This is a genomic window from Bradyrhizobium sp. BRP23 (genome assembly GCF_020194135.1).
GTDB lineage: Bacteria > Pseudomonadota > Alphaproteobacteria > Rhizobiales > Xanthobacteraceae > Bradyrhizobium > Bradyrhizobium yuanmingense.
The window spans coordinates 1-51,607 of record NZ_JADYVW010000025.1; the positions used below are offsets into that span (position 1 = coordinate 1).

35 protein-coding genes and 11 pseudogenes are annotated in these 51,607 nt (G+C 60.4%); 11 read left to right on the forward strand and 35 right to left on the reverse strand.

Annotated elements, in window-relative coordinates; translation table 11 throughout:
- Positions 1-326: pseudogene (locus tag I6F24_RS35470) on the forward strand (IS5/IS1182 family transposase); the annotation flags it as partial.
- On the opposite strand, the gene I6F24_RS35475 reads toward I6F24_RS35470, so the two are convergent.
- From I6F24_RS35475 to I6F24_RS35540, 15 genes and pseudogenes are all read right to left on the reverse strand, one after another.
- Positions 323-670 (reverse strand): hypothetical protein, encoded by a 348-nt coding sequence (locus tag I6F24_RS35475; RefSeq protein ID WP_306469183.1) that lies wholly within the window; start codon positions 668-670, stop codon positions 323-325. The pseudogene I6F24_RS35470 and the gene I6F24_RS35475 overlap by 4 nt on opposite strands.
- Positions 671-1,496: 826 nt before the next feature.
- A pseudogene (locus I6F24_RS35480) lies at positions 1,497-1,651 on the reverse strand (4-hydroxybenzoyl-CoA thioesterase); the annotation flags it as partial.
- Positions 1,652-2,107: 456 nt separating this feature from the next.
- Positions 2,108-2,995, reverse strand: a complete 888-nt coding sequence (locus I6F24_RS35485; protein ID WP_225131016.1) for a hypothetical protein — start codon at positions 2,993-2,995, stop codon at positions 2,108-2,110.
- Positions 2,992-4,539, reverse strand: a complete 1,548-nt coding sequence (locus tag I6F24_RS35490) for a hypothetical protein (protein WP_225131018.1) — start codon at positions 4,537-4,539, stop codon at positions 2,992-2,994. The genes I6F24_RS35485 and I6F24_RS35490 overlap by 4 nt, the downstream gene beginning before the upstream one ends.
- Before the next feature lie 187 nt (positions 4,540-4,726).
- Positions 4,727-5,725 carry a polyprenyl synthetase family protein gene (locus I6F24_RS35495; protein ID WP_225131119.1) on the reverse strand — a complete coding sequence of 333 codons (999 nt, stop codon included), beginning with the start codon at positions 5,723-5,725 and terminating at the stop codon, positions 4,727-4,729.
- 154 nt (positions 5,726-5,879) lie between these two features.
- A complete protein-coding gene (locus tag I6F24_RS35500; protein WP_225131020.1) occupies positions 5,880-7,223 on the reverse strand; it encodes a cytochrome P450 in 1,344 nt (447 codons plus the stop codon).
- Complete coding sequence (locus I6F24_RS35505) at positions 7,223-8,068, reverse strand: SDR family oxidoreductase (protein WP_225131121.1); 846 nt, start codon at positions 8,066-8,068, stop codon at positions 7,223-7,225. Before I6F24_RS35505 ends, I6F24_RS35500 begins: the two co-directional genes overlap by 1 nt.
- A 6-nt stretch (positions 8,069-8,074) precedes the next feature.
- Positions 8,075-8,362: pseudogene (locus I6F24_RS35510) on the reverse strand (ferredoxin); the annotation flags it as partial.
- A gap of 1 nt (position 8,363) precedes the next feature.
- On the reverse strand, positions 8,364-9,647 hold the full coding sequence (locus I6F24_RS35515; protein WP_225131022.1) for a cytochrome P450: 1,284 nt from the start codon (positions 9,645-9,647) through the stop codon (positions 8,364-8,366).
- 95 nt (positions 9,648-9,742) lie between these two features.
- Positions 9,743-10,945, reverse strand: coding sequence for a cytochrome P450 (locus I6F24_RS35520; RefSeq protein ID WP_225131025.1), 1,203 nt, complete (start codon positions 10,943-10,945; stop codon positions 9,743-9,745).
- A 748-nt stretch (positions 10,946-11,693) separates the two neighbouring features.
- Positions 11,694-11,882 (reverse strand): hypothetical protein, encoded by a 189-nt coding sequence (locus tag I6F24_RS35525; protein WP_225131036.1) that lies wholly within the window; start codon positions 11,880-11,882, stop codon positions 11,694-11,696.
- Positions 11,879-12,352, reverse strand: coding sequence for a tyrosine-type recombinase/integrase (locus I6F24_RS37485; protein ID WP_249782200.1), 474 nt, complete (start codon positions 12,350-12,352; stop codon positions 11,879-11,881). The genes I6F24_RS35525 and I6F24_RS37485 overlap by 4 nt, the downstream gene beginning before the upstream one ends.
- Before the next feature lie 119 nt (positions 12,353-12,471).
- Positions 12,472-12,738: a site-specific integrase gene (locus I6F24_RS37490; protein WP_249782201.1), complete on the reverse strand. Its 267-nt coding sequence runs from the start codon at positions 12,736-12,738 to the stop codon at positions 12,472-12,474.
- Positions 12,739-13,437: 699 nt separating this feature from the next.
- Positions 13,438-13,599 (reverse strand): C48 family peptidase, encoded by a 162-nt coding sequence (locus I6F24_RS35535; protein ID WP_225131038.1) that lies wholly within the window; start codon positions 13,597-13,599, stop codon positions 13,438-13,440.
- Between the two features lie 154 nt (positions 13,600-13,753).
- Entirely contained in the window at positions 13,754-14,497 is a 744-nt protein-coding gene (locus tag I6F24_RS35540) for a hypothetical protein (protein WP_225131048.1), read from the reverse strand.
- A gap of 189 nt (positions 14,498-14,686) precedes the next feature.
- Between I6F24_RS35540 and I6F24_RS35545 the strand changes: the two genes are divergently transcribed.
- Positions 14,687-19,168: a Ulp1 family isopeptidase gene (locus I6F24_RS35545; RefSeq protein ID WP_225143495.1), complete on the forward strand. Its 4,482-nt coding sequence runs from the start codon at positions 14,687-14,689 to the stop codon at positions 19,166-19,168.
- Between the two features lie 2,523 nt (positions 19,169-21,691).
- Here the strand turns inward: I6F24_RS35545 and I6F24_RS35550 are convergent.
- The 5 genes and pseudogenes from I6F24_RS35550 to I6F24_RS35575 all read right to left on the reverse strand — a co-directional run bounded on the left by I6F24_RS35550 (position 21,692) and on the right by I6F24_RS35575 (position 24,123).
- Positions 21,692-22,204: a hypothetical protein gene (locus I6F24_RS35550; RefSeq protein ID WP_225131052.1), complete on the reverse strand. Its 513-nt coding sequence runs from the start codon at positions 22,202-22,204 to the stop codon at positions 21,692-21,694.
- Positions 22,205-22,328: 124 nt separating this feature from the next.
- Positions 22,329-22,629, reverse strand: a pseudogene (locus I6F24_RS35555) (7-cyano-7-deazaguanine synthase); the annotation flags it as partial.
- A gap of 177 nt (positions 22,630-22,806) precedes the next feature.
- Positions 22,807-23,049 carry a hypothetical protein gene (locus I6F24_RS35560; RefSeq protein WP_225131055.1) on the reverse strand — a complete coding sequence of 81 codons (243 nt, stop codon included), beginning with the start codon at positions 23,047-23,049 and terminating at the stop codon, positions 22,807-22,809.
- A 239-nt stretch (positions 23,050-23,288) separates the two neighbouring features.
- A complete protein-coding gene (locus I6F24_RS37845; protein WP_225145649.1) occupies positions 23,289-23,894 on the reverse strand; it encodes a 6-carboxytetrahydropterin synthase in 606 nt (201 codons plus the stop codon).
- Positions 23,895-24,003: 109 nt separating this feature from the next.
- Positions 24,004-24,123, reverse strand: coding sequence for a GTP cyclohydrolase I (locus I6F24_RS35575; protein ID WP_249782202.1), 120 nt, complete (start codon positions 24,121-24,123; stop codon positions 24,004-24,006).
- 1,120 nt (positions 24,124-25,243) lie between these two features.
- Between I6F24_RS35575 and I6F24_RS35580 the strand changes: the two genes are divergently transcribed.
- Together I6F24_RS35580 and I6F24_RS35585 are read left to right on the forward strand one after the other, a co-directional pair.
- Positions 25,244-25,387: a hypothetical protein gene (locus I6F24_RS35580; protein ID WP_225131078.1), complete on the forward strand. Its 144-nt coding sequence runs from the start codon at positions 25,244-25,246 to the stop codon at positions 25,385-25,387.
- Positions 25,388-26,098: 711 nt separating this feature from the next.
- Positions 26,099-26,587: a GNAT family N-acetyltransferase gene (locus I6F24_RS35585; RefSeq protein WP_225131080.1), complete on the forward strand. Its 489-nt coding sequence runs from the start codon at positions 26,099-26,101 to the stop codon at positions 26,585-26,587.
- 386 nt (positions 26,588-26,973) lie between these two features.
- On the opposite strand, the pseudogene I6F24_RS35590 reads toward I6F24_RS35585, so the two are convergent.
- Positions 26,974-27,706 (reverse strand): annotated as a pseudogene (locus I6F24_RS35590) (IS701 family transposase); the annotation flags it as partial.
- A gap of 1,098 nt (positions 27,707-28,804) precedes the next feature.
- Here I6F24_RS35590 and I6F24_RS35595 point away from each other — a divergent pair.
- Positions 28,805-30,129 (forward strand): annotated as a pseudogene (locus I6F24_RS35595) (DUF3422 domain-containing protein).
- Between the two features lie 153 nt (positions 30,130-30,282).
- Here I6F24_RS35595 and I6F24_RS35600 read toward each other — a convergent pair.
- The 3 genes from I6F24_RS35600 to I6F24_RS35610 are packed head-to-tail and all read right to left on the reverse strand — an operon-like array spanning position 30,283 to position 33,646.
- On the reverse strand, positions 30,283-31,539 hold the full coding sequence (locus I6F24_RS35600; RefSeq protein WP_225131093.1) for an endonuclease/exonuclease/phosphatase family protein: 1,257 nt from the start codon (positions 31,537-31,539) through the stop codon (positions 30,283-30,285).
- 32 nt (positions 31,540-31,571) lie between these two features.
- Complete coding sequence (locus I6F24_RS35605; RefSeq protein WP_225143501.1) at positions 31,572-32,333, reverse strand: hypothetical protein; 762 nt, start codon at positions 32,331-32,333, stop codon at positions 31,572-31,574.
- A gap of 41 nt (positions 32,334-32,374) precedes the next feature.
- Positions 32,375-33,646 (reverse strand): phospholipase D-like domain-containing protein, encoded by a 1,272-nt coding sequence (locus I6F24_RS35610; protein WP_306469184.1) that lies wholly within the window; start codon positions 33,644-33,646, stop codon positions 32,375-32,377.
- 603 nt (positions 33,647-34,249) lie between these two features.
- Between I6F24_RS35610 and I6F24_RS35615 the strand changes: the two genes are divergently transcribed.
- The 4 genes from I6F24_RS35615 to I6F24_RS35630 all read left to right on the forward strand — a co-directional run bounded on the left by I6F24_RS35615 (position 34,250) and on the right by I6F24_RS35630 (position 36,823).
- A complete protein-coding gene (locus I6F24_RS35615; protein WP_225131098.1) occupies positions 34,250-34,534 on the forward strand; it encodes a hypothetical protein in 285 nt (94 codons plus the stop codon).
- 70 nt (positions 34,535-34,604) lie between these two features.
- Entirely contained in the window at positions 34,605-35,360 is a 756-nt protein-coding gene (locus tag I6F24_RS35620; RefSeq protein WP_225131100.1) for a hypothetical protein, read from the forward strand.
- A gap of 169 nt (positions 35,361-35,529) precedes the next feature.
- Positions 35,530-36,387: a serine protease gene (locus I6F24_RS35625; RefSeq protein ID WP_225131102.1), complete on the forward strand. Its 858-nt coding sequence runs from the start codon at positions 35,530-35,532 to the stop codon at positions 36,385-36,387.
- Between the two features lie 145 nt (positions 36,388-36,532).
- Positions 36,533-36,823 carry a hypothetical protein gene (locus tag I6F24_RS35630; RefSeq protein WP_225131104.1) on the forward strand — a complete coding sequence of 97 codons (291 nt, stop codon included), beginning with the start codon at positions 36,533-36,535 and terminating at the stop codon, positions 36,821-36,823.
- A gap of 629 nt (positions 36,824-37,452) precedes the next feature.
- On the opposite strand, the pseudogene I6F24_RS35635 reads toward I6F24_RS35630, so the two are convergent.
- The 8 genes and pseudogenes from I6F24_RS35635 to I6F24_RS35670 form a co-directional block, all read right to left on the reverse strand.
- A pseudogene (locus I6F24_RS35635) lies at positions 37,453-38,376 on the reverse strand (TRAP transporter large permease); the annotation flags it as partial.
- Positions 38,377-40,566: 2,190 nt separating this feature from the next.
- Complete coding sequence (locus I6F24_RS35640; protein WP_225131106.1) at positions 40,567-41,169, reverse strand: acyl-CoA dehydrogenase family protein; 603 nt, start codon at positions 41,167-41,169, stop codon at positions 40,567-40,569.
- A gap of 23 nt (positions 41,170-41,192) precedes the next feature.
- A pseudogene (locus tag I6F24_RS35645) lies at positions 41,193-41,426 on the reverse strand (ABC transporter ATP-binding protein); the annotation flags it as partial.
- A 46-nt stretch (positions 41,427-41,472) separates the two neighbouring features.
- Positions 41,473-41,658, reverse strand: a pseudogene (locus tag I6F24_RS35650) (dimethyl sulfone monooxygenase SfnG); the annotation flags it as partial.
- A 281-nt stretch (positions 41,659-41,939) separates the two neighbouring features.
- Complete coding sequence (locus I6F24_RS35655) at positions 41,940-42,983, reverse strand: IS110 family transposase (RefSeq protein WP_225131108.1); 1,044 nt, start codon at positions 42,981-42,983, stop codon at positions 41,940-41,942.
- An 89-nt stretch (positions 42,984-43,072) separates the two neighbouring features.
- Positions 43,073-44,258 (reverse strand): annotated as a pseudogene (locus tag I6F24_RS35660) (IS3 family transposase).
- Between the two features lie 200 nt (positions 44,259-44,458).
- Positions 44,459-45,478 carry an IS110 family transposase gene (locus I6F24_RS35665; protein WP_225131109.1) on the reverse strand — a complete coding sequence of 340 codons (1,020 nt, stop codon included), beginning with the start codon at positions 45,476-45,478 and terminating at the stop codon, positions 44,459-44,461.
- Positions 45,479-45,591: 113 nt separating this feature from the next.
- Positions 45,592-46,210 (reverse strand): annotated as a pseudogene (locus I6F24_RS35670) (LLM class flavin-dependent oxidoreductase); the annotation flags it as partial.
- 317 nt (positions 46,211-46,527) lie between these two features.
- Here I6F24_RS35670 and I6F24_RS35675 point away from each other — a divergent pair.
- Positions 46,528-46,752, forward strand: a complete 225-nt coding sequence (locus tag I6F24_RS35675) for a hypothetical protein (protein ID WP_225131111.1) — start codon at positions 46,528-46,530, stop codon at positions 46,750-46,752.
- Positions 46,753-46,990: 238 nt separating this feature from the next.
- Here the strand turns inward: I6F24_RS35675 and I6F24_RS35680 are convergent, their stop codons facing one another.
- Entirely contained in the window at positions 46,991-47,272 is a 282-nt protein-coding gene (locus I6F24_RS35680; RefSeq protein WP_128947516.1) for a DUF3551 domain-containing protein, read from the reverse strand.
- 559 nt (positions 47,273-47,831) lie between these two features.
- Between I6F24_RS35680 and I6F24_RS35685 the strand changes: the two genes are divergently transcribed.
- The gene (locus I6F24_RS35685) at positions 47,832-48,515 is read left to right on the forward strand and encodes a helix-turn-helix domain-containing protein (RefSeq protein ID WP_225131113.1); all 684 of its coding nucleotides are present in this window, start codon (positions 47,832-47,834) and stop codon (positions 48,513-48,515) included.
- A gap of 231 nt (positions 48,516-48,746) precedes the next feature.
- Here the strand turns inward: I6F24_RS35685 and I6F24_RS35690 are convergent, their stop codons facing one another.
- A complete protein-coding gene (locus I6F24_RS35690; protein ID WP_225131115.1) occupies positions 48,747-49,259 on the reverse strand; it encodes a hypothetical protein in 513 nt (170 codons plus the stop codon).
- A 1,282-nt stretch (positions 49,260-50,541) separates the two neighbouring features.
- Positions 50,542-51,607: thioesterase domain-containing protein (locus tag I6F24_RS35700; RefSeq protein ID WP_225145759.1), on the reverse strand; the 1,066-nt coding region annotated here is incomplete at its 5' end.

A 51,607-nucleotide genomic window follows, 5' to 3' on the forward strand; every position in this document is an offset into this window, starting at 1 on the left:
GTCGACAAGGGATACCGCGGCCACGACGCACAAAATCCCCGACGGACCTTCATCTCCGGCCAGAAGCGCGGCGTCTTCGGTGTCATCAAGCGCGAGCTGCGCCGCCGCTCCGCCATCGAACCCATCACCGGACACCTGAAGGCCGATGGTCACCTCGGCCGCTGCTACCTCAAAGGCCGCGCCGGCAATGCGGCTAACGTCATCCTCTCAGCCGTGGGCCACAACTTCCGCCGCATCCTCGCCTGGCTCAGAGAACTCTTGTGCCTCATCCGCTCCAGCTATGGCGCACGTTCGGCCGTCCCGCCGCGCTCAATTCGCCTTCTTAACGGACGACCAGATAGGGATGGTTGTTTGCAATCGCATTCGAAGCCGCCCCGGTGAGGGCTGTCGCGCAATCTGGACGCAACGCATCCAGCGGAATGTCCCAACGGGCCTCGCCCAGCCAGTTCTGAGCATAGCGACCGGTGCGCGAAACGGCAAACGCGCCATTGTTACACCTGAGCAGCACAAGATGATCGGCAAGCCGCCCGAGGCTCCCCAGTAGCACATTTTCGTAGCGGGGAAGCGTTTCGCCGGGCTTGAGCGCAACCTGCCACTTGCGCCGCAGGACCGGCATGTCATTGATCAGCCTCGTATTTGATTCCGCGGATTGCTCGTTGGCAGCACGCATCACACGCCCCACTCACCTAAGCTTCCTGCCCGGGCGGCATCAAATCCAGCTTGGCTTAATTCGCTCTTAAAAAGACGAGACGGTCGCGTTCGGCCCCTGCTGATCGATGCCGTTGCCTGAAACATCTGGCGCGACCGTCTTCAAGACTCATAACGCAGAAAATCCGCGGCGGTAGTGCATAATTCAACGAAAAGCGTTTGCCAGCGCCACTGGAACGACGAGAATCTTCGAACGAATGATTTGAGCCTCACGTATTCTACGAAGTAGCGCTCGTCAGTTGCGCGCGAAATTTTTTGTCGGATGTCCGATTTGTACGACTACCATTTGCCGACGGCGCAGGCGCCAGCAAATCCTCAATGTTAATTGTGCTTGAAGGACCGTCCCAGAGAGATGCGTGATAACTAAGCGCATGTTAAAGAAATGTGACGACTGCCGGCGCGAGGAGGCCACGCATGAAAAAGAGTGATTTGACTCTCGGAATGCGGTGCTGGTTTTCGCCGTCTTGAGCTTACGTCTGAACGTGGCATCCAAGGAAACTACCACTGCCCTGCTTGCGGCACACTGATCGAGGAGCTCGGAGCGGCCCACCTCGTGCTTTATCGCTTGACCGTACAGCCTTCCATTAAAGCAATCCGCAATCAATAATTCGTCGCGGCGGCCCAGGAGCTTTAGTGGGTTCGCTCAATTTTGGTATCTGACAGCGAGATCAGCGCGCCCCTTCCTTGAAGCCACAAACAGCATCCTTGCCGACCTTCAATGGTGGCGCCGTGACCGACTTGCTTGCGGGCTCTCCTGCAAATTGCATCGCCTCCCCCGTTAACGGATTGCCGAGCAGGCGCAAGTAGTTCGTCTGCCACGTTCCATGAAAGGCAAAAAATTCGCATGATAAACAATCTGGCCGGCGTCGGTATCTTCAAAGTAGACACGGACCTGCATGTAGTGCCGTCCGTCTCGAACTTCGCCGTCAAGAGAGACTGTCAGCGCGGTTCCTCTTATTGCGCGTACAGGGACCCTTGTCTCACACAGAGGCAGTTTTCTGAGCAAGCGCCAAAAGCTTGAGCTTGGCTCCAGCTGCCGGAAGCTGATTCACCGGCCTGAATGCGGCAGGCGTTGCGCTGCCGACATCGACTTCGGGCGAATATATCGAAGATCTATCGTCAACGCGTATTGCGGGCATCCAACCACAGCGCGCACAAGAACGTAAACGGAGTTCTGCTGCTGCCGAAGCTGCATCTCTGGGATTTCGCGATGAGCGATGGCATCCCCTTTGATCGGCAATCCATAGACCAACTATCCGCTTCGGAAGGACTCTCTACCACTGCGTATTGCACGGTGGACAACGAGGGCATCCGTCGCATCGGGCGACGTTGTTGCGTCGGATTCGGCCGAAGGCAGCGCGCGCACGCCGCCGCCTTCGCGCGTTCAGGCCGGCGCACGTTAGCCTCCTCCCGCAGCGTCGCTGCCGTAGCGGCTGGTCGAGGTCCGGTAGTACTGAGCGCGGATGGCGGCCATGGCCTCGATCAACGGTCCCCAGGGCGCGGGAAAGCGTTCTTTCGCTATCACCCGATCCAGCATGCGCGTATGGCCGGCCAGCTCGTCGTTGAGGAACTCCACCACAGGCATAGCCGGATAGCGCTGCAGCAGCAGGATCGCCGCGTTGTCGGCCTCGTCGGCCGACCTGTCCATGTCGCGTCCATGCAGATCGTTCTGCAGGCGCCCTATCGCGGAGATGAGCCGCAGGACCTGGCGAAACGCCGGACGCGCGCGCAAGGTCGCCATGTCCAGTCCCCACAGCAACGACAGGCAACAGAACACGTTCGCGTAGGCGATCGAATCGATGCCGTTGTGCAGGTACTCGGCGTAGGACCAGCGTTCCGCCCCCACCGCCTGCGCGTGTCCGGCGCGCAGCGCCGCGCAGTAGCACCGGGTATCGTCGAGAAGCTGAGCATAGTCGCGACGATCGTAGGCGAGCGCGGCCAGCGAAGCGCGCAGCACAGCGCAGCCCTCGAATCCGGGGAGCGCGCACGGCACGCCCTGCCCCAGTGCCTGCTCCACCGCGGCGAGCTGCTCCGGCGCGATCAGGCCAAGGTCGTTGCAATCGTCGAGCCAGAACAGCATCGCCAGTTCGCGATAGAACGCCACGGTCAGCGTTTCATCCTGCGGATCGCGGCCGGTGCGGGCGCTGATATCGTGCAGGCTCGGAAGGATGCGCTGCAGGATGTACTGGCCGCCCCTGACCGCTTCCACGCCGTGCTCGTCGGCGAACCCGGTCAGGGAACGCCCCCACTCCAGCACCTCCTGCAGCGCGCGTTCGGTCTGAATCATGGCGCCGCTCCTGTTCCCTCGGCCAGGACGCGCCGCTCCCAACCAAGTGCCAGCCACAACCCGGCGAGTTCGGCCACGCGCACGACCCGGGTGGGGCAATACAGTTCCTTGCCGATCCACAGCGGAGTCTGCGGCAATGCATGCGCCGCATGGCGGGCGAGCATCCACTCCAGCGCACGCGCCACCGCCTGCGCAATGCGCCGCCGCCCTGTCGGCTCTTCGCTCCCGTCCATCACGTGCAACGCGAACAGCGCATAGGCAGTTTCCTCGAATGTGGACGCGCGACCGGCGCCCCAGCCGCCGTCGTCGCGCTGCGCCTGCAGCAGCGCCGCCAGCGCGCGCTCGTCGCGCCACTGGGGCTTGCCTTGCGCCAGCGCTGCGACCGCATGCGCGGTGGGATACAGCCACGAAACGTGCCATTTTTCGTTGTCCCAGAGACCGTGCGGGTTGCGATTGGCCTCGACGTAGGCGCTGGTGCCGGCGGCGGGCTTTCCCAACAGTCGCAACGCATGCAGGGCATGGATGTTGGTCGACACCGAGGCATTGCGCTCGCCGGGGAAGGTGACGAACAGCTCGCCGATTTCGAAATGGCGCAACGCATCGGCCGCCCGGTCGCGGCCTGCAAGGCGCAGGACGCACAACGCAACGGCGGTGTCGTCCGCATCTGCCGCGAAGTGCACGGCCGGGCCCAGACCGCGCACGCCCAGGCGGGCGTCGAGCTGCGCGATGATCACGCGCACCGCCCCGGCGAGCGCGGGATGCGCGAACAGACCGGCCAGATGCAAGGTGTATAGCGACCAGCATGGCTCGAACACATTGATCGGCCAGACGTTGGGAACGACACCTTCGATGCCGCTGCGCGTTGCTCGCGATGCCGCCTGCAGATACGCGTCGGCGCGCCCGACCTGCGGCGTGCTCCCCTGTGTCACGGCGTGCGCACGCCACGCGGCAGTGGCCGCGGGACTGATGCCGATGCTGCCGTCATCATCCGGCCATGCGGTGGTCGGCGACGTCCCCCAGGCTTCCCAGGAGTGCAGCAACGGATGGCCGCTCGGCAACGTCGCCACGGCCCCCCGCTTGACCCGCGCTTGCCGCAACGGCAACAGCGCCGGGTGGCGCGGAAACGCCACGCCGCCCGGCAAGGATGCGGCCTCGTCGCAAAACCGCGGTAGGATCAGCTCCGCGCCGATCGGCGCGTCGTCCGGCACCGCACGCGCATAGGGATCGGGCTGGCGCTGGAGGAACCGCGTTGCAGCCTGGACAGCGTCGGCAGCGCCGGGAAGAGAATCGACACGCTGCAATGCCAGCAACGCCGCCCATGTCGGCGCATGACGGAACAGCGGGAAGTCTGCGCTTCCCCATCCGCCATCGGCCTGTTGCTGTGCGATGAGCCACGCGTATGCGTCCTGCCGACCGATGACGTTGCCATGGAACTGCAGAGTTCGCGCCGTGTCGTAGACGGATGGACCGACGCTGCCGCCATCGCGCATCTCGCTCAGCAGGTGGCGCAATTCGGAAAGGATCTGTTCAGCCAGCGCGTTCACGCGGGATGTTCCTTCTGCAGACGGTTGACGGGAACCAGGATCGGGCAGACGCCGCGCACGTCGCCGCAGGCCCGTCGCGGCCATGCTGGGCAACCGCTGCGCTCAGCGCCACGGATTCGGACAACATGCACCGCTGCCGCAGGCCGATCGCAGCGGCCCAGGGGCGACTCCATGTGGACCGGCGCGCTCATGCGCATGGCGCGTGCTTGAACAGATAGGCGTCGGCCCGCTGCAGGATCTGCGCCAACCGTTCCGCACGCGGCCCCAACGGGGCGACGGCCTCCCCGGCGTCGCGCAACAGATCCATCACGAACTGCCGCGCTGCCTGCAGCCCCATGATCGACGCGCAGGTCGGCTTCCGCGCCGCCGCGTCCTTGCCGGGGGTCTTGCCCAGCGTCGCGGTATCTACTGTCGCGTCGAGAATGTCGTCGATCACCTGCAACGCCAGGCCGAAATGGGCGCTGTAGCGATCGAGCGCACAGTACATCGCAGCGTGCGCGGCATCCTCCGCAATGGCGCATAGCGCGCCCATGCGAACGGATGCGCGCACTAGCGCTCCGCACTTCATCCGGTGCATCACCAGGATCCTGTCCAGCTCGACGTGCTTTCCAACCAGCGACAGATCCATGGCCTGCCCGCCCGCGGCCCCCTCGGCGGACACCGCCTGCGCCAGTTCGCGCACGAGCGCAATACGGTTGTCGCCCGGCGCATCCAGGCTCGCCAGGGTCAGGAAGGCGTGCGCCTGCAGCGCATCGCCCACCAAGATCGCGGTGGCTTCGCCGAACTTGACGTGCACGGTCGGAAGGCCGCGGCGAAGCACGTCGTCGTCCATCGCAGGCAGATCGTCGTGGACCAACGTACAGGCGTGCATCATCTCGATGGCGGCGCCGACTTCGTCGAGCATGTGCGCCGGCGTGTCGGCCAGTGCGCCGGCAGCCAAACAGAGCAAGGCGCGGGTGCGCTTGCCGCCATGCAAGGTGGCGTAGCGCATCGCCGCCATCAGCTCGGTCTCACCGTCGTCTTCGGCGCAGAGAAGACGCGCCAGCGCCTGTTCGACCCGCTTTGCGCCGTCCTGCATCCAAATCTCGGGCAGCAGCCTGCCGGATGCGCCGCGCGCCTGCGCGCCCGATCCGCCGTTCGCGGAAACGCCAGCTCGGTCGTCGTGTGGCGTGGAACCGGTCTGCATGTTGTTCATGTCCTTGTACCTGCCAGGAGACGGCCACGGCGAGCCGCGAGCCGCCGCGGTGTTGCCGGCCTCGCACCGAGCGCGCGCGCCGAGTGGAGCAATGCCGCGTGTCGCCGGCGCCGCTGCCTCACCACACGGGGCATGCGATGCCAGCTCATGAGAATCCGATGCGGATAGTCATGGACGGATGCGCGGTCGGGTAATAGCGCCGGCCTTTTTCGACGCCGCTCAGCAACCGCGGCCGCACCCCGGCCTCGTGCATGGTCAGCGCCAAGGCGATACAGAACTGCACCAGTTCCAGCCATGCCAGGTGGTAGCCCATGCAGACGTGTGGGCCGGTACCGAACTGCAGCATGTCCACCGGCCGGATCGGCTCGGTGCGTTGCAGCCACCGCGCCAGCCGAAACTGATCAGGCGCCTCGTGCAGCAGCGCCGAGGTCGAGAAATGCAGCAGCGGGATGCACAGATCGGTGCCCGCGGGAATGCGCCGTTGGCCGAGTCGCAATTCACGCAATGCGCGACGCACCAGGAGCGGCGTCGCCGGATGCACGCGCAGCGTCTCGCGGAACAGCGCCTCGGCGACCGGACACTGCGCCAGGTCCGCGTGCCGGGTCGGCACCGCGCCTACGCGTTGCGCCTCCTCGACCAGCGCGTCCCACAGCCCAGGCTGCCGCGCCAGCTCGATCACCATCCAGGCCATCGTCGAGGCGGTGGTGTCGTGACCACCAAGCAGCAGCAAGCGGATATTGGCGATCAGGACGTCATCGGAAAGCGCATCGTCGCTGCGATCGAAGGCGCTCACCATGTCGTTGATCAACCCGGTGCGCGCGGCATGTTCGCGCGCGGCGCGGACGAACTCGCGCAACCGCGCATCGATCCAGTCGCGGGCGGCGCGGCCGCGCCGCAAGGGCAGTCCGGGCAGGTCGACCGGGGGCGCGACGACCAACTGCAGCAGTTGCCGGTACTTGCGATGCCATCCCGGCAGGTCCTGCGCGGGGATTCCCATGAGACTGAAGATGAGCTTGAGCATCAGATCGCCGGTTTCGCGCAGGATGGTGACGTCGCCCCGGTCGCGCCATCTCTGCACGCGCGCCCGGATGACGGGCGCGAACAGCTCGCCGATGCCGGCCTGGGTCAGCCCCTTGGGCAGAAGCGCCGCCTGGATCGCATCGCGCGCCTGCCGGTGCGCGATGCCATCCTGGGCGACCAACGTTCCGCCAAACAATTCGGGCGCGATGTCTTCGATGAGCGCCGAGGACACGTCCTTGTGCCGGAGCACTGCGAGAGCATCCGGATCCAGACTGGTCATCAGGTGTCCGGCAGGGCCGAAATCTAGCCAGAAGTGGCTGCCCAGCGTCCGTTCCGCGCGCCGCAGCAGGCGCGGCAGGTCGCAGACGACGGCGGGAAGATGCCCGACCAAGGGAAAAGCGCCGGGCACGACCGGGATGTCGTGCCGCAGCCGATGCCGACGGTTCAGCGGGTTGAGCAGCATGTCCATCAGCAGCGCGGCGCCGCGTCCGCTTCGGCGGTCTCGCCGGCAGGCCGCGCGGCGCGGCTGTTGCCACCGTCGGCGTATGTCGGCACATGCGCCAGCATGCCGCCGTCGATGCACACGACCTGGCCGGTGATGAACGCAGCATCGTCGGAGAGCAGGAACGCCACCAGCGCGGCCACGTCCTCGGGGCGGCCCACGCGCGGCAGGAGCTGGTGCCGGCGCAGATCGGTTTGCATGTACGCGTCCAGCTTGGCGAGGAGACGCTCGGTCATGATGAGACCGGGTGCAACCGCATTGCAGCGGATCTGCGCATGACCGTACTGGGTGGCGAGCGAGGCCGACAGCATGTTCATCGCCGCCTTCGACGCGGCGTAGGATGTCAGCGCGGTGTCACCGCTGAGCCCCTGGCACGACGACATGTTGACGATCGCGCCACCTCCGCGGGCGATCATCCGTGGGATGGCCTGCCGGCAGCAGAGCAGCGTGCCACGCAGATTGGTCGCCATGGTCTGATCCCAGACCGCTAGGTCCAGCTCAAGGATCGCGCGGTCGCGCGGGGTCAGATGCATCGCGCTCGCGTTGTTCACCAGCAGGTCGACCCCACCGAAGTGCCGCTCCGCCGTCTCGAACAGCGCTGCCACCGCCTGCGCATCGGCGATGTCGATCGCCAGGGCGAGCGCGTGGCCCGCTTCGGCCGCGATCTGCGCGGTGCAGGCGATAGCCGCCGATCCATCAATGTCGGCCACCACCACTCTGCCGCCCTCGCGCGCGATGGCGAGGGCGCATGCCTTGCCGATGCCGGCTCCGGCGCCGGTCACCACGGCCACTTTGCTTTCAAACCGTCCCATGTATCGCCCTAGATTGTGTTGGTCTTTCGCGGCATGCCGCTCGGCCTCCGCTGGAGAAGGCGCAGGGTGCGCGCTGGCGCGCTCGCCATCGCCAGCGTCGCTTTCGATGACCCGAATGGCGGCGACCGGGCACTGGCTCGCCGCGAGCCTCACGGCGGCGTGCAGCGCCTGCGGGACCTTCGCCACGCACACTTCGGCCACGCCGTCCGGTTCGCGCTGGCGAAAGGTGCCCGGCAGCGTCAGCACGCACTGCCCGCTGGTTCCGCACAGATCCTGGTCGACCATGACGCGCATCTCAGCTCCCCTGCGCATGCAGCCGCACCGGCAGTGCGCGGAACGTCCGAAGGAACGCCGAGGGCTCCCGGGTCGGCTGCTCGGCCAATGCCAGCGTGGGGAAGCGGGCCTGGATCCGGGGCAGGCTCTCGGCCAACTGCACCCGGGTCAGTTGCGCACCGAGGCAGAAGTGAATGCCGTGGCCGAAGCTCAGCATGATCTTCCCGTCGGTCGACATGCCTGGACTGGTGCCGTAGAACCGCGCGGGATCGAAGCGATCGGGATCGGCGAAGGCGTCCGGGTCGCGATTGCCGGACGCGATCAGCACGCGCACGTCCGCGTTCTTCGGGATCACCACGTCGTCCAGTTCGATGTCGCGCTGGGCGATACGCGGAATGGAGCTGAACATCGCGGGCGCGTCGCAGCGCAGGACTTCTTCGACGAATGCCCTCACCCCCGCGGCGTCCTTCTGCAGCCAGTGCCGCTGTTCGGGATACGCCAGCATCGCCAGGACGGCATGGTCGATGCTCGCAGCAGTGGTGGTGAAGCCGCCCAGCAGCATGCCCCACAGCATGCTGATCAACTCCGCATCCGACAGCGTGTCGGCATCGTGGTCATGTGCGCCGACCAGCATCGACACGATGTCGTGGCGGGGATTGGTGCGCTTGGACTGTATGAGGTCGCCGAAGTAGGCCTGCACTCTGGCGCTGGCCGCGTCCGCCGCGGCGAGCTGGGGATCGCTGGCGTGCGGGCTCAGGCCTTCCAGGATGCCGCCGATGCCGGCGGCGAGCCCGAAAATGTCGTCCTGGGGCATGCCAAACAGTTCGGCGAAGACCAGCATGGGCAAGGTCAGCGCGAATTCCCGATGAAGGTCCACCGCCTCCCCGCGCTCCAGCGCGGGCGCCATGCCGTCCAGCCGCGCTGCGACGATGCGCGCGATGCTCGGCCGCAGGTTGTCGATCTGGCGCATGGTGAAATCGCGCGAGATCAGCCGGCGCAGACGCGTATGCGTCGGTGGGTCCTTCATCGCAAGCGTGGACGCCAGCAGATTGAGCGACAGGCTTCTCGCCGCACGCGGGAAATAGCGCGCCAGTTCGCCGGGCGCCGGTCCTCGAAAAGCATCGCCCGTGGCCTTGAGAGCCCAGCAGATGTCGGCGTGGCGGCTCAACAGAAAGAGGCCCGACGCCGCGCGATGCACCGGATCGTGCTCGCGCAACCACCGCATGAATGGATACGGGTCGTGAATCCACGCCGGCGACGCCAGTTCGGCGAAGGCGTCCCGGCATGTTGTTTCTTGCACGTCCATCCTGGTTACCTATTGGCTGGCTGATCTGACCGGTACGTGGCAGGCACGCCGGCAAATCGCGGAGACGATCGCGATCCCCCAGCGGCGTCCGCACATCACCAGAGCACCGGGAACTCCTCGAACCCGCCGGTGATGATCTCCTTGCGCAACTTCAGTTCTTCGGGGGCTAAGGCCAAGCGCAGCTCGGGAAAGCGCTGGAAGATCGAACCGAACACCGCCTTGAGTTCTAGCCTGGCCAGCGCGCCGCCGATGCAGGAGTGCGGCCCGGAAGAGAACGCCAGGTGCGGCTCTCCGTCGCGCCCGATGTCGAAGATTTCCGGGTCGACGAAATGGCGCGTATCGAACGACGTCGCCGGCAGGCCGACCAGCACCTTGCTTTCCGGGGGAATATGAACGCCCGCGATGGTCACGTCGGTCCTCGGATAGCGCATGATGCCGTCCCAGCCCGCGCCCGGCGGGTACATACGCAGGATTTCCTCCACCGCCTTGTCCACCAGGGATGGATCGCCGACCAGGCGTTCGCGCTGTTGCGGATGGCGGAACATGGCCAGCAGGCCGAATTCGATCTGCGCGACGGTGCTCTCGTGGCCCGCCACCAGCATACCCGCCGCCAAGCCGATCGCCTCTTCCTCCGTCGCCTTGCCCTGGTCAACCGCCGCGAGCAGATCCGTTAGCAGGTTGTCGCCCGGATCCTGGCGCTTGTCCCGCATCTTGCCGCGAATGTAGGCGCGCAGTTCTTCCCAAGCCAGGCGCGACGCGCTGCGCGGGCCGCTTTCATGCTGGTGCGTCATCACCTCGTCGGACAGCCCGGCGAAAAAGGCGTGATCCTCGTAGAGCACGCCCATCAGCGCGCTGATGACCATGGCCGGAAGGGGAAACGAGAGGTGGCGCCGCAGGTCGGCGGGCTGGGGCTGGGCCCCCAACGTCTCGAACAACTGCGCGGCGATCGCCTCGACCTGCTGGGCGAGCAGCTTCACCCTGTGGTTGCAGAAGGCCGGCGCCACGATCTTGCGTAACCGGGCATGTTCGGCTCCCTCGTGCGAGACCAGCCAGCCCCGCGAACCGAGAATCACCGAATCCGGAGTGAATGCCGCCGGCGGCATTCCCGCGGGCCGGAACGCCGCGTCAGACAGCACCGCCTTGGCCTCGTCGTAGCCTGTCACCCACCAGCCTTCGTGCCCGGACGGGAAGCGCACGCGGTGGATCGGACCGTTGGCGCGTAGCATCAACATCTCGGGCGAGGGCTCGATGTGATCGACGCGCCACATCGGCAGCCTCGGCAAGGGTTGTTCGGACATGGTGGCACTTCACTCTCTAAGCGATGGAAGGGCGGAAGGTGACCGGCGAGCGCTGCGGGCAGCGAATGACGTAAGACGGCATGTAGACGACGGTCCTCCGCGGCGATGATCAGCGCGACATCCTCTAGTCGCACGAACAGCGCGGGGAAGGCGCATCGCTGTAGGCGCGCCAGCCCAGCGCCCAAGCAGAAATGCGGCCCTTGGCCAATCGACAGGTGCGCGTTATGCCGCCGTGCGGCTCGAACCCGTCGGCTGTCATAGATCGACTGACCGCAGGGATTGGTGAAGGAGGCTCGACCCACCCGCCACCGACCTGTCCGCCACTATAGCCTCCGGACCACGCCCACAGCGCCATGCGCAGTTCGCTCCTGGCTCAAGGTCTGCCGCTTTGGTTGCACCGCGACGAGCGCAACTGTTGTGGCTCCCAAAAGGAGAACTCTAGATCGCATCCAACACTTCCTGCATTTTCTTGGTCACAAGCGAGCGACAAGTCATTGCCACGCAAACCGTCGGAACGGACCAGACGCGAACAGCGAAGGCGCCGTTTCCGTCTCGAAGACCAATCGCGTTGCGATAGTGATGATGCCGTGAACGAGCAAATCGCGTGCCGGAGTGAATCGGAGGCTCAGCAGGCACTTCCTAGTGTCAGGCTTCTTGCATTGTCTCAATGCCGACAACCGGCGCAGCAAGTGCCCGACAAAAGGCCCGCTCTCGCGCCGCATGTGCGGCGCAGCCTTTACGGGATATTTCAAGCATCCGAATTGACTGCAGCGGGTGAGCGGCTTCCTGCGTTGTCGCCGATATCCTCAAGGCTCTTCTTGGTTACCTCAGCGTTACGCGACAAGTGGCGGACGACGATACTCTTATTGGCTATCTCGAACGCCTCGACCGCCTGTTTGAGAATGCGGCATTTGCCGAACCCGCCGATACCAATCAACAGAACTGCCGAAACGCTCGGATTAGGTGCACGATGCAGGTCTGCACCACGGGCTGCGGATTGGTTGCGACGTGCGTGTAGCGCTCCGTCGATAACAGTCGCGCATGCCCAAGAAGGACTTGGATGAGCCGGGTATCAGTACCGCGCTCGTAAAGGTGAGTAGCGAAGCTATGGCGCAGAACATGTGTCGTCACCTGCTTATCGAGACCGGCATGTTGCCGAGCTTTGCGGCAGGCCTCTTGCAACGTGCCGACACTCACCGGATCGTCCGGATTGCGCCCTGGAAACAGCCAATGGCGCGGTTTGGCCAGACACCAGTAGGATCGCAGGATGCTGAGCAGCCGCGGCGACAGCATCACGTAACGGTCCTTGCCGCCTTTGCCGGCGGTGATCAGGATCAGCATGCGCTTGCTGTCGATCGCGCTGGGCCTCAAGGCGGCTGACCTTGCCGGCTCGTAGCCCGGCAGCATAGGCCGTCACCAGCGCAACGCGGTCGCGCAGGGCCGGTACAACCTCCAGGAAACGGGCGACTTCCTCCGCACTCAGCACCAGCGGTTGCTTGACCGGCTCACAGGCCGAAATAATGTTCTCAATCGCCTCCGTGCGCCCGCGCATAGAAAAAGCGTAACGCGCACGTCACTTGGTTGATGTGGGTCCACGACCGCTTCAACCCGATCAGGTGCAGTTGGTACGCGCGCACCTGCTCAAGGCTGAGCTTGTCGGGCGATCGGCCGAAATGTCGGCTAAAGTTTGCAACCGCGTAGACATAGGATTGCTGCGTCGACGGTGACAAGTTGCGCAGCGTCATATCGTCGATCATGCGGCGGCGCAGCGGGCTCGAACTCATCGTGGCCATGAGGCACTCCTGTATTGAGAGGAACGGACTTGCGGTCCCATCCTTCAAACAGATGCCTCTTAGATAAATGGTCTCGCCACGGCCTCCCGCGGAGCGGGTTCGTTCAATGGTGGGCGACATCGAGCGGAATCAGCAGCCGAACAACTCACGCCGTCGCGCGAAGGCCGACCGGCGGATTCTCGTGGTGGTTTGTATGTGCTCGCGGCACGCACAGCATGGCCCGCGGAGGCTGGTATAAGTCTGTCAACCATTCAAGCTTCGGAAAGGAGGCGCCTGGCTGCAGGTTTTGCAGAACTTGGGCGCCGATCACCCCAGGCGCGGGAGCATCGCTGCATAGACGCAGCATGATTGGACAGGCGATTCAATCGAAATATGGATCCAAAATGCCGAGAGCCAAGCCGCCGGGTCAATTCGTGGAGCAATGTTGGCGCGACGTCTCCACGTGTTTAGCTCGCAGCTGGGCCTTTAGTCCCAGCTGCGGCTGTTTGGGAAAGATGATACCGGAGAGGTTGATGATGGCTGTGCGGCCGTCGGAAGCTGGCCGCGCAATCGCCGTCGGGCTCCTTCGCCGTCTGCGAAAATAGCCTTAGCTCCAGTCTCCGCTCCTGACTTGTGAGACACCATGATGCTCTGCGAACGCGCGATTGTGGACCTTCAATCGGCGAGAAGTTGCATTTCAACCAGCTGCGCGCGCTCTATTCAGTTGAAGCTGACCCCAGCCCTTAGCCGGTCCTGCAGTGCCCGCCGATTGATGCGGAGGTTGCTGAGGTTCAGCGGGTCTGGATGCCGTCCTTCCGCCAGCTCCCGGGTGCCGTCCACGACAAAGACGCCGCAATCATAGGTGTTGCTCTGCTCGCGCATGGAGCCCTGTTGCAGGTTGGCCTGCAGCCGTTCTGCGAGCTGCTCTGCGGGCAGGTTATTGGGTCCTGGCGCAGAGTCCTAGTGATAGGCAGCCGGTCTTGCCCGATCGCGGCGATCAACCAGCAGCAGCGACCAGTGACTGCCGCGCCACCCTCTATCCGCAGCGCTGGCATCGCTTAACCGGCAGGAACAGGAAGTCGGCTCTATCACCGCGACTCCACCCGAATGCGCGTTCCGCGTCCTCGTTGGAGCCTGACCGCAACATTTGGGCTATCAAAGGATCCACGAACCGCATCCGGGCGGCGAGATCGGGATTGCTCTCCTGCAACTCCCGCCTCAGGACCCCATAGTCCCGCTCAATATGCTCGTCACCCAGCCACTGCGTGGGGCCCAGGACGCGTCCGCTGCGGTCAACAGAGACTCCGGTCAAAGGGCCGATCTGAGCAGGCGGGACCGGGGACGGGCGAGGATGATGGATGAATTGTGCACCGCGTCCTCGCGGCCCTAATGCGATCGAGTAGGTCTCACCGTTGATCAAAACCTGCCTTGGGCCGCTGAACTGGGTCGGCAGCAACCCGTGGTTATTCAGGATACGGATCTGGACATCCGCCACCGGCTGGGAGCCATGCTGCCAATCCTCGGGAACGAGATATCCGATATCCTCAAGCTCCTGAAGCACGCCTGATGGCCCGACGAAGAACGCGGCACTACCGGCCGGGCTGAGCACCGGCACTGAGTGAGCATCGTCACGCATCTGGTGCGGTGTGGCCGGCAGATCAATGAAAGAGTCGAGACCGCGGTAGATCTCTGACGACCGAGCTGGCGCGTCTGATTCTCCGGTGAACAGGTCTTTATTGATTTCCGGCCAAGGGGGCAGCCTGGGTGTCCGCTGCAACAAGTCGGCGGCTCCGCGTCAGGTTCTCGACAGCTATCGCTCATAGAGTCTCCAGCAGAAAACTATCGTGAACGCCCCAGAACGCCGCGTCCAAGCACTCCGACCGCGCGCTCCAGTATTCTTGCGGTTCCGTGGCAAATCACAAGCGACCTCAGGCTTCAAATTGGCCTATTATTCCGAAACTGAGAACGAATGAAGTTCGAATCCACCAACTGGGTGCGTCAACAATCGGGCACCGCGGGCCCGCAAGAGAGCTCATCGGCTCCGTCCACAGATGCGGCCGCCTTTGAGCAGCAGCTGGGCGAGATCGCTGTGCCGTCTGCTCCCGTGCTCATGCAGGTCCGCGCCCATCAAGCGGATGCATCGCGATCTGAGGCGCATGCCGGAGAGGATGAGGCGGTGCTGGGCGCCTCAGCGCTGCAGACCGCTCAATCAAATTGGGTCTTGGTAGGTCGCAGCAAGGATCCGCTTTATGCTAAGGATGCGCCCCTTATTTCCGGCCTTAAGCAGGCGCTCCTCTTGGGTGGAGCCGTTGAGAGCACCGCCACGAGCTACGTCGGTTATCTGCTCAGCTTGAGCCGTTGGCTCTTTGCAAACGACAAGCCGGCCATTGCTGATCGGCTTCATGACGAGACGATGGACAAGGATGTCGAGGAGTTCATAATAAAAGGTGGGACGGCGAACGTCCCTTGGGCACTAGCTCATCTGCGGACCTCTCAATTGACGGGAGGAGCCGTACCGATCGCAGGCCGCCCTGACCTGACTCCTTATCCCAAGGACGGGACTCTCATCAAGGAATACAAAAAGCAAGCAGTGGCGGCCCGAACTTCAAGTACCGCCAAAACCTATGCATCTATTCTCACGGATTTCAGCCACTACCTTCGTGCAAACAACAAGCGTGGCATTGCTGCTCGGTTTCAGGACGAGACATGGAACGACGACGAACCGCTGAATGAAGAGATCAAGCGCTACAAGGACGCCGGGGGTAGCAAAAGTATCGGCGCGGCACTTGATCATCTCCGTAACGGAGCGAGAAAACTCAACGGTCCCCCTTTTCATCCCGAAGACGCACGCTTGATTTCCGGACTTCAAGAAGCACTCGTTGAGGCTGGGTACGAGGAGATCACCGCTAAGACGAATTATGTTGGTCCTCTTCGCAGATTTAGCCGGTGGCTCTTCGCAAAAAAAAAGCCGGGAGTGGCTGCTCGGCTTAACGACGAATCGCTGAGCAACGACGCTGCGATCTTCGATAAAAATCGCAGGCACCTCGTTCTTACCGCACTAGATCGTCTCCGCGCCTCTCAGTCGCCGGGCGGAGTCGCGTCAATCACTGGCCGGGCCGGGGGCATTGAGGCCGCGGCTAAGCAGGGCGGGTCGCAGCCCGCCTTCAGTTGGCCAGCGGCACTCGCTGAGGGGGATGATCAAGATTTATTCTTGGGGACGGTCGACGAAGCCGGTGCATCGTCGTGTCTTCAGCCACCGCGGCATGGCCTAGCATTGGATCCTACAGAGTCCCCTAATCCCGTGAACCGGCGCCACCAGGACGACGAGCTGACGGATGAACGTTACAGCAACATTCTCGTGCCAGGCGAGCAGATTCCCATCATGCGGGCGAGCGGCCACCCATCTACGCCGCCTCCGCACGGTCAAGGCGGTAGAACGATGCTGAATGCCTCGGCGCTACCGCCCGGCCATGCAAATTTTGTTTTCGCAGGTAGCAGCCTGGATCCTGTTTATTGCGAAGATGCGTCTCTTATTGAGGGGCTCAGGCCGGCACTCATCAAGGCTGGGGCCTCCGAGAGCACGGTCGGTCGCAATCTACGTGGTCTTCTCAGCTTGGGGCATTGGCTCGTAAAGAACGACAAGCCGGGCATTGCTTCCCGGCTTTACGACAAGTCGCTGGACAAGGATGCCCAGGAGTTCGCCGAGAAGGAGAAGCAGGCCATCGCTATCCCACTGGATCTTCTTAGAGCCTCCCAATCGCCGGGCGGCATCACGCCGTTTGCAAGCCGGGTTGAGCGGAATCCCTATCCCCAGGATGCGGATCTCATCAAAAGGTACAAGGAAGAAGCAGCCCCAAGCACCGCCAACACCGCCAGGACCTATGCAACTCTTCTTATCGATTTGAGTGATTACCTCCGTGAAAAGCATAAGCCCGGCATTGCTGCTCGACTTGGCCACGACTCGCTGGATGAAGATGTCAGCCAGTATAAGGAGGAGGACCCCCATGGCCGCAGAAAAGCCGGGGCCGCACTGGCTCATCTCCTGAGGTCGCCGGCGGGTGCTAGAGCGATCGAACTACGGCGTCATATTCGCCCGCTTCCTGATCTCGAAGACGCGGTTCGCGCCGAGACGAGGCGGACGACTGCGCAGCACAGCGGGTCGAACGGAGCTGGCAGCTGGCCGGAGACTCTGCCTGCGAACCAGCAGGATCTGCTTTTAGAGACGATGGACGGACGCAGCTCCTCGCCGCCTCCGCAGGTCGTCGCTGTTGAGCAGCAGCTGATGCAGACCCTATCCCATCAAGTGGTGGCGTCACCATCGCAGATGCAAGCCCCGATGCCGTCGCCGGACGAACCGATCGGCGAGCAGCTTCCGGTCGAAGACGCGGAGCTCTTGGCGAAGTTTCGTGGAGACGCGGAGCTGCGCAAGCTCACCAAAGGGGCCATCAACAACGGTGTTTACGGGCTTGGGGCATTTATTCGCTGGGTCAACGCGAGTCATAGGGGCCCGGTAGCTTCTCGGCTGCGCGACGGTTCATCGCTGGACGCGGAGATTGCGAAGTACAGGAGCTCGGGCGGTGACCCCAACAACCGCATTAGATCGGCTCTGAATCATCTCCGGCGGCTGCTGCGTGGGGGTGAAGAAGTGGAAGCACCTGAACCCCGCGTCCTCGGTGCCCCCCGTCGCCTAGTTCCTCATCCAGAAGATGCGCCCCTCATCGAGGGCGCGCTGAACCAAGCTCTGAAAGATCTTAAAACTCCGACTGCGAAGCTGAGGCAGTCTGCGCAACAGCGGGCGAGGCGTCTTCGTGCGCTTAGTGCGTGGCTTAGAGAGAAGCGCAAAGGGAGCATCATCGGGCGGCTAAACGGCTCGAGCAGGGAGCAGGTATCCCTCGACAATGACGTGGTAGCATTCCAACGGACTGGAGGCAGAGTACACGGTCCCGATTTGTCGCATCTTCGCAGCTACTTGAAACTCATTGAGCCGAACCGAGAACTGGGGCTGCCAGGCCCTGAGCAGCCGAACTCGCCGGCCGCGCAGGGCGATTGGCACTCGGGCTCGGCGCAGGATCTTCCCTCAACGCCGGCCAGCCCGAGCGCCGGAGCTTGGGTTTGGTTGGGTGAACAGGTGCAAGAACGAGCATCACCATCCTGGCCCGCGTCACATGCTAAGGGCAGGCTTGAGCCATCTTATGGTCTGATTGCGCCGACGCCGTCCGAGTTGCGCAATGATGCTCACTTTGCGCCGGCGCATCCTACCAGGCTTCGCTCGGACACCTACGGCGGCCTAGAGTCTCTTGTTGATCTGAATGCGCCGACGCCGTCCGAATTGCGCGACGATGCTGACTTTGCGCCAGTGCATCCTGCCCAGGCTCATTCAGACACCTACAGCGGCCTAGAGTCTTTTGTTGATCTGAATGCGCGGACGCCGTCCGAATTGCGCGACGATGCTCACTTTGCGCCAGCCGATCCGACCAGGGCTCGCTCAGGCGCCTACGCTGGCCTTGAGCCATTTGTTGATCTCAATGCGCTGACGCCGTCCGAATTGCGCGACGATGCTGATTTTGCGCCAGTGCATCCTGCCCGAGCTCGTTCAGACACCTACAGCGGCCGAGAGCCTTTTGTTGATCTGAATGCACGGACGCCATCCGAGTTGCGCGACGATGCTCATGTTGCGCCCGCGCATCTTGCCAGGGCTCGCTCAGACACCTACGGGGGTCGTGAGCCATTGATTGATCTGAATGCGCCGACGCCGCAGGAGCCGCGTGATGATGCTAGTTATGCGCCTGTCCCGCGCACATCCGCCGATGCTCAGATCGGGGCTTTGGATCCGACAGCCTCATCCCACGGCCGCAGCGGACTAGCGCTCGGCGCCAAGGAATGGCTGGGCGACGAGCACATCCACAGGGATTACGAGCTCCTGGCGCAGGAGTTGCAGCGGGACCGTCCGGAATTCGCCGCCCTGGCGCAGTTCGTGGATCCCCTGATAGCCCACTATCAATTGCGCTTCGGCGCCGAGCCCGACATGCTCCGTGCATTCCGGCGCATCGTCTACGATCCGAATGGTAATGATACCGCCGACTTCCTATTCCTGCCGGTGAACGATGCAATGGATCCTAATCGCCTCGGCACGCATTGGTCGCTGCTGCTCCTTGATCGCCGCACGCGAGGAGAGCCGATTGCCTATCACTACGACTCTGTCCGGGGACACAACCACGAGCCGGCAGCGCAGCTCGCACGACGGCTGCGCGCCCGCCTGGAGTCACCTAGCATGGCCCAGCAGCGGAACAGCTATGATTGCGGCGTCTTCGTGGTGGACGGCACGCGGGCGCTGGTTCGACGATTGGCCCAAGGAGAGCGGCCAGGGCACGAGTTGCTGCACCTTGACAACCTCGTCGCCAATCGGCGGTCCCTCCAGGACCGGCTTCGAGCTCATCCCGGCTTAGGCTAAGGGAGCGCGAAGCGGCCGCGAGACCGAGGACTTTCTCCGCAATGCCCACCTCGACATTCCAGCGACCGTCGAGGCGCTGCGCCAATACTGGATGCCGATCCGCTCCCGGCTACAACTGGCAAACGGATAGGTGGATTTCCGGCACCGAAGTCGATGCGAGCCATGCTGTCTCCGATGGCACCAACAGCTGTCTTGCCTTCTCGGGCGCTGTTGTTATCGCCACTTGCGAGGCAGGTCCAAACGCCTTTGTCACAGGGACTGCTCGAGTGGGTTACGCCGCTTCGGCCTAACAGGCCAAACGCTGGGCTACATCAGGGCGGGCAGCCTGGCAACATAACCGAGGCAACATAACAACGAATTCGAGGGGCGCTTTGCGGCTTCCTGCAGCATACAACGCAGTTCGATTATAGTCGCTTCGGCTGGACCGTCGTCGGAGTCGCTTTGAGCAAGCGCTTACACCTGCTTGGTGTGTCAAATTCGAGTACGACTACATGGGCTTCGATGGGGACGCGTCTGGCGACCCCGCCGACGGTGCAGTTCCCCGCCCCGCCGACATTGCCGCCAGGACAACCAGCTTGTCCAGCAACTGTCACATCGGAAAGATCAGATTGAATCACCATTTCGGCGGCGACGCGAGCGGGGCGGAATGGTTCGACGCATCGGTCTATCCGGGACGAGCGGCCGCCAAAACAATAAAGCCTGTTTTCGATACGGGCGACTGGTCGTTCGAAGGGGCTCGCGGGTCTGGCTCAGCAGAGGCACATTCCAGTGGGACTACACGAATCAGCCGCCGATATCCGGAGATAGCGGCATCCCCAATTCCACGCTCACCTATCATGGCTTGGACGGCATTTCCGGCGAGCTGTTCGCACGGCTTGATAGTCCTGGGGGATATTCCTGAAGGGCAACGTTGGCTCGGACGCTTCAACAAGGGAAGAATGAACGAGGATTCGAGCATCGGCAGTACGGCCTATGCAACACTCTGTGAGATCAGGCCAACGGAAGGTTCACGTACTACACCGCCGATGTCGGTTACGACTTTATGTGCGGTAGCACCTACAAGCTGGGCGCATTTATCAGTGGCACTTACTTCGGCCAAAAGTCGGATTCGATCGCATGCGTGCAGACAGCCTCGCCATACGGGGCATGCGCGGTTCCGGCCCAGCAAATCATCGGTACTCAAGGTGCCAATTGGGATGCGCTGCGCGTCGGGCTTAACGCCGAGACTATGCTGTTTGAGCGCCGTGAGCGCAGATGTTGCTTACCTGCCATGGACCGACTTCACCGGTCGTGATAACCATCTCCTCCGTCCTGAAACAACTTTCTACGATCAGTGCAGGCAAGGTGGGGGGCGTACAGATCGAAGGAACGCTGTCGTACCTCCTCGGCAGAAATTTCAGTATCGGCGTCGGCACTCGGTACTGGGCAATGTGGACCAAGAATGACAGCGATGTCACATTCAACTGCAGCGGCTGCAGCGACCGAGGCACGTTCATCCAGATCCCTGCACTCGCAAAGTACAGCATGGAGCGATGGGGTACCTTCTTAGAGGTGTCCTACAAGTTTGAGTGAATTGGTCTGCAAGCGCATAAGTCTTATAGCTAACCTAATCGATGCACGATGAAAGCCTGCAACGCGTAGGCTGCGCGGCGCCGCTGCCTCCGGGCGAACCGCCCACGGAGGGCAGTTGCCGAGTTGCGAGCAGCCTTCATGCCTTCTCTTTGCGGAAAGATGAGTCCGGATGAATCGTCGGCAGTCAATTCAAAAGCAGAGATGGTTCTCGTACCTTTGTAGCTCCGCAATCATCTTTTTTTTCGTGTTCGCCCGCATTGGCAGCCGATGTACGGCGGGCCAGTATGCCAATAACGGACTGCGCGACAGTAAAGAACAAAAAGCAACGCTTGCTGTGCGTCGATAAAGCGGGCCGCAGCCCTAAAGACAACTCGCTTTCTCAGGAGATTGGGGACAGCTCATCTTAAAGAGATCGTTGCCAACCCCCGGCCAGACCGCTCTCAAAATCCATGATCCAGATCACCTTGATGTCGCCCCTGGAACGTTCATTGATAGCTTGTCGAGATCCGAAACGTGAGATGCCTCTACTCGACGCATGGCTACCGTTGCTGCAGTGCACATCGGCGCGGAATGGCTCCTGTTGTTTTCGCTCAGGCTGTCGAACCAGCGGCAGAACAGGAAAGCCTGAAAACCGGCTGCGCCCTGCTCGATAGTATCCTGTCTGCCGCCTGCAAAAGGAATATGGGGAGATCTCTCGCGCGATTTTGCAAAGAGCCTTGTCCCGAAGGTGCCGAAAATTGAAATATTAGCGGCGTCGCCACCGAAGCGATAGCTGAAAGTAGGAGAGGTTCCGCTTGGGGGAGCGGGTCAGTGCCAGCGCGGAATGAGCCGGAGACGATGATCCTGGGGCGCTATCCCCCCGCGCCGGGTTTGCAAGAAGCTCGACGCGCCGAGACTTACTAATCAACGGCGGTGTCTTAATCTAGGACGCCGGGCTCAAGCGTACCGGCACTAGATGGCCGCGACGGCGTCCCGTCGATCATGAGCTTCAGATAAAATCCTATAGTTCGGCAGTTGCAGGAGATCGGCTTCCTCGAACGTTCCCAGAAACTCGCGAGCAAGGTGTTGCGCATCTTCAGCACCAACTCTGAAGGAGATAATCGATCCGGCATTTCCGAGCACCGCATCGCGCACATCCGGTTCTAACCGATGACGATAGTGATGTGCGACAGTGCAGCCGACGCGATATTTGCGCAACCCCGAGAACATATTTGCCATCCCGAGAGTGGTGAAGTTTTGAAACTCATCAATGTAGACGTAGAAGTCTGGTCGCTCACGCGCCGGCAATTCAGCCCGACTGAAAGCGGCAAGTCCGAGCGTCGTCACAAGCAAGCCGCCAAGAAGGGACGAGCTGTCCTCGCCGATCCGCCCCTTTGACAGGTTTACGAGCAACACCCTGCCCTCATCCATGATCTGCCTGACGTGGAGATCGTGCGCGGGAGCGGCCAGGAGGCGATTAAACACCGGCGCCTACCTTGTTTTGGATCGGCGCAGTGCCGTCGGCTCGGTAGCCGAACGAAAAGCGCTCAAATTCGTTCAGGCAGAAATTGCGGACAGTCTCATTCTTCAACTGTCGCGCCGCGGCCATCCCGTCCGCGCCTATCTCGATCGCGACCTCGCCGGTCAGTGCAGTCTTTGATATCGCAGCCAGTGTGGGGATCTCAAGCGTATGGTTGTCGCCGAGCTTGCTCGCCCAGTCTACGCGCAGCTTCTTCAGTCCGTTCAGCAACTGATCGCAGCAGGCCAGCTCGATCGCATGGCGTTGTCCATAGGCAAAGCCGACGGTCTCAACCCGGGCAAAGCGCGACAGCGCCCAAGCGAGGCAGGTGGCGGAATCCTGACCGCTCAGAAAATAGAACCAGCGCGGCTTCGGATGTGAAATCGGTCATTGAGAGGATTCGCTTAGAATGTGAAGAGTTGAAATCAGGCCCGCTTGGCAATGGCGAACAACGGCAAAGAAGCCTGCGATGAATGCCGCTTTCCCTTCATTGAGTTCAGACTTAGAGGACGCAATTCATGATCGTCTCTAAGGTGAAGCCGCAGAACGCTTTGACGCGCAGGGTTGCTTACCCCACGCCGAGCAACTTGTGCGTCTGAATGCTGACACGCCAGTCGCACGCAGTCGCCTCCTGAATGCAAAGCTTCGTCGCCTTGCGGCTTTGGCTCAAGGGCTGCAGCCATATTATCGGCATGAACTCACGAGGGATGTTGAGGGCCAGGAGCTTCTCGATATCGGCAGGCTTGCCCACGCAATGTTTGATCTCGTTGCCACGCCGCAGCGGTTCATCCAAAACAACGGGGCGTGCCAACTTTCGGGCTGATGGTCACCCACGTGCAGGGGTGCACCTGAATGGCATGGGTCCCGATGTCTTCACCTGCACCGAGAAGCCAGACTTGATAAGTAGCGTCGTCAATGGCTGAAAGTCGTACGCTGCGGGCTCGCCACCCGTGATCACGACATGCCGAGCCCTAAACCCCTGCACGGCGAGCAATATTTCCTCCGGCGACATCCTAGCCCCGGGTGGCGTCCTCGATCCCGTGATCTCGGCTATCGGCACTTGACATGCTGGATCTGCCTTCCATCTGCGCTTGCTGTCGCACCAGAGGCAACCAACTGGGCAGGCCTGTAGCCGCAGGAACACTGACGGCGTGCCGCTCTTGCAGGCTTCGCTCTGGATACTTTCAAAGATCTCGTTGACCGGCAGCACGGCTCGTTCCCCGATAGATCGCGCTGTTCGCACCGTGCTCTTTGACTTCGACAGATGCAAGCCGGCAACGCGGAGCAAGTCGCTCTGTCAGCAGCCACTTGCTCGCGATGCCGTAGACGTGCTCGGCAAACTTTTCGCAGCCGACAGCAGGTAGCACAACGATATCCGCCACGCCGCGCCGCTTCCTGGAACCATTCAAGCTCCGGATTGTCCGCAGCTACGACGGTCTTATGGTCAAATGTGTGTTCGAGGATCGCTTTCAGCTCTTTGAGGCCGCCAAAATCAACGACCCAATTCTTGTCGTCTAGGGTGTCGGCCTCGAACTCGAAGCGAAATGACAACGAGTAACCGTGCAGCAGACGACAGTGTGACAGCGCGCGCCACTGGCGAAATGTAGCGGATAGTCCGGTTTCATGACCGTATGTCTTCGTCGATAGGTAGGTCACGGTTGATCCTTGATCAGTGCCATAAATTCGCTGCGCGATATTTTGTCGTCGCGGAAAGCACGCGCATGATGCTGGTTATCATGATGGTGTCAGTCTAGCGAACACCACGCTAGATCATGCATTGGTGCTGCGCCCTAACGATGACGGCCAATCCCTTCGGCAGGATACGGCGTTCCAGTTCGTCCGCCAGCATAACAGCGGCCTCCTCCTGGATGTGCGGGCGCGACATGATCCAGTTGGCAAGGCGCACAAATTTGCGCGCTTCGCGGTCGCTTTGGTGTTGTGGTCGCGGCTGGTGTCGATAACCATGGCCTCAAGCACAGCGTGCACGTGCTGCTCGACCTCGGCTTGGATCACATCAATGTCACCAGGCAGCAGATATTCTGCGATATTGTCGTTTGCCGCAAACGACGCGCCGGCGTCGCGCAGGCGTTCACGAATTGCTTGCGTAGAGCTCATCAGAACTCCTGTGCAGCTTCGCTAGTTTGCGTGAACGACATGATCTGCGGCCGACACGCGCTGAACAAAGCGCTTCAATTGGGGAGGTGCCTTACCCGGGGCAGTTTTTAGTATCAATTTGCATACGATCGAGAACTTTCATCTCTCCTGCGTCGTTGACCGAGAGACCACTATTGCCGAAACGGTCCTTTATCGTCTCCCTGCAATCAGCATGCCGCAAAAGTATCTGTGCGAGACTTGCTTGAGGAAGAGAAAATCAATGCATCGTGCCGCGACGGCCGATCATGTGCGACTTCGTGTCGGGATTCAGACATACACACCGACAAGCGGACACGATTGAAGCGCCAGCAAAAGCAACCAAATCTTACCCGCCCCGAAGTCATCAGACAGTTAATCGGCCCCGTGATTGGCGCGAAGAACCGATGAACGGGACATCCGAACGCGTCAAGGTCGAAGATGTCGCCCAAATAACAGGCGAGAACAAGAGAGCTATACAGGCAGCGGCAGCTCGGGGCGAAATTCCTGGCCCGGCAAAGCTATTCAAGGCTTGGACATTTGACCAGGTCAAATTGCGCACGTGAATCGCCACCAAGAGCGCGAAGCGTTGACGCGGCTCGCGAAACTCATGGCAGCATGAAGCCGCGGCAAGCAACGCGCTCATCGCCTGACCAAGCCAAGCGACGTGGTCTCCCGGGTTCGGGCACCAGTGAAGCTAGATACGAACGGGCAATGGCGAGGCTCCGCAGCCGAAGAAGATGTACCGACTAGCAGCGCCTGGACCTGGTCCGCGAGCCCTCCTTCCGCGAGCGACAGGAAGAGATTGCAACACTCCAGCAGCTCGTGGCCTGACCGCTTCTTTGTGGACGCGGTACATCCCGCCGAGGATGTCGGTGTCAAGGCGGCCCGACCGGCAAGCCGAGTTCATCGTCGAAAATCTCAACACGATCGAGCAACTCTTGATCGGCGCGGCGTACTGGCCTGACGGCAACTCCCCGACGCGTGCTGCGAACCTGCGCGCGGGCCTTGTTTTGTAGCAAGAGCGCACCAAGCGAGGCGGTTCCGGTGCAAATCGACTTTGCCGCGGAGCTAAGGAGTGGAGTTATCGTCTCGACCCGATCGCTCTCGACGACCGAGAGGATCCTGTCATTGGCTGTCGAATCCTAACCCAGCGATCCTTCTGGCGGGAGGGATCCATGGCTACCATTCCAGAGAGCTGGTCTCCAAACATCGTGACTGGTAAAGGATTCAGCATCGAGGAAGGAGATGGCCAATATCCATAGACTGCCGTCACAGAGCGATTGAGCTCGGTTCCCGAGGGTCAAAATGCGGTGGGGTGCATACACCTCTGAACGGTTTCCTTCTAGGTGACGACATCCATCGGCCTTTTGACCTGGAATGCGTGATCGTCTCATTGGATTGTCGGCACAAGGTCAGCAGCCGCTTGAAGGACCGTTTCGACAATGAAGTTCGCGATGATCATGATCCTATCTTGGAGAGGCGCGCTTTAGCTTCGTGATGAAACCCTGCGACGTGAAAGCCATCGGTTGGATCGAAATTCAGTTGTGGACGCTGATTGACAGCCGAAATCGCGGGTCATCAGGCGTTTTCATACAACCAAGACCCACAGCAGAGATCAGCTGATTGGAAAGTGCTCCAATCGGCTCTGGTTCGAGGTGTTCGGGAATCTCAGCTAGCCTTGTCTGTCTAGCGGATCACAAATGTCACGCTGACGCTCGTGGCGCAGAGTGATTCAATTCCGATGCGGAGCAGAAAGAAAGATGCCGGTCATATCCACACGCCGCGCTGAAGTCACAGATGCCGGAACCGTCGCCGGCTTCGTTTATGCTCTCCAAGTCGAGCTCTTGCGCCGGATGGCCCCGGGGATCGAAATCGTCACGCAAAGCGCGGCGGCAGTTCTTGCGGATGTCAGCGTCGTCGCGGTGATCGCTTGCGGAGACAACGAGCCGGTTGGCGTCATGGTTCTAAACGAATGCACTGCGATCTACGCGGGCGGCAAGTTTGGAGAAATCTCGGAGCTCTATGTTCGCCCCGACATGAGATCGCAGGGCATTGCGCCTCATCTGATCGCGGTCGCTCTGTCCGAAGGACGCGCGCGAGGATGGAAGCGGCTGGAGGTCGGAGCACCGTGGCAGCCGAAATGGAAGCGCACCCTCGACTTCTATCTGCGCAACGGCTTCGAGGAAGTCGGCCCCCGGCTTTGCCGCATGATATGAGCCGGTGGGGTCAACTTAGAGTCGTCCCTGGATGACCAAGAAGCTGAGCGGATCAATCTAGCTTGGAACCCAATGTTCTTCGTTAGGGCCGGTTGATTGACCGGAACGCGTAATTGTCTGTGCGTTCTGGACTTATGTTTTTTATTTTTGTAGTGGGCTAATGGCACTGCTGTATTTGCCCCCTGAGAACGACGACTCGGTCTTGCTGTGTTCCGTCGGGTGCCCTAACTAGCATTACAGTTGCAATTTTTGCCTGAGATGGGCTTTGCGCGCGTTGGCCTGATGAGCCCTACGCCAGGACGACCATGCGAGGACGTAGGCGTGCGAGATGAGTCGCTGGGGAAGCTTCATGGCGATGGGGCGGATTTCCCGGATCGACAAGCGGATCAAGAGCGATGCTTCGGTCGAGGCCGCGGTCGCATTTTTTGAGCGATGGTCCAGTGTTGGCTCGATGACGGATGACGGCCATCATGGCGAAGGCCAGCATGACGAGTGAGACATGGCGATGCCAGCCATGCCAGGAGCGGCTTTCGTTGTGGTCAAGGCCGAGCTCGTTCTTGGCGGTTTCGAAGCTGTCCTCTATAGCCCAGCGATGGCCTTCCACCGACGCCAGCTTCTGCATGGACCTGCCCTTGGGGCACCATGTGGAGAAGGCCAAGCTGGCGTCAGTAACGTTGCGACGGATCAGAAGACCCCCCGTCCATTCTCCGGCAAGGTCGTCGTTGTATTCACCAGCGTCGAGATCGGCCAAGTGCCAGCGCGGACCTTTGGTCCCTTCGCCGGAGGCGGAGCGGTGCCAGGCCACTTCTTGGGAAGGCTCTGCGCGATCGCGGAGGCGGTGCCGGCGACCGGCTGCTGCTTGCCCCATGAACGGAACACGTGATTGGAAGCAACGCCCAGAACATAGCCTTTTCCCGCCTTGCGCAGCAGGGTTTCGATCTCACCTGTGCCATACACGCTGTCCGCCGTTACGAACGAGAACGGCACCTTTGCGGCGATCGCGGAGCGACCATTCGACGCGCGATCTTGGGCTTCGTAGCAAAGCCCATCGCTCGGGACATGCGCGGCTTTCAGGCGAGCGGGGTCGTCCGTCCATTCCTTTGGCAGATAGAGCGCCCGGACTCGTTGTTGCCGGTCGTCTTGAAGGTGCCGATGGTCGCCATGGTAGTTCTCCTTGATCTCTGTTTTCCGAGCCCGCACCTTGCGGCCTCGATGGTGATCGACAGGCCGGAGGTGATCGACGGCGCACCCCGCAGGGGCTCGACAGCAGAGGAGGAACTTTCTTGTTTGGCGAGGAATGACGGCGCAGCCGGCAGGGGATGAGCGTTGTGACGCCGCTGTTGCGCCATAGGCGATCGAGGCTGCTTAGCCGGCCTTCGGCCAGATCCACCCATCGAAGAGGCCGCTTCGTGCGCTCGATCCGAAACAGAGCTGACATCAACGAGAACGTGGCGATCCTCGCGTCCTGCAAAGACCGGCGAGCGAGTTTGACCGAGATTGGCTCTCGGCCGCGTGGCGACAGACGGATCAAAACCTCCGCGAGCGCACTTGAGCAATACGCCCGCCAAGTCGAGTCGGCCGTACTTGTGATCCGCCGCTATTCGGTCGATCGCTCACGACATTCGCCACGTATCTGTCTCACTGCGGTCGAGCCGCGGCGCTTGCACTGCCCTGAATGTCACCTCAAAAGACTATGACAGCGTGCGCTCCGGCTGCGTGATCACGTCATCCTCACGCGACGTGACGTTATCAGCCCATCGGCCAAGCCTTGCCCGGCTGGTCCGGGCGCGGTCAGTCGCCGGTCTCTGCATGGACAAATCCGTCCACAGCATGGCGTCTCAGCCGCCTGGCGAGCGATCACCGTGCGAAGCAGGCAATTTCCTGTGGCCTGCGCCACGTACGCATCCTATCAGAATACAAGCGCGCGCTTCATGTCTGAAACCCGCCTCCAACTGTCTTCGAAAGCCACATTGCGCCAAAGGACACAAGCGTGCCCCTTCTGCAGTGCTGGCCCAAATCCTGCACCGCCTCTCCGCGTCAGGGCGGCGGCAGCAAGATGGGAGTCGTGTTTGGGCCTCGATCTGTCAATCGACAGTGTGGTTGCCGCACCGGAGGTTGCCTGTCTGCACCCCGCCGGGGGAACGGAAGACGCTCCTGCTTGCCACGGCCTCGCGCGGCTGACGGTTGCTTGCTCACCCTGAAGAGAGATGTCAATACATGGTCGATGAATTGGATCTGCGAACCTTCACGCCACATCCGCAACGCGACGCCGTGCTCGGCGAAGTGCACGCACGCCCTTTCACGCGCCTTGATTCGCCATTCAGCGTGATCCACTTGGCTTTTCTTGCGCAGGGTGAGGCGGCCACAAGCGATCGCTGCCGCTTTATCGATTTTTGCCTCGAGCGCAATCTTCCGCCACCTGAGCAATCGGCGAAACTTCATCAGATTGTCATCGGGACCGCTACGCTACGTTGGGAGCAGCATTCGGAATTCACAACATTTACCTGGATCTGGAGTAACAAAATGTTTCCGCCGCAGACCGATTTGACAAAGTTGATGGTACCGTCCGATCGCTGATCCGCGCGTTGCGTCAGACCGGACAGTTGCTGGTCGCGATCAGGCTAGAAGTGGAGCAGGACGCCTCGCCGACCAGGCGCGCCGAACAGGTTTTTGACAAGAACAGCCTGGCCATGGTTGCCACAAAGAACGGCGCAGGCGTTGCCGCCTCAGACTTCCGCGTAGACGAAAAAGGCTTTACGAAAATCCTCGTCTGCGACCTCGGATTGACGTCGCAGGATCTCGGAGCGCTGGTGCAACGGCTCCTGGAGATCGAGACCTACCGTCCACTGGCGCTGCTTGGCCTGTCGGCCGCCCTTGAGCTTGCACCTTCCGTTGATCGCATCGACCGCCGTCTTGTTGAGGCGCTCGAAAAAATGCAAAGCGGTGAGGGGCTGCAGTTCAACAACCATCTGCTTGCCGAGTTGACGGCGCTGGCCGCCTGCTTCGAAAAAGGCGCGACCGGCAGCCTGTTTCGCTTCGGCGCCAGCAGAGCCTACAACGAGCTGGTCCAATCGCGACTGTCCATCATTGAAGGCAACGATGTCTCGGGTTATCCAACCTGGTCGTCGTTTCTGGCGCGCCGCATGGCGCCCGCAATGCGAACCTGCGCGACCGTAGAGGATCGTCAGGCGGCTCTGTCGGTCAAGCTCGCGCGTGCCGCCGATCTGTTGCGAACCCGTGTCGACGTCGAAATCGAACGACAACATCGTGACCTGTTGCAGGCTATCAACGAGCGCGCCAGACAGCAACTTCGGCTGCAGTGCACGGTCGAAGGATTGTCGGTCGGAGCGATAGGATATTATGTGGTCAGCTTGTTTAGCTATCTTGCCAAGGGCGCGCATGACGTCGGACTGCGAGTAGAGCCCTCGTTCCTGACCGCAGCCTTCGTGCCGATCGCAGTCGGCGTGATCTGGCTGGTGAGTTACAATGTCCGAAAGCGACACCTCAAGCACGACAACGCGCCCTCGGTTGCTTGCGACTGACGCTCCTTAACGGAATCAGTGCGTCCATCCTGCGAAGCTCGCATGATCGTGGTGCGACGCTGCCGCAAGATCGCGGCCGGCTCCTGCGCAAGGTAATGCCCCGCCCGGACTAACCGGGCGAGGCATTTTTGGATCGGCTCAGTCGCCCTTGCACTAGAAACGAAGCGTCGCTTTGGAGGGACAATGATCTGAAATGGCCAGCAAAGGATCCGGATGGCCTTGGCCTGCCGGGCGCGTCCCGCCGAAGCGCCCGATCGCAACCTTGATGGCAGGATCTGGAATCGAAAGGCTCGCGCTCACGAGCATCTGATCAAGGCCCAGGGGATTGCGGCAGCCAAGGCTATCGGCCTTTGTCAGCGGCTTGACGGCCTCTTGATCGAAGAGCTCACGCTTCGAGCGTTCGCAGAGTTGCTTAGCGACAGGGTTGACCGGGCATTCCGGCTCCAGATGGGAAAGGGCGCTGGAAGTGGGGGCCCCATCATTGACCTCGCCATAGAGGCTGCGAACGAGGACGCCACTCGGAAGGGAGGAAGCGGGATCGCTTCCGTCCGAGCGAATATCTGATTTTCCGATCGAATTTTTCTCGTGCGACAGATTGCGGTTGAAGTCTCCCATCAGAACGACCGGCATGCTGGCAGAGCTCGCTTCCAGCCAATCCTCCAACGGGCGCACCTGTTTCTGCAGGATGGCACACGCATCGCCCCCGCCGTCAAGCTTGCCGCGGTCTTCGAGCGGGCTGACGCAGGAGGATTTGAGATGCACGGTCATAACACGCAACGGCTTGCCATCGATCTGCAGCGTCAGTGATAAGCCCGGGCGCACCTGATCTACGGCGGCTAGATCCGGGAGTGATAGGGGCGCAACGACCCCACAATCGGAGCCCGTCCCGAGGTTCTTTTTCCAAGCAATCGCGAGCCGCTGGACCTTGAACGTGTCGAACGAACAAATCTCGTAATCAGCACCGTTGTTGGGCAGAACCTCGCGAACGGCGGTGGCGCCGCTAACCTCCTGAAAAGTGATGATGTCAGGATCGAGGTTCGTTCGGATGAAATCCTGGAGTTGCTGCGAGCGCTTTTGGTAGGCGGCTTCGGTCACCGGCACGATCTTGAAATTGGCCTGGTAAACGTCGCATGGCGGCTTTGCCGCGATGTCCCATTTGATCTTTGCGTTTCGTCCCCATTTGAGCTCCCAGCCCGGCTTGGTGGCCCCTGCCGTCGAGGGTTCAAACAATCCACTCGCTGGATTGAGGGCGAAAGGTTGACCGCAATCACGAATCCACTCCTTCGCCTCGACCTGGCTGAGATGCCAGCCCAGATTCCATGTCGCAATTCGGATGTCACGCGCGTGGGCCGTCGGCGCTGTGCCGAGCAACAAGACGAGGGCGAACAGGACAGATCGGCGAAGAATCATGTAGTGCTCCAGACGTTTGCAACAGACCGGCCCTATTCAGTTTGGGGCGACCGTACTTGGTGAAGGTTTCCCTTTGCCTTGAGGGGTTGCATGCCGGCCGGGCGGATGGGATCGCGGTTGCCAGCGACACAGCCATTGGGAAGCTTACCGGTGGCTCCCTCCCCGCGCAGCACGCTCTCGCGCGTGGCATTTCGATCGATTCCCCACGCGTGCTCGATGGCAAAGCGAAGCTCGTCCGCCAAGCACTCAACCGCCCAACGGAGATCGTGCCTGTCGCGGCTTGGAAATTCCTCCGTCTCTGTGATCTGCTGGCCGACAAGCCGCGCGGCGTTCCGGACGCCGGCATCGCCTACCATCTCCAATTCGCCCCAACGCAATTCCCAAAAGCGCTTGGTCGCCTGCTTCCAGGTTTCATCTTTAGGGTCGAGCTCCCACTCTGTCAGGCGCTGAGCCTGCTGAATGGTCTCGAAGAAGAGATCGAGCTTCTTCTGCAAGAAGGGCTTCTGCGCCTCGATCCTTCGGGTCAGCGCGGCCTGGCTGCGTGCCTCGTCGCGCTCGGCAATGACTTCGGCCTGCTTCGCAAGCGATTCACTAAGGAGCCGGGCCTGCTCGGTCTGAAACTCGTAGACCTTCCAGACCCCGGCGATCACAGCGCCGGCGATGGTCCAGGCCGCGACAGCGATGATGGTATAGCGTTTGGAAAGACGGAGAAGGGCTGAGGATCGTGGGGTCTGGGCCATGATTGCAATTGAATAGGTTCGATCGGAAATGGTTTGTTCGAGTACAAAAAACAAAATTCAAGCAACGTCTGAGAAACGAAAACATCAGAGCGCCCCTATAAGCCGCGCTCCCTGGCGAGAGCGGCCTTTGTGCCTTTCTTATAGGCGTCTTTCACCCACTCATCCCGCGTTTGCTTGAGGACAAGAGGATCGGCCTCCGAGCCCGGCTTCGGTTTCGTGCCTGTCTTTTCGTGGGTCTTGTTCCAGATCGCGCGGGCACGGTAGTGATTGTAGAGGCGCATCAACTCGGCAACATAGGCTTGGGCCAGATGCGTGTTGCCCTTGATCTCAAGGACATTCTCGTCGTTTGAGTTTTCCGATGCCTTGCTGAAGTTCGGCGAGCCCGTGTAAATGGTGGGCGTCTCCGTATCCCCATCGATCACGATGAATTTGTGATGCACGTGGATAGGCGGCGGGCCACTCGATTTCTTCTTTGTGGCTTTCTTTGCCGGTTTTGCTTTGCCTTTTGCGGCGGAGGCATCAAACGGTGAGGTATCGATGGTCTTGAGCTCGGGCAGGAAGCCGCGTGGCGCATTGGCGCTAAAAGCGGCGTAGGGAAGTGTGTCCGGGTTATTCTGCGAGCGATGGAAAATGGTCGCGGCGATCTCCGGAAGCTTGCGCTTCTCGCCCTTTTTGGTCGGCTTGTCGGGATCATCGATGCTGTTGAGAAGCCCGTAGATCAAGTGCTTCGACGAGTCTCCCTTGGCAAAGATTGCCTCCATGAGATCCTTGTCGGAGGCCGTGTACATGCAGAACAGCACGGAGGACTTCGCGTTCTTGACCGCCTCGGTCACCGTGTCGAGAAACTTTCGGCTTTCGCCGGGCTCGGGCAAAAAGAAGACGCGCATTTCGGTGCCGTCGACGTCCGTGACGTCGTTCCAGTCCGGCGGGTCCATATCTTTCTTGCCGAGATTTTTGGCCAGCACGTTCGCGCGCTCGGCGTAAAGCGCGGCAAGTTCGCGGGAATGGATGATATGAAGGAGGTTGGCCTGGATCGTTTGGGCTTCAGGCGTAAAGTTGGTCGAGCCCATCAAGACGGCCTGCTCATGCTTTTTCCGGTAGAAGATGATGAACTTATCGTGCATTAGCTTGGATATGGCATCCCGCTTATGGATCGAGATGTTGGGTCGTGCCTCCGCGATCCGATGCGCGGCGGCGCGGGACTTGGTGTCGTCAGCTTTCTCGAAATAGATGATCGAGCCGCGCCCTTTGAAGGCCTCGAAAGCCGGGATGATCCACCGGTCGTCCGACAGATGATAGATGGCGCATTCAAATGCGTCGCTCTCGCTGAGGATTTGAGGAATGGCGTTTTGCAGGCCGTTGGCCAGCCATCCATCCGCTTCTCAAGCGGCTTGTCCTTTTGCTTGGCAAAGCTCTGCGCGCTGACGACGGCGCGATTGAAGTAGGTGGCGATCTGTCCTTCGAGGGGCCTTGGCACCGTCACGGTTCTTTTTCCGGCCGCCGCGTCCTGGAGCTGCAGATCGCCTGGGCTGGTGCCAAGCACAGGAATAACTGTATACTCGAACGTCTGGCCTTGATCGTCTAGGTTGATCCCGCCGTCCCACCAGTTGAACTTTTGGATCGGCGCCTTATCGCTTCCCTTTGGGCGGGCGTCCTCCGCGAGGGGCACAAAGTCGAGCTTGTTGAATAAGAATTGCGGCTTTCTGTCGCGCCCATAACCCGGATTGCGCTGGATGGCGAACCCAAGGAAATCTTCGTGTTCGGCGCCGTCTTTCCAATCGAACGTCAAGAGCACGCAGCTCGGGCTAGCATAGGCTTTGACTGTCACCGCCGCGACCATGATCGCTCCCCCGCTTCGAGGCGCATCATGCACGAATACGACGCTCGCGCAATACGTGCGGCGGGTGTATAACGCCCGTCGAAACGTCTCACGCTGAATTACTTTTGTCATTTTCGCCGGAGGCTTTGCGATGGGCGTCATTGTGCCTAGCCAACTGTACACCGCTCAGGAGTTGCTCGGAGGCTTCAACCCATGGGACCCCATGGGCTTCACGCTCTCCCGGGACTTTGCGATCTACCGTGAGTTCGCAACCGACGGCGGGCCGGTGCCAACGTCACTCGCCGTCCGCGCCGCGCAAGCCGCGCACGACGCAGCCATCGCCGATGCCCTACGCATCTTTCTGAAAACGGTTCAACGGCCGCTGGTCGGCGTGATGGGAGGTCACAGTCTTTCCGCGAGACCATGCGGCCTATAAAGCCATTGCTTATTTGGCGCGCGAACTTGCCCGCGCGCACTTTCTCTTGGTCACGGGCGGAGGGCCGGGGGTGATGGAGGCCGCTCATCTGGGCGTGGCTTTTTCATCGTTCGAGAGCGTAGGTCCGCTCGACGAAGCGATCGGCCTTTTAAGCGCTGTACCGAAGGCGCCCATTCTGGATGACCTTTTTACTGACACCTGGACCATCAAGGACGAAAAGCTCGGCGCCATTGACGACGCACGCAGATGGCTGAAAGTAGCGCTCGAGGCGCGAGCCAAGGCGCCCGAAATTCTCCCCGTCAGCCTCGCTATCCCGACCTGGCTCTACGGTGCCGAGCCGACTATGCCCTTCGCAACACACTATGCAAAGTATTTTCAGAACAGCCTAAGGGAAGAGGCCCTCGTCAACAATTCGCGTGCCGGCATCGTCTATGGGCGAGGCGGCGGCGGAACCATGCGGGAGGTCTACCAGGACGTGGAGCGGAACTACTACGCGAAGACCCTCGACGAAGTGACCCCCATGATTTTCTTCGATCCCGATAAGTATTGGGAAACGGATCCCGTCATGGGTGACGCGCGAGCTACCTCGCCCGGCATTAATGTTAAGCCGACGATCCGCCCAATCCTGATGCTCGGCCTCGTATCCGACAAGCGGCCTAAGAAGGAAGTTGAGGCGTGCCTCGATGAGAAGCTTCTCTTCACGACGGATCACCCATCCATCATGAAAGCGCTTCGCGGCCACGAGAAAAAGTCCCAGCAAAATCTCACCTTCGCACTTGCGGCGGAGCCTCTCAAGATCGGCACCCTGCGGATGAATCGGCGGTAGCAGAGCGACATACTGGAGGTCAGCCCCCGTATGAGAGACGTCTGGCTCGTGGGGTTGTCCCAAGGGTTGGTTCGATGTCAGTAGCTGGTTACGATCGGATGCTTTTCCTTGGCAATCGCCAGCCCCCTGGACTGACCGCAGCGAGAGCAAAAGTGTCGCGCGGTTCGACATGAGCCCAGACGGCGCGAGGCACTTGTCCGCCCACTCCTCTCTTCACCATCCGGATCGTGATCTAGCGCTGCTCCAGCTGAGCACACCCGTTTCCGACGCGGGCGGGAAGCGCTGCCCTATCCCCATTGTCTTAAAACCGTCCCAGGCTCCGATGGGCACTTCGGTGCTCGTACTGGGCTTTCCGCTCAATCAGGACCTGAGCTTGTCGGGCGGTCTGATCAGCAATCACGGCTCCCCACCCAAGGAACTGCGGTGGCAGACGGACACTGTGATGAACCCGGGCAACAGCGGGGGCCCGGTTTTCGAAGATCACGGCTTTCTGTTGGGTATCGCGGCAGGCGGCATTGTCCAGTGGACCTTCGGCGGCGAGACACGCAAAGTAAACGGTGTGAATTACTTCATCCCCGCGTCGGAGCTAATCGCAAGTCCTTTGTATGACATTGCCGAGGACAAGCGGTGTTGGCGCGTGGCTCAGGACGATCTCGTGGTCGACGCGAACACCACCATTGCGGTCGACGGGACGGCGTCGAAAGCGCCCCTGGGCCCCGCCAAGCTTGAGAGAAGCTACACGGTTTCAGAGACCAAGGACGATCACCCCGTCGCCCTGGCATCGCATTCCCGCAACTACCAATCCCGATTTGCTGCAGAGCCCGGCTACAAGGTTGTAGCCTGTGTGCCGAAGGCAGAGAGCGAAAATAATGCACACGATATCACCTGCAGTATCGATAGCGGTGGCGGTTCGGCGGTCTTTGCGTATCGGTTGGAAAGTGGGCCCGCTGTCGATCGCTGGCGCGGATGGTGGGCCGGTTACGTGACTTTGCGGCAGGAGCGCATTGCGGGGGATGGCCTGCAATAGTGCGAGCGGGTAGCTGCATAAGGCAGGATCGCGAGGGGAAGCGATTTCGCATGCAGCGGGGAACGAACGAGGCAGGGGGACGAACGTGACAGGATCGCGGCGATTAGCGCTTGTGCTGGCAGGCGGGCTCGGCGGATGCGTCATCGTGCCCGACATTGCTCCGGACTGGGCTCTGCCGATGGGGGAGATCATGCTCCATTCGGCCTGCGAGCTCCAGGATGCGCTCGGCACGCTTGACCGCGAGGTGCCGCATGAACTGTTCAATGCACGAAACTGGAAGATCGCGGTCACACTCAATCCAAAATCAGAAGCGGATATCGTTCCTGGTGTCGGCTTGACGCGGAAGGTGCCCGCTACGGCGACGACACCCTTCTCGAACTGGGTCATCGGCGGTGGTAACGGCGTCACCCTTGATATGAGGGGCAGCCATACCTGAAGCGTCGATCAATTTCGACTCTGAAAAACCTATCCTCGATAGTGCCCTGCCCTGCGAGTGCGAAACGATTTCGTACCATTCGCTCACAAAGAATCTGGCGATCAAGGATTGGCTCTATCGTTCCGTGCAGGCCACGGCTCTCGCAGGCTCGGCCATCGACAACCCCAAATTCACGGCTCAGGTCGCCGTGAAATTCAATGGGACCGCGAGCTACACCTACACATTCCCGCCAGGCACCGATTTTCTCACACTGGGAGGGTATTATCAGCTCGACGAGACCTTGAGCATCATCTTCACGAAGAAGCCGGCGGTCGTCGCGAAATATGACCTCTTGACGCTGCCCGAAGGTGGCGCTGGTTTCAAACGAAATCGCGCGCGCCAGGTCACGTCAACCATTTCGGTCCTCGAAGATCAACAAGTCTCACTTCAGCAGATTCGGCAACAATTGCAAACTGGGCCTCAGCCGACGAACTGTGCCTTCACGCTCGGAGGCAAGAAGCTCCGGGTGACGGAGGTTGGCAAGGGCCAGGTCGAGCAGATCGATATGCCTTGCGACGGCCTGCCCCTTTACCTGCCGAAATTCGCCCGAGCAGGAGGCACGGGTTTCCGCGAGGCTCCTGCCGAGCTCGTCAAAGGAAGCCGATCGACAACCAGGGCACGGCTGCGACGATCAGGGTGCCGATCAGCAGCGCGATCATGTAGCCCACGATCGGCTTCATGCCCTCGTCCGGGTTGATGCGGCTGATGGCGCAGGCGGCATAGTAACCGACGCCGAACGGCGGCGCGAACAGGCCGATGCCCATGGCGAGAACGACCACCATCGCGTAGTGGACGTCGTGCACCCCGACCTGCCGCGCGATCGGGAACAGCAGCGGGCCGAACAGGACGATAGCCGGGATTCCCTCCAGCACGCTGCCGAGGATCACGAAAGTCACGATCGTCACGGCCAGGAAGACGGGGACCCCGCCGGGAAGGCTGGTCATGAATTTGGCCAGAGAGGCAGAAAATCCCGATTGGGTCAGTGCCCAGGCCATGCCTGTCGCCGCGCCGATGATGAGCAGAATCGCGCCTGACAGCGAGGCTGTCTCGACCAGCATCGGATAGATGCGACGCCAGTCGAACTGGCGATAGACGAAGAGACCCGCGCAGGCCGAATAAAGAATGCCGATGGTCGAGACCTCCGTTGCAGTCGCGACGCCTTCGACGACCGCGGTCCGGATCACGAAAGGCAGCGCGATGGCCGGTATCGCGATGACGAAGGCGCGGCCAATCTCCCGGGCCCTCGCCCTTTTGACGTGAGACAGGTCCTCGCGGCGATATCGCCACCAGACCACGGCCGCGAGCATGACCGCGAGCACCACGCCCGGGAGCAACCCGCCAGTGAAGAGCGCCGAGATCGACACGCCGGTCACCGAGCCGATTGTGATCAGGACTAGCGAGGGCGGGATCGTTTCGGTCTGCGCTCCGGTTGCCGCCAGAAGCGCAACGAGGTCACCCGGTTTGGCCCCGCGCTGCCGCATCTCGGGAAACAGCACAGGAGCCACCGCAGCCAAGAGTGGCTTGGCCGAGAACAGCGAAAACGGAAGTAAAGGAGTCGCCAGCACCAGGGTCGTTCACACAAGCCGCAAAGTGACCTGAGCTAAACTTCCCACGGTGGGAAGTTTACCAGGCAGCTCGGCCAACCGCATGCCGCGCGATCTCTACACCGGCGCTATCGACAACTATTACCACTGTGCCACTCCCTGGATCGTACTCGGGATCGCTGCCGATCTCATGAGCGACCCGGGCGCCGTACTGGCTCGCGAGAGCGGCTGAGCCAAACATCTCGCCGGCATCGTCCGCCTGTAGTTGTCCGTTATGGATAATCGGAAGATAGTAGCGCTGCACAGCAATGGCCCTCGTTTAGCAGCAATCATGCGCCCACCTCAGGGCGGGACGCACGTGTCATAAACGACAGGTGCCGTCAAACTGCGAGACCACATCCGCACCACCGGCAGCGTCGGGGACAGTGCTGTCAAGATCGTGGCCAACTACTTGTTCAGCTTCTCGATCTCGGCCGCAGTTACCTTCTCGCCATTGGTAACTGGGCGCGAATCACCGCGCCCTTCCACTGAAAAAGCTGGATAGCAGCCAACCACCCTTGCGACTCTCTGACGATTCGTTCATTTAGCTAGATGGTGCATCCGAATCGCCCACTCCGCGATGCGTGGAAGTCGTCACGACTTACATGGATTTCGGCGGCTTCGCTCGTCGAAGGAGGGCCAGGCTCGATCCTGGCGCGATCTCGGAAAGGAGGTGAAACAGCATGTTTCACTACCCGCACTGTGGCGGCACCCGCCCTGTAAGCGTTCGCGCTTACACACGGTTCCGCCTCGGTAAATGGGAGTGGGTCATCGCCCACTGCCGCGGACTGCCCAGCTAAGCTGAACAGTCCGCATCTCAGTGACTTGGGGCGGTGTCTCATGGGCACCGCCTCCTTTTTTCCGGCGGACCGGATCTACAGAACAACCAAGCACGACCATTCGTTGCAGTAGGCCTGCGTTAAAGTGGCTGTTCGAATTCTTTTCAATGGGTTGGTCGTCGACGAACTGACTGTCGTCGTTTATGGTTAACGGGCCGTTAACCCGCCTTGCCATAGTTCCTCCCCAGATCTGCGACTATTCGAGTCGCGCGAGCAATTCTTAACGAATTACTAGCGTTAGACGCTAGGGAATCAAGCCTTGCGTTTTTTGCAGGTTGTCACAATCCCTCGATTCGGGCCGTCATCAACTGCTTTGATGCGATTCGACCGCTATATATTATGCGGTATGCGACCCTGCTACCCCCAAGCCGTTGGGGGGCGGCGGTCAAAGAATTGTTGCTGCTCTCGGGTCCCTCGCCCTATAGTCGCCTCCGGTCTTGGGGGTAATTTTTCATGCGTCAATTTGCGATTGCGGCGCTCTGCGCCGCGCTGGGCGGCTGTGCTGGCGAAAGTCGCGGAGCTGAAGAAGCAACAGGAAACTGCGGCTGCTGCACCTGCTGCCCCTTAGCCAAAGAGGTCCGCAGTTAAACCAGCCCGACCAATTCGGCGAAGGTCTCGACCACTGATAACCCAGTTGTCCTTGAAGTTGATGCCGAGCTTGGCCATGTCCTTCTGGATCGGCACCCACTTCTCTTTACCGCGAGGAAGGGCTCACCGTCCGCAAACGGCGGGCTCGCCGCAAGGCCGTGGGGACCCGTGCCCCGATGAAGCTGTGCGAGATCAGTCTCGTTCTTTGGGGCGCTTATGGCAAGGACATCCTGCGCAACCCGAGCTCGAACTCGCTGTCTACGATTCGCGACATCAAGGATATGTCTGCAGAATAACTGCGCACAAGCGGCGCGATCTACGAAAATCCTGCGGACATTCTCAAGTATTTGACGGATTTAGTTACGACAATTAGGTGAAGTGACGTGATACAGTCCAAGTTGGACCGGGGCTCCTCCTCTTAGATATCGAACCGGAACGAACTCGTCCGAGTGTGGCGATTGATTTTAGATCGGGCGCTTGGGACGTCGAAGCGATCAGCGAAGATCGGTCCCCTTTTGTTGAGCCCGGCCAGCAGCCAATCGTTTCGAGGATGGAGCTCCTGAGATCAGATGCCACCCAAGCTGCCTGGATTAGCGACACGCCTCCGGAAGGAGCTGCGCGTGAGTCAGGATCTACTGAGGCGCTTCACATGGGAGATCAGATCGATCGACATATGCCTTGACGATCTTCGGTCCTACCAGGCGAATGCGCTCGGCATTACAGGTCCGCAAATGATGATCTTGATGGCACTGACGGAACTGGAAGAAGATGATGGTGTTCCCGTCAACGCTGTCGCGAAGCTGAAATCAGCTTGGCCGGAACTCGTTGTGAACGACTTTTCTGCGTTGAGGAGATAATTGTCGCCTTCGCGCGATGCCTCGGAGAGGTTGTACCACCAGTGCCCACCGGTGGCGCGCTCGCTGGTCGAATATGTGCCAAGCAGGGCGCCATTGTTCGCCTTGAGCCAGCGCTCCTTCTGGTCGTCGTTACCAAACAGGCTGATCGTCTGAGCCGCGCCGACATGCATGACATAGACGAGGCCGGTCGATGCATCGGCCTGTCCGATCCGGTAAGCGGCTTCGGCAAAATCAACATGGCCAAGAGCGAGGCCCCCAAAGCGTGATTCATTCAACACGCCGGTCCAGCCGGCTTCCGCCAATGCCCTCAGATTTTCTCTTGGAAAGCGACTTTCCAGATCATTGCGATCGGCATTGACCTTTACGGTCGCATCAATCGCGGCATCCAGCCGAGAATAGATGTCAGAATCGAACTTGCGAGCAAGATTGTCGTTAGCCATTGGTCATTCTCCCTTGTGTTTCGTCAAACTGCGACAACGGCATGGATGAGCGGTTTCTCGGCGGCGTCGGTTTGCGGCGAACCGCCGAGGTAAAGGGCCTTGATGTCGTCGCGGCTGTGCAATTCGACTGACGAGCCGGACAGCACGCTACGGCCGCTCTCAAGCACGACAGCATGGTCGGCAAAGCGCAGCGCCACCGTCGAATTCTGTTCCGCGACCAGGATTGAAAGCCCCTGCTCGCTGTTCAGCTGCTTCAGCGTCCCTGTCGCAATCGCCATCACGTGGCTGCCCCTCGCTTTACACCTATTCGGCAGCCTGAACGCGTACGGGCGTCCTTGTCTCGAGTTCGCGGACCAGCGGGATCACATGCTTGCCGAAATATTCGACCTCTTCCTGGAAGTGCAGGAACCCGAGCAGGATCAGGTCGGCGCCGGCATGCTTGAGCTCGATGATCCGTTCAGCGACTTGCTGCGGCGTGCCGATCAGGTTCTGACCTTGCCCCCATATGTGGAACGGCCCGCGAGGCAAGAGCTTTTTCAGTCGATTTCACACATTGGGACGGTGCGGTCATATGTCCGGCCTTTGCGCGCGGCACAATATGGCCGCTGGCCTCGATGAGATCCGCGGAACGAGGAGCCAAATCAAGTTTACGCGCTTGAGCGCATTGGGGGCAGTAGCTTCACTCGTTTCGGGATTTCGTCCCAAGGGTTCATCGCCTGTTGTTGCACCTTGCCCTCTGCCGGCCTGCGCCGGTCAGATCATTTTGGTGGTCACTGCGTCACCGCGGTAACCGCCAATGGGTCGGGACGCCGATAACTTCCGCCCTTGTTCAGGAGCGCCCAGATGATCCGCGCTGTCTTATTGGCCTGCGCGACGGCGGCAACCTTGAAGGGCCGTCTGGCAAGAAGGGCCTTCAGCCACGGCCGCGCCCGAGCGTCGTTTCGGACGACCCGCAAGACGGCCGTTGCCCCGACAACGAGGAGAGAGCGGAGTTCCGGATTTCCCATCTTCGATATTCGTCCCAACCGCTCTTTGCCTCCGCTTGAATGAGACCGCGGCGTCAATCCCAGCCAGGCGGCAAAGTGGCGAGCCGACTTGAACCCGCCGGGATCCGGCACAAGCGCCTTGATGGTCGCCGCCGTAATGGCGCCGACGCCAGGGATTGTGGTCAACCGACGCATGTCCTCGTCGCGCTTGGCCTCCACAACGATTGCGCGCTCGAGCCTCTCGATCTGGTCGGCTGAAGCTTCAATCTCGTCGGCAATAGCCATCAGCGCGAAGCGCGCTGCTGCGGGCAGGCGAGCATCTGTCTCATCCCGTATGATTGCGACCAGCGCCTCAACCTTTGCCAGGCCGGCGGTGGCGATGATGCCCAATTCTGCCAGATGCGCGCGCAACGCGTTGACCGCCTGCGTTCGCTGCCGCACTAGAAGAGCGCGGGTCTTCAGCACCATCGCGGCAGCCTGTTGCTCAGCCGTCTTAATCGGCACGAAGCGCATGGTCTTTCGGGTCACCGCTTCGCTGATGGCCTCCGCGTCCGCCGCATCCGTCTTACCACGCTTGACGAAGGGTTTGACATAAGCCGGCGGAATGAGCCGGACCTCATGACCGAGAGCTGCGATCTCGCGTGCCCAATAGTGGGCGCTACCGCATGCTTCCATTCCCACCAGGCATGGTGGCAGCTTCTCAAAGAAACGCAGAACTTCGCTGCGCCGTAGCTTCCGGTTGAACACGGGTGAGCCCTCGGCATCCGCCCCGTGAACCTGGAAAACGTGCTTGGCCAGATCGAGCCCGATGGTGATAACCTGTTTCACGGAACGGTCCCTCCTTTGTGGCGTTCGAACAACGACCACGTTCTAGCACTTTGATGCTGTTGGAGCGGGCCGTTCCACCACATCAAGTTTTATCCAGTCCTGAGTTCGCCCCGGCTGTTGGATTTAGCCGAATGGGCGGTGGTAGCGACGGGAGCTGGTGCGGAGCCATCGGCATAGCGCAGCGCCAGATCCCGTCGCGGGTTGCAGGTGAAGGCAAACTCCGATGGTGTTTTCCATCCGAGTTGCGAGTGAGGTCGCGTATCGTTGTAGTCGGCCCGCCAATGTCCGAGTTCGACGCGGGCCTGGGCCAGCGACGTGAACAGCGTCTCGTTCAACAATTCGTCTCGGAGACGGCCATTGAAGCTTTCGATGAAGGCATTCTGCGTCGGCTTGCCGGGCGCGATGTAATGCCAGGCGACGCGGCTCTGATCGGCCCATGTCAGGATGGCGTTGCTGGTCAATTCGGTGCCGTTGTCGCTGACCACCATTTTGGGCTTGCCGCGCTCGATGATCAGCCGGTCCAGCTCCCGCGCCACCCGGGAGCCCGACAGCGAGGTATCGGCCACCAACGCCAGGCATTCGCGCGTGCACTCGTCGACCACGGTCAGGATGCGGAAGCGGCGGCCATCGGTGAGCTGGTCCGAGACGAAGTCGAGCGACCAGCGGTCATTCGGCGCTATCGGCACCACCATCGGCGCTCGGGTCCCGATCGCCCGCTTGCGGCCGCCACGGCGACGAACCGCGAGCCTCTCTTCCCGGTAGAGCCGGAACAGTTTCTTGTGGTTGACCAGATAGCCCTCCCGCCTGAGCAGAACATGCAGGCGCCGATAGCCGAAGCGACGGCGCTCCTGGGCGAGCGCCCTCATGCGTTGGCGCAGGGCGGCATCATCCGCCCGGGACGTCTGGTATCTGATGGTCATGCGGCAACAGCCGATGGCTTTACACGCCCGCCGTTCGCTCATCCCGTGGGCATCCATGAGATGGGCGACAGCTTTCCGCTTCCCCGCGGGCGTCACCACTTCTTTCCCAGGAGGTCCTTTAACGCAGCATTGTCCAGCATGGCGTCGGCCAAAAGCCGCTTCAGACGCGTGTTCTCATCCTCCAGCGTCCTCAGCCGCTTGGCCTCCGATACCTCCATCCCGCCAAACTTGGCTTTCCATTTGTAGATGCTGGCATCGCTGACGCCGTCCGGCACAGATCGGCAACCGACACGCCAGCTTCGTGCTCCTTCAAAATCCCGATGATCTGCTTCTGTATTCGGTCTGCTTCTGTCAATCCCTTAAGAGCGCGTGCCGCGGGTACCTTGCTTCTGTTCGTGGTCGGCAAAGCCGCCACACGATGGGGTTCGGTTGAATGGTCGGTTCAAGCTCTTCGGCGTAGTCAGCCGCCTGGAGGGCGGACGCCACGACAGATCATACGAACTCGACCATCCCCACGCCCCGCGACGGGCGTCTCTTGGGATGGCGACGGCGTCCTTACGCCACCGCCGTCCATCGGAATTCGGTTCCATCAATCCACATTCGGTGAAGGACGACAGCCATCTTTCTGGCCAGCGCGACCTTCGCACGCTTGCTTCCTTGCCGGTGGGCAACACGCACCGCCCAAGCCTTCATCGGAGACCATCGGGTTGATGGCCTGAGAACAACGTTGGCAGCTTCGAACAGGGCTGTGCGCGTCTCTCCATCTCCGACTTTTGTGATCCGTCCCACCCGATCAACCTCGCCAGATTGGTATCGCCGGGGCGTTAACCCGAGATAGGCACCGACGGATTGAGAATGCAGGAATCGCCTCGGATCGTCCACAGTGGAGCGGAAGGTCAACGCAGAGACCGCGCCGATCCCCGGCATTGTCATCAAGAGCCGACAAGCCGGGTCACTGCGCACGGCCTTCAGAACCAGACGATGCAGTCGGCCGTACTCCCGCATCAGCGCTTCGCGTCCGGCAAGCAGCGGATTCATGATCGCCTCCAGCAAGTCGTCATCGCCGACCAACTCACGAACTCGCGTCGCGAACAGACTCCGCGAGACGACTCCTACTTTGAGACCGAGCGGACGCAGAAGTCCGCGGATGACTTGCTCTGCGGCAGCGATGGAGCGGATGATATGCTTGCGAGCCGCGGCCAGCGTCCGGGCCCTTTGACTGCCGATGCTCTTGACGTGAACAGGCTTGAACCATCCCGTTCTCACCACCTGCGCGATCCCACGGGCGTCATTCCGATCGGTCTTCACCGGCATGGCCGAAAGTGCCGCCTTAACCTGGCGGGCTTCCAAACTGACGGCCGGCAGCCCCAGTTCGATTAGATTTGCGGTCAGCCATTCTGACGTCGGTCCTGCCTCAAGGCCCACCCGTTGAACTTGACCAGCCCATGGTTCGAGGTACTGCACAATCGATGGCGCATCCGCCAAGATGGTTCCCTCCCGGATAAGCTTTCCGGTCTCGTCCACCGCACATACCGCAACGGAATTCAGCGAAACATCGAGGCCGACGTAGATCATGACTTTTCTCCTTCGGATGGAGTTGGTCCATGATCGTCAGCCAAAACGTGCCGCGCAGCAAATAGGTCAGACGATCGGGACCGAATACCCCATCTCTTCCGTAAAGCGGCTGCCTCGGGCGTATTCCCGTTCGTGAAGTACCAGTCGGACACGCGAGCGGCCATGTCGCGGGCGGCGCGCGAAGAGCCGCCCTGGAAGATCTCGGGCAGCGGATCGAGCGGTTTCGGCTTCAGCGAGTACTCGTTGAACCGATAGAAGTCCCCCTTGAGTGTGAAGCTCTCTTCCCTCCAAATCCCGCGCAGAGCATTGATGAACTCCTCCGAACGCCGGTAGCGCTCATCGTGATCGAGCCAGGCTCTCCGATTGCGTGGAATTCACCGCGGAACCAACCGGACACAATATTCACCGCAACGCGCGCGTTGGTAAGCTGGCCGATTGTCGCGATCTGCTTCGCCGCTACGGCGGGATTCCATGGCCCGGGAAGGAGAGCGGCGATCATCTTGAGCTTTTCAGTCGCAGCCAGCAGCGCATGCGAGAAGCTGACCGGCTCGTGCTGCTTGTCGGCTCCTAACCCGCCGTGAATCGGATCTGACTGAGTGCGTAGTCGAAGCCCGCCTTTTCGGCGATCTGAGCAAGCTTCCGGTTGTAGTCGATGTCCCAGCTGGTACGCTGCTCGATCGAAGAAATCACGAGCCCGCCGGATACGTTCGGCACCCAGTAGGCGAATTTGATCGGTTCGTTGTTTACAGACTAGTGGTTTGTCCCTTGAGAATGACACTTACTGCGAGGTAGGCGCGGCCTGAGCGCGCAGCACCATGCGACCACGCCGATCACGACGAACGGGCGCGACACTGCTGTTCAGCCAGCGTTTGCGTTATTGATTTCGAGGAGCTGGAGCGATCTCAGGCCAGATCGTCTCTATGAATTAAGACGCCGCTCAGGAACAACACGAACACAACTGGTCGACGAGCTTGCTCGGAATCGAATGCGTAACGTTGTCGAAGACGTAGTTGCGCATTGTCCGCGCTCCTGAGTGGGACCATCGCCTGATGATCAATCCTCTCAGAGATTGTTCGACCATGCGAGTCCAAGACGAACTATTTTTCGCCACGCGGGGAAAATCAGCTTCCTTTTGTTTAGCGGCGAACGCATCGTTTGTTGCTGTGTGGGTGCAAGCTGATCATTTCCTCGCCGCGCAGAAGGTCATTCAAATCGCCACGGCCGTACGGCGGCATCGGACCATCTGCACCAAATACTGCGGCTTCGGCCGCTGACTGGAATATTCCAATCGCATTCGCCGGCATCTGAGATCACTTGCTCTGCCGAAGAGATCGGAGACATCGAATTCGCATGGTCGGACCGGCTATTGCCGTCCAACATGCAAGCACGCTCGGCACTGGACGCAATCAAACGAACGCCCCAACGGATTCAGCGCAGAATAGGCGGGGTCGAGCGAACGGCAACAAGAGCCTGGACGGCCCGCCCGTTCATCCAACGCCGTCCTTGGCTGACCTAACGACGTTCGCTCCAGCCGAATTGCCTTCCCTGTCGCTCGAAGGCGTAGATCGGATTGATACCGCAATAGGCATATGTGCCAGAGGCGGTAGCCATGCACTGGCTATAGGTTGAGAACTGGCAGTTGCCCGGATATCCCCAGGCTCGGCCCTGCAAGCAATAAACGTCTTGCCGGGCCGGTGGGGTGTACGAATGAACCCGTGAAGCGGCGGTCGAGCCTGATCCAAAGCCGACGAGGATAGGAAGTGTTAGCACTCCGATAGCGAGAACGTAGCGCATGAGATCTCTTGCCTCCGTTAATTCGCTGAAGGATAGAGGATCCGAATAAAGCGGTTTGATCTTAATCAATGGCGGATGGTGGGTCCAGTCGGACTATCGTCAGCAAGACCATCACCCGTGGACAGAGACCCGAGCGGGATACTTGAGCAGGACGTTGGATATAAGGGTGGGGAGCAATGAGAGGGTTGGAGCGGATTATTCGACCCGTCCTCGGTCCTGGGCTAACCCGCCGGCATTTCGAAGCAGCCTTCCAGCGACACCGCCCGGCGAAACGCATCTTTTAACCGCGACTTGGCGCCTTCGCGCAGCAGAACACTCGTACAGCAGTCAAATCTAGGATCGTTTCATTCGCTCTGAGGCGTGTTGCCGGGCACCTATCCTCGACGATCGAAGGCCACAATTGCCTCGCCTCGACTGTTGCGCGGGCACTGCGTCACAAGGACACGACTTCTTTTTCATAGATGATTGTTAAATACTGTGCAGGCATCCATAGATTGCACCAAATTTATTCGCGAGGCTCCAATTCCCTTCGCATATTCTGGTTTAGGAGTGTCGGACCATGTTTGTGAGCATCACCACAGACCAAAGATCCCGCATCAATTCGCTCAGTGAGCTCGGCATATCGAGCGGGTCAAATCCGATCGTCAGCTTGAGCGAATTCACTTACAAGAAAGGTAAGACGATCTACATCGAGAGTGACCCAGCCGAGTACGTCTATCAGGTCAGAAAAGGCGCGGTACGGACTTGCAAGTTACTCCCCGATGGACGCCGTCAGATCGGCGCATTTCATTTGCCAGGTGATATTTTTGGACTCGAGAACGGCGTAGCCCACCGATTCACGGCGGAAGCAATCATCCAAACCACTGTTCGCCTGATCAGGCGGCAACATCTTGAGACGGTGGCCGAGACTGACGCGGTTGTCTGGCGCACTTTGCTCAGCCTGACTACGAATAACTTGCAGCACGCCGAAAACCACATGCTGCTGCTTGGACGCAAAACCGCTCTGGAGCGCGTTGCCGCGTTCTTGCACGAAATGGATGAACGGCTCACGGCTGCTGACGTTATCTCGCTGCCAATGTCTCGGCGTGATATCGCGGATTACCTTGGCCTGACCATCGAGACCGTTTCGCGTGCAGTATCGCAATTGCACAGTGATGGCGTCCTCGATTTCATCGGCAATACTCAACGCGAGATCGTGATTCTGGACCGGCAGCGGCTCGCGAGCGTTGACCTGCAAAGCTAAATCGCGGACGGCGTAAGACCCTTCGGTCGAGGCCAGGATCGCTCGCGCAGCAACTACCGGCTTTCAGACATAAATTGGTCCGCATCTCTGAGGCGCACCAGTCAGCTTTCGAGCACTATTTCCTGAACGCTACGATGTGCCTTCGCACGGTGCCGGTAAGCACCGCCGGATCATACAGACAGTTGAGCCAACCGGTCAGCATTTTGGCAACCCGTCCTTTGGAATAGACGCTCAGCCGTTCTCCAGTTCTACATCGCTGATATGGGGCCCACGTGGTGAATGGTCATTGTTCTGCTTCTCTCCGCGCAACTCAGTAGACCGAAAATCCACGCTCACGAAGAATATTCCCGTGTCGTTGGAGAGCCAGACTGTATTTCTGCGGGATCCAAGACATTCGTTCGAGGCGGCGCGCCATTCAAGGAAAAAAATCAGCTGCGCGAAATGGGTCATCGCAGAGTCGGGGCGGCGAACGCATGACGTGGATACGATCAATGCGTAAAACTGAATGCATTCCATTCGAGAAGCGATTCGCTCCGGCCTGTGCTTGAGGGGATCGCCGCGGGGGCGGTGGAGCGCGAGCGAAACCGCGTTGTCCCGTTCGAAGCGATAAAGCTGCTCAAAGCGGCGGGGTTTGGAGCCTTGCGGGTTCCGGTCAAGTTCGGTGGTCTCGGCGCATCGCTTCGTCAGACCTTCGATCTGCTCGTTGCACTTGCGCCTACGGACTCCAAGGCGCAGAGGACACACTTCGACCTGCTCGAGGACTTACGCCTGAACAAGGATGAGGCCACCAAGCGCGGTGGCTCAGAGCCATCGCGAATAGTGCGATAATCGGAGTCGCGATAACAGAGTTGGGCGTCGGCGCCGGCGATCGCTACCAGCCGGCGGTGACGTCGGACCAAGCCGGATTACAGCTCAATGGCAACAAAACATTGCACGACTGGCACCCTGTACGCCGATCACGTGATCGTAGCGGCTGACCAGAGCGGCAAGCGGATCGACGTACCTCTCGATACCGGCCAGCCCCGCGTTAAGCATTCACGATGACTGGGATGGCTTCGGGCATTTTTACCCCCCCCCACCCGTTCAACGGTTCGATCCGCTTCTTAAAGTTGCGGATATTGGCGATCGTATCTTTGCTCTCGCTATCGACATTGAAACGGCCGCGAAGATTGTCTAACTGCGCGTCCAAATAAATCGAGAGGACATCCGCGATAGCGATATCGTCTATGTGGAGGATTCTTCGCTTTGGCGTGTGTTTAGAGCTGATGTAATCTCCTAGCTTTTCCTCCGCGGCCGCAATCTCATCTGCAGCGCAGCCTGTGCTGACATCCCGGCCGTTGTCTCTGATGATCCAGATTGCCCGGTGAGTGATTTATGCGCTCTTGTTTCGGCGGGCAGCCTTGAGCTGAAGTCGGGCGCCCTTGCTTCTTCGCGGCATAGCTCTCTCATCCGTCCGATATGAGCCAGCGTTGTAAATTCCTTGCCCGCAATCTTCTCGATAACCAGTCGATTACGGTCGCGCTCACGACGCAAACCCGCGACGGTCATTCCTCCCAAAGGAAATGCGACCTTCACAGCATCGGCAAGGCGAAGTGGAGTATCAGGTGTAATTTCAGGTTGCGTTCGACGCGGCATCGACGCCACAGCGGGGCTGTTAAAAACCGAACTAAGATGTCAGCGCCTTATTGAAAGTAAACCTTTCCTTCCTTCGATCGTAGGATTGGCAGTTTCATCGCAAAATTGACGAGACACAGCATAACTTGAAGGAGGGACTGACCGTCACTCGGCTTCCTGACTCTGCTTGCTGCTGGCAGTTCCGCCGCACTCGATATCGATCGTGCCATTCTGGATGAGTGGAATACGTGGAAGAGTAAGCGGGCGCCTTTATCTGAAGGCCTGGAGTTCTGAGATCAGCTTTCAGCCGATCGACGACGTGTGCGCACAGGTCCAGGGAAAAACCAACGAGCAGCGGCGGATCTCGAGACGAAGCTTCGAACCCTCAGCTTTCGGAGAAAGTTTTCTCGGTCTATTCAACAGTCCCGATCAAGGCTGTTGAAATGGCTCGAGCCAGAACTCGGCGGTTTTCTGGATTGCTCACCATTGTCGCGTGGTTGCCTGGAACCGGTACGGCACGAATAGCCCCAGCATCCACGACCCGGTCCCAGCCCTGGTTTGGCAAGTCGCTACTGGGTCGTTTGTCAAATGGTACCCAACGACTGACGAGAGGCTCACTCGCATAGAACTGATGTATTTCAATCGCGAGCGACGGAACGCGATACGATTGTAGCGCGCGGTGAAATGTCGCGGCCCTTTGATACATTGAAACGTCACTGCGAAGATCGTGATCTGGAGCTAACGCTCCTATTTGCTGCGCCTTTTCAAGCAACTCAGAGATGGAACATGGTTCGGTGTCGCGTTCCAGAACCTCGTGATACTCATCGCGCAAGATTCCACAACGATCCAAAACAAATTCTCGCGCCAAATTCTTCAGTGATCCGTTTGAAGAAGCCGCGGGTAGACTGACATCGATGAACGCCATGAATGACACAACTTCATCAACACTCAGTAACTGCTCGGCAATTGCATAAGCCAGGATTGCACCTGATGAGTATCCAGCAAAACGGTATGGGCCACGGGGCTGGATCTGTTTAATCGCAAGAATCACCTCCACGGCCATCGTCTCAAGAGTCGGTGGACGAACGTCATCCAAAGGGGGCCATGGCAGAGCGTAGACCGAGCAGTCTGCATCCATTTCCGCTGCCAAACCGAGGACATACGAACAATCCCCAAAACCTGTGGGGACAAAGAAGAGAGGTGGCTGCAATCCGGTCGCTCGAACGGGAATCACCGCCGTGTTACTGGGCTGCACCTGCAAACGAATCTTCGATGCAAGCTCCTTTAGAACAGGGGCTCGGAAGAGGTCGGTGGCGCTAAAACTCAGCCCAAGATTTAATGCTTGACTGAGCATCTGCACGGCCAAAAGCGAGTGGCCGCCCAGTTCGAAGAAGTGGTCGTTGCGCCCGATGCGCTCGACACCAAGGAGCTCGGCCCAGATCTGCGCCAGCGCCGTCTCGACCGCACCTTGCGGCGAC

Excerpts from the sequence above, each read along its gene's own strand:
- I6F24_RS35665 (WP_225131109.1), bottom strand. The coding sequence starts at position 45,478 with ATGATCTACGTCGGCCTCGATGTTTCGCTGAATTCCGTTGCGGTATGT.
- I6F24_RS35500 (WP_225131020.1), bottom strand. The coding sequence starts at position 7,223 with ATGGACATGCTGCTCAACCCGCTGAACCGTCGGCATCGGCTGCGGCAC.
- I6F24_RS35515 (WP_225131022.1), bottom strand. The coding sequence starts at position 9,647 with ATGGACGTGCAAGAAACAACATGCCGGGACGCCTTCGCCGAACTGGCG.
- I6F24_RS35675 (WP_225131111.1), top strand. The coding sequence starts at position 46,528 with ATGATCAATCCTCTCAGAGATTGTTCGACCATGCGAGTCCAAGACGAA.
- I6F24_RS35625 (WP_225131102.1), top strand. The coding sequence starts at position 35,530 with ATGAGCCCAGACGGCGCGAGGCACTTGTCCGCCCACTCCTCTCTTCAC.
- I6F24_RS35520 (WP_225131025.1), bottom strand. The coding sequence starts at position 10,945 with ATGTCCGAACAACCCTTGCCGAGGCTGCCGATGTGGCGCGTCGATCAC.
- I6F24_RS37485 (WP_249782200.1), bottom strand. The coding sequence starts at position 12,352 with ATGCTGCCGGGCTACGAGCCGGCAAGGTCAGCCGCCTTGAGGCCCAGC.
- I6F24_RS35615 (WP_225131098.1), top strand. The coding sequence starts at position 34,250 with ATGGGCGTCATTGTGCCTAGCCAACTGTACACCGCTCAGGAGTTGCTC.
- I6F24_RS35685 (WP_225131113.1), top strand. The coding sequence starts at position 47,832 with ATGTTTGTGAGCATCACCACAGACCAAAGATCCCGCATCAATTCGCTC.
- I6F24_RS35680 (WP_128947516.1), bottom strand. The coding sequence starts at position 47,272 with ATGCGCTACGTTCTCGCTATCGGAGTGCTAACACTTCCTATCCTCGTC.
- I6F24_RS35475 (WP_306469183.1), bottom strand. The coding sequence starts at position 670 with ATGCGTGCTGCCAACGAGCAATCCGCGGAATCAAATACGAGGCTGATC.
- I6F24_RS35545 (WP_225143495.1), top strand. The coding sequence starts at position 14,687 with ATGAAGTTCGAATCCACCAACTGGGTGCGTCAACAATCGGGCACCGCG.
- I6F24_RS35485 (WP_225131016.1), bottom strand. The coding sequence starts at position 2,995 with ATGATTCAGACCGAACGCGCGCTGCAGGAGGTGCTGGAGTGGGGGCGT.
- I6F24_RS35535 (WP_225131038.1), bottom strand. The coding sequence starts at position 13,599 with ATGCGCGAGCAGAGCAACACCTATGATTGCGGCGTCTTTGTCGTGGAC.
- I6F24_RS35505 (WP_225131121.1), bottom strand. The coding sequence starts at position 8,068 with ATGGGACGGTTTGAAAGCAAAGTGGCCGTGGTGACCGGCGCCGGAGCC.
- I6F24_RS35600 (WP_225131093.1), bottom strand. The coding sequence starts at position 31,539 with ATGATTCTTCGCCGATCTGTCCTGTTCGCCCTCGTCTTGTTGCTCGGC.
- I6F24_RS37490 (WP_249782201.1), bottom strand. The coding sequence starts at position 12,738 with ATGGCCACGATGAGTTCGAGCCCGCTGCGCCGCCGCATGATCGACGAT.
- I6F24_RS35495 (WP_225131119.1), bottom strand. The coding sequence starts at position 5,725 with ATGCAGACCGGTTCCACGCCACACGACGACCGAGCTGGCGTTTCCGCG.
- I6F24_RS35640 (WP_225131106.1), bottom strand. The coding sequence starts at position 41,169 with ATGGCTAACGACAATCTTGCTCGCAAGTTCGATTCTGACATCTATTCT.
- I6F24_RS35575 (WP_249782202.1), bottom strand. The coding sequence starts at position 24,123 with ATGTCGCGCCCGCACATCCAGGAGGAGGCCGCTGTTATGCTGGCGGAC.